The following is a 57,671-nucleotide window of genomic DNA, read 5'->3' as shown; positions in this document are numbered from 1 at the left end:
AAGTTCGACCTTGCCACCTCGATGGTGATCGAACTGTCCAGCCTGGCCGGCACCATGGCCGCCGAGTACGCCAGCGCGGCCGGCGAGCCGCAATCGGTGGCGCAGGCTTTGGCCGACATGGAACGCCCGCGCAGCGCCGGTGGTGAGCTGCCCACCAGCGCCGCCGGCGCGGTGCTGGCGCTGGCCGACCGGCTCGACCTGCTCGCCGGACTGTTCGGCACCGGCGCGAAGGCCACCGGCAGCTCCGACCCCTTCGGGCTGCGCCGCGCCGCGCTCGGCGTGATCGCGATCCTGCGGGACCGGCCGGAGCTGGCCGGCATCACCCTGGAGTCCGGATTGCGTGAGGCTGCCGGTGTGCTTGCCGGGCAACAGGTTTCGGTCAGCGCCGACGCGTTGGCGCAGGCCCATGAGTTCGCGGTGCGACGGTACGAGCAGGCGGTGCTGGACGGCGGTGCCGATCACCGGCGGGTGCAGGCGGTGCTGCCGCTCGCGGACGCGCCGGCGGTGGCCGACCGGGCGCTCGCCGATCTGGACGCACTGGCCGGGCAGGCCGAGTTCGCCGACCTGGCTGCCGCCCTGCAGCGGGCCCGCCGGATCGTCGCGGCCGCCGGTGAGGTGTCTGCCGATTACGACGCCGGCAAACTCACCGAACCCGCCGAAACCGCGCTGCACCAAGTCTTCTCGCAGGTCCGCCAGAATTGGAACGGCGGCACCGTCGCCGAGTTCGCCGCCGCCGCCGCGCCACTGACCCCGGCCGTCAACACCTTCTTCGACCAGATCCTGGTGAACGCCGACGATCCCCAGTTGCGGGCCGCACGGCTCGGCCTGCTGGCGGCGATCGGCGATTTCGCCGACGGCGTCGTCGATTGGCAGGCGCTGGCGGCCTGAGTCGCGCGCTGTTGACCGATCGTTGGGCGTCGGCCCGCTGGCTCCGTGTCGCGCTTCGGCGCCCTCAGCGACGAGTGGCGCCCGCGCACGCTGGTGTTTTGCGCTCACCGGGCTGGTGCTGCGCTCCGGTGTCGAGGGGGCAGGGCGCGGGTACCTGCTGTTGGCGGGCATCGCCGTGGTCGCCGGGGTGGCAGCGTTGGCGCTGCCCGGCCGGGCTAGTCGAGCAGATGCCGCAGGAAGCGTTGCGGCGCACTGAGGAATCCGCGCCACTGCGTCACCAGATCCAGTTCCTGCCAAGGTGTTTCGTGCATACCGTCGTCGTCCAGTTGATAAACGGTGGCCCCGGGAAGGGCGGCCAGCAGCGGCGAGTGGGTGGCCATGATCACCTGGCTTCCCTCGCTGGCGAGGGTGTCAAGCAGCGACAGCAGACCCAGGCACGAGGAGAACGACAGCGCCGCCTCCAGCTCGTCCAGGAAGAACACCCCGGCCTGGGCGAAGTGCTCCTGGAGCACCCAGAGGAAGCCCTCGCCGTGGCTGCGGCTGAGCACCGGCGTCTCGCCGCGGTCGGGACGGCTCTCGCCGATCGACTCGTCATAGGCGCGCAGATAGCCGTGCATCGCCTCGGCCCGCAGGAAGAACCCGCCGCGAGCCGCCATCCGGTCGGTCTCACATGTCAGGTGCCGGGCCAGCGGCGCCTCGTCGCGGCCGACGCCGGGGCCGGTGCGATCCATCGGCAGCCGCGGATAGCTGGCCGCCAGCGCCTCGACAATGGTCGATTTGCCCGACCCGTTCTCGCCGACCAGCACGGTGACTCCGGCCGGCACCTGCCAGCCATCCGGCAGATCCAACAACTGGCGCACCGCCGGGATCGCCGCCACCCAATCGGGCAGCGGCGTGCGCGGGTCGGGGTCGCGAACAACCCGCTTCAGGTGCCGGCGCGGCGCGCCATGGCCCGCGCCGGCAGATGCTGCTGCCACCGACCCATTGCACCGCATCGCGGATCGGCGGCTGTCGCAGGGGGCTCACCCGGCGGGCTGCTCGGGAAAATTCAGCTGTACCGACAAACCCGGCCGGAATCCAGCCGACAGCGGCGTAAATCGGCGCGGGACTGCGGCTGGTGCTGAAAGTTTCGCCGGCACGGCCCGTCGCCGCCGGTACCGAGAGTCCGGCCGGCGCGGCGCCTGGGGGTAGCCGGCCTGTGCAGCAGCGGCGGGCCGGCCGGGCCGCCCTGGCATGATCGCGGTGAACGCCGGCCGGCGCCGGCCGGTGGACAGGGCGTTGCGAACAAGGGAGCAACAGTGGCACTGACGGCGGGCACGGCGGGCCGGTGGCTCGGCCGTGCCGTCGGCGGTCTGCTGGTGCTGATGGTGGTGATCGCCGCCGGCCTGTTCACCCGCATGATGATCACCGCGAACCGCGACGAGCGGCAGCCGGTGCAGGCCATCGTGGTGCTCGGTGCCGCGCAGTACAACGGGCGGCCGTCGCCGGTCTACCAGGCCAGGCTCGACCACGCCTACGAGCTGTGGCAGCAGCGGGTGGCGCCGCTGGTGGTGACCGTCGGCGGCAACCAGCCGGGTGACCGCACCACCGAGGGCGCAGCCGGACGGGCCTACCTGGCCGAGCGTGGGGTGCCGGCCAGTGACCTGCTGGCGGTGCCGACCGGCGGCGACACGCTGGCCAGCCTGCGCGCGGCCCAGCCGGAACTGGCTGCCCGTTCCATCGGCTCTGTGGTGCTGGTGAGCGACCCCGCCCACGTCTACCGGGCCGCGCTGATGGCCGGGGATCTCGGGCTGCGGGTGACCACCTCACCCGAGCGCGACGGGCCCACCGCCAGCGGCGCGCAAACCTCCTACTTCGCCAGGGAACTGGCCGGGTCGCTGTTCTACCTGGTCACCGGCGGTTCGTCCAACGCCGGCGGAACCGTCGAGTGACCAGTGGTGAGCAACCAGTCAGCCCCCGGTGAACTGCGGATGACCGAACCGCCCGACCGGGACAGCCGCTCTTCGGCGCCGCCCGGTTACTCCGGTGACGACGTCGACCGGCTGGTGCGCGAACCCGGCAAGTCCGCCGAGCTGGCGGCCGGATCGGCTCCGACCTCCGGCCGGTCGCCGTTCGCCAGGGACCGGGCCAGGGTGCTGCACTCGGGAGCGTTGCGCCGGCTGGCCGGAAAGACCCAGGTGGTGCCGCCGGACGAGGACGACGTGCCGCGCACCCGGCTCACCCACTCGCTGGAGGTCGCGCAGATCGCCCGCGGCATCGGCAGTCAACTCGGCACCGACCCCGACCTGGTCGATCTGGCCGGGCTGGCCCACGACATCGGCCACCCGCCGTTCGGTCACAACGGCGAGGCGGTGTTGAACGAGATCGGCGCCGCCGCAGGCGGTTTCGAGGCCAACGCGCAGAACCTACGGCTGCTGACCGAGCTGGAGCCGAAGGTGCTCGCTCCGGACGGCAGCTCGGTGGGGCTGAATCTGACAAGGGCGGCGCTGGACGCCGTCATCAAGTACCCGTGGGCCCGCGCCGAGGCGCCGGGCGGCACCGGGAAGTTCGGTGTCTATCCCGAGCAGCAGCCGGTGTTGGAGTGGATTCGCCCGGCCGGCGGGAGCCGGCTGTGCCTCGAGGCGCAGATCATGGACTGGGCCGACGACGTCGCCTATTCGGTGCACGACGTCGAGGACGGCATCGTCTCCGGCCGCATCGACCTGCAATCGCTGCGCGGCCCGGCGGCCGTCGACGAGCGCCTGGCGGTGGCCGAAGCCGCCGGCCGCGGGCTCTCCACCGAGTCGGCGCACGACCTGGCCGAGGTGCTGGGGGAGTTGCTCGACCGCCCGGAGATCAGCGCCGCCACCCACTTCCGGCCCGGCCTGGCCGGTCAGGCGGAACTGAAGCGAGCCAGCAGTGAGCTCACCGGACGGATGATCAACGGCGCGGTGACCGCCACCCGTCGGCAGGCGGGGGACGGACCGCTCACCCGCTACCAGGCCGACCTGCTGGTGCCGCGCCGGCTCCGGGCCGAGGTGGCGATGCTCAAGGCGGTCGCTGTCCGCTACGTGATGCGCACCCCGGCTCGGCAGGCCACCCAGGAACATCAGCAACAAATTCTCACCGAGCTGGTGACGGCGCTGCACGACCGCGGCGCCGAGGCGCTCGACCCGCTGTTCGCGCCGCGCTGGATCGCCGCCGGGGACGACGCGGCCCGGCTGCGGGTGGTGCTCGACCAGGTGGCGTTGCTGACCGACGCCGAGGCCACCCGCTGGCACCGGCGGCTCACCGGTTGACGGGTTCAGCTGACCGGTTCTGCACGGGTGGCTTCGCCGAGGGCGAAGTGGCTCCGCTGTGGGCGCAGTGCCCTTGTCCTCACCCGCTGCTGCACGCGAGCATCTGATCAGCCCGGATCACCGGGCGAGATCGGGAGAGGTGAGTCGGATGGGGAAACGACATCCACTGCGGCGGCTCGGGCGCGGGGTGCGCGGCGTGGCGCGGGGCATCGGGCGTGGGGTATCGCGGCTGCTCGGCCGCTTCCGGCGGGTGCCGGCCGGAGCCGCCCGGCGCGGCCCCGGCGACGACACCGGCGGCAGTGCGGCCGGCGTGCGCGAGCCGCGCAATCCGCTGCCCACCACGCTCTCCGGGGCGGCTGCCAGGCCGCTGCCGAAGGAGCCGGTGGCACCATGACCGGGCGTGGTTGTACCTTTCCTGCCTCCAGTGCGGCGAATCGGCCGATGTCGGCGCGTTTCGCGGCACTGGAAGCAGCTCAGGTACAACACCGGCAGCGGTGGGCAACCAACCACGTTCCGGCCGGGGCCGCATAGAGTGTTGTAGTGGCGGGACGGATTTCGGATGCGGACAAGGAACGGGTCCGCGACGCCAACCGCATCGAGCAGGTGGTCGCCGAGTACGTCGCGCTGAAGCCCGCCGGCGGCGGCAACCTCAAGGGTCTTTGTCCCTTCCACGACGAAAAGACCGCGTCGTTCAACGTCCGGCCCAGCCACGGCAGCTACCACTGCTTCGGCTGCGGCGAGGGCGGCGACGTGTTCAGCTTCGTCGCCGCGATTGAACACCTGAGCTTCGTCGAGGCGGTCGAGCGGCTGGCCGAGCGGGTCGGCATCGTCCTGCAGCGGGTGGAGGGCGGTAGCGGGCCGCGCGTGAAACCCGGAACCCGTTCCCGGTTGCTGGCCGTCAACAAGGCCGCGGCGGCCTTCTACGCCGAACAGCTCGCCGCCGACGAGGCAGAGTCGGCGCGGGCGTTCCTTGCCGAACGCGGATTCGACCTGACCGCCGCGCTGCGCTTCGGCTGCGGCTACGCCCCGGGTGGCTGGGACCGGCTCACCAAAACACTGATCCGGCAAGGATTTTCGGCCGAGGAGCTGGAAAAGGCAGGGGTATCGCGCCGGGGTCAGCGCGGGATGATCGACCGCTTCCACCGCCGGTTGCTGTGGTCGATCACCGATGCGGCCGGCGATGTTGTCGGATTCGGTGCGCGCCGGCTCTTCGACGACGACCCGATCGAGGCCAAGTACGTCAACACCCAAGAGACTGTGCTGTTCAAGAAGTCTCAGCTGCTGTACGGCTTGAACCTGGCCAAAAGAGACATCGCCAAACAGCGCACCGCTGTGGTGGTGGAGGGTTACACCGACGTGATGGCCATGCATCTGGCCGGCGTCACCACTGCCGTTGCCTCCTGCGGCACCGCGTTCGGTGACGAGCACATCAGCGTGCTGCGCCGATATCTGATGGACTCCGAGCTGATGCGCGGCAAGGTGGTGTACACCTTCGACGGTGACGCGGCCGGGCAGAAGGCCGCCCTGAAGGCGTTCGAGTCCGACCAGAAATTCGCCAGTGAGACCTTCGTGGCGATCGCGCCGGACGGCATGGACCCGTGCGAACTGCGGCAGGCCAAGGGCGATGCCGCGGTCCGTGGCCTTGTCGACCGGCGCACACCGCTGTTCGCGTTCGCCGTCGACAGCGCGCTGGCTCAGTTCGATCTGGAGCAGCCGGAGGGTCGCGTTGGCGCGACCAGGGCCGTCACCCCGCTGCTGGCTCAGATCAAGAACCCCGACCTGCGCGCACAGTACGTCAACAAGTACGCAGGTTGGCTTGGCGTTGCCGAGTCGGACCTGGCCGGCAAGGTCCGCGAGGCGGCTCGCATTCTCTCTGCCCGGCAACGGGAACGGGAGCGCCCGGCGGTGCCGTTTCGCGGCCAGCCCGCCGCCGATCAGGCCAACGGCACCGCCCGTCCGGGCGGCGCCGCAGTGGGGCAGCGCGCCGCCGTGGGGAATGCATCCGGTGGCGCCTCCGCGGGCGCCGGGGCGACACCGATCGCCGCGGGCCAGGCAACGGCCACCGCGGTGCAGGCGCCGCAGGTGCGTCGACCCGACCCGCGGGACCCGCGCTCGGCGGTGGAGCGCGAAGTTCTGAAACTCGTTCTGCAGCAACCGGATCTGGTGGCGGCCGACTATCCGAACATTCCCGTCACGGTGTTTTCCGACCCGGCGTACCAGGCCGTGCACGAGGGGGTGCTGGCGGCGGGCGGCCCGGGTGACGCCCCGCCGGGTCCGGCGTGGATGGGTGTCGTCAGCGAGCGGCTCGCCCCAGGTGTGTTGCGGTCGCTGGTGTCTGAGCTGGCGGTTGAGCCGCCGCACCAGCGCGACGGCCAGCCGACGGCCGACTATGCCGGTCGGGTGCTTGCGGCAATGGCGGAACGGGCGGCAGCTGCGGAAGAGCGGCGGCTCGGCTCGGCGCTGCAGCGGGCCAGCGCTCAGGGCGACCGAGAGCGGGCGGCTGCCCTGCAGGCCGATCTGTTCTCGATGACGGCTTACCGCAGGGCGCTCGCCCAGCGGGCAAGGGGAGAGGACTGATGGGTCTGCTGCGGCGTTGGTTCTCCGCGAACTCCGTTGTCCCACAGCAGGTCCGCGACGAGCTCGGTCCTGAGGAAGTGGTGCATGCGCATGCCCGCAGTACCGACGGTGTGCAGCTGACCGTGACGAGGTTGCGGCTGTTGATCCTGCGTCCGGACGTGTCTGGAGGGGCAGAGCGCTCGGCGGAACCGGCGGCGGGCGAGACCGCGGTCGGTGCTGGGCTGTCGGCGCTGCCATGGCACCGCATTGCCAAGGCCAGGCTGCAGCCGCGGCAGCTCACCGTGATTCCGTTGCGAGAGCTGACGTTTGGTAGCGATCAGTCCGGCGCCGACACGGGTTGGGACGGCGAACTCACCGTCGATGCTGCCCCGCTGACTTTTGCGCTGGAGCGGCCGGTCAAGGTGACCGACCAGATCCACGCAAGGGTGCGGCGCTCGGTGGCCGCCAGCCGATATCTGCCGTGGCACGGTGGGGGCGGCTGGGTGAGCCTGCGCCGGGTGGCCGGACGGGACGGGCTGTTGCCGCAGCTACGACTGGATACCGGCGCCGACCCCGCGGCGCCGGGACTGCTGGTCGCAGCCAAGCGGGTAGCGGCGCAGCTGCGTCAGGTGGACGACCAGGGCGTCATCGGCGTGGACTGAGCGCCCAACGTCGGCAGTGGGCCGTGGCTGCTTTTGTCCGAAAGTGGCTTCTCGTCGCGAGTTCGCCGCGGGGCTCCGCGGCAAAGCCCGAACGAGAAGCCACTTTCGGACATTTGAAACTCGCACCACCGGCTTGCTCGGCTCGCAGCCGGTGGCAGGCTGAGGGCGGGCGTCAGGAATCCAGGCAGCGGATCGCGCTGCGGGCGCCGGCTGACGCATCCGACATGCCGAAGCTGGCGGCTGATGGCAGCTGAGCGTTGTCCTGGGCCGGGGGATTCACGGCGTACACCTTTGCGGGACCGTCCAGTGCGTTCATCGCGAAAACCGCCGTCACCTGCTGGCCGTCAGGCTGCCGCAGATGCATGGCCACCGCATACATGTCGCCGAATGCCGGGGCGCTGACGGCTTGGGGTTGGTCTTCGACGGTGACGCCGGTGCGGAGTTCGCCGATCAACCAGTCGGTGGCCTTGGGCGCCGGCACGCAGTCCGACCGAGCGCCGGTGGGGCTGGTGGTGCAGGCCGCGAGCGAGGCGAGCAGCAGCGCTCCGACGGCGGCAACCACCGCGCGGTGCCGGTGACCGATCATCGAAGCCCCTTTCACCGGTAGTTCCACGGCCAGCTCGCTCAGCACAACGGCCCGCGGCTCGGGTGAGCGGCGGGCCGTGGGTGCTCAGCGGCGTAGTGCTGCCGAGCGAAGCTCCCCCGGTTGGACTCGAACCAACAACCGTCCGATTAACAGTCGGATGCTCTGCCAATTGAGCTACGGAGGACCGTTCTGCGCCGACGTTGCCGGCCTCCATCGGCCGTCGCAGCGCTCAACAATGGTAGCCCACCGGCGAGCGTGGTCGGTACGGGGTTTGCCACCGCCGGCCAGCCAGACGGGAGGGGGACACGGGCAGAGACGCGGGCAGGGACAAGCCCGGTGCGCGGCGCTGGGTAGGGTGCCTGCGGGGCGGTAGCTCAGTTGGTCAGAGCAGCGGACTCATAATCCGTCAGGTCCTGGGTTCGAGCCCCAGTCGCCCCACCAGACCGAGGTATTGCGTCGGCTGATGCCTTGCCGGCTGTTTCATGGTGGGCCGCTGCGCGCGGGGGGTCGCTCGGGACCGCGTGGAAACCGGGTGCGCGCATAAGGACTGCGGGCACACCAGCTTGACCCAGAGGGGCACGTTGCTGTCAGTCGCGGTTGCCCCCGAACTGGGGCTGGCGGCGGGTGGACGCGCGAACGGCGAAGTGGCCCAGCAACGCGACAATGCCGAGCAGGATGAACAGGTTGCTTGCTGCGTGCTGATACGAGGACAACCCGGCATTCACGACGGTGCCGCCGAGGGCTGCGACGATGGCCTGCCCAATCATGCTGGCGACCGGGATCGCGGCGGCGGCCTTCGCATCATCGGCGTCGTTGGGGACGCTGGACATCACCCACACGGACAGGTGGGGATTGGAAAGACCCGTGCCTGCTCCGGCGACGACCAATGCGATGATCCAGCCGGTCAGCGCCAACGGCGTCGCGGGGACGAACTGCAACAGAACCAGGACGAGCATCGCGACGGTAGTGATCGCCGGGCCAGCAAGTGCCAACCGTTGCTGATCGCGTCGGCGCTTGACGCGAGCGCTCGCGAGTGCTGCAACTGACCAACCCGCGGAGACCGTCGCACCGAGGAAACCCGCCGCGAACGGCACGAGGGTGAAGATGCGCTGACCGAACAGCGGGGTGAACGCCTCGCTGACCGTCACCGTTGTGGTCAGCGCGAGAGCGATGTAGAGCCACTTCAACGACCCGGCGCGGTAGGTGATCGCCGGCAGCACACCTGATCTGGTGGCGCGGTCGACGGCCACGAACGCGATGACCAGCGCGGTTCCTACGGTCACAGCGACCCAGAACCACCAGCCGGGGACGACGCCGGCCACGCTCAACGCTGCGACCGCGGCGGTGAGCACCAGCAACGACGACCACGGCAGCCTGCTCGCGGTCTCCGAACGGGGCGAAGGGGGCAGGACCGAGGTCGCAGCGATACCGAGTCCGACAGCGACGACCGCGACCACGCCGAAGGCCAATCGCCAGGCATCGAACTGTGCGAAGGCGCCACCGATGGTGGGGCCGGTGAGCGTGCCGATCCCGAACATCGCCGAGATGATCGCGGTGCCCTTGCCCCAGGACTGCTCGGGGAGGGCGGACCGGATCAGCGCAAAGGCCAAGCCGGACAGCATGCCGCCGCCGACGCCTTGGACCAGGCGGCCAACGAGCAGCAGTTCCATCGTCGGTGCCGCCGCAGCGATCGCGCTGCCGATGCCGAACGCTCCGCCCGCGACGAGGTAGGAGACACGAGAACCGAGACGGCCGAGCACGGTCGGCACGGCCATCGTCGCTGCCACGCTCGCGACGATGAAGACCGTGGTGACCCAGGCGTAGTAGTTCTCCCCGCCGATGTCGGTCACGATGCTGGGCATCAGTGCGCTGGTCAGGTAGATGTTCATGGCTTGCAGCAGCATGCCGCCGGCGAGCACGACGATCACGCCTCCCTGGCCGGTTGCGGCTCGGGTGCTGGATGGCGTCGGTGGGGCTGCGGAGGGGGTCATCCCTGGAACGCTAGAAGTTGAACAAATGTTGAAGTCAACAGCCCGGTGTGTCACATTGCAGGCATGAGCGTCACAACGGTGATCGGAACCGAGTCCGGGCTGACGGTGAGCGAGGTTGCCGCCCAGAGTGGGGTCGCACCGTCGGCCGTGCGCTTTTATGAACGCCACGGCGTGATTCGCGCACAGCGCACCGCGGGCAATCAGCGCCGGTTCGCCTCAGATGCCTCATGCCGCATCAAGGTGGCCAAGCTCGCCCAACGCGTCGGCCTTACCGTGAAAGAAATCGCCGAGACCTTCGATGCTCTGCCGCCGCAGCCACAGCCAGAGGAGTGGAGCAGGATCGCCGACCACATCGTCACGGAGGCCGAGCAGCGCGTCGAAGCGCTCAAACGCGCCATTGCCGCGATGAGCACCGGCGGCCATCTGTGCGACATCGATGAGGCGCTAGCCACCATGCCCTGAGGCGGAGCGTCAAGACTGCCGGTCGGCGCCGCTGATCGCCGGGCTCGTGGGAACCGCTTGCGCCGCAGCCGGAATCGACCGTCAGTCGCGAGGTTCCGCGGGCTGTTCGGCCCGCCGTGGCGCCTTCGGCTCGGGTGCGAGCTTCAGCCCGACCACGGCGAGCACGATGCCGCTGATGAAGATGATTTTGCCGACCGAGACGGTTTCGGCGCCGGTGATCATCGCGTAGCTCACGGTCAGCGCGGCCCCGACACCGACCCACACCGCATAGGCGGTACCGATCGGGATGTGCCGCACCGCCCAGCCCAGCCCGATCATGCTGGCCGCCAGCGCGACAAAGAAGATGACCGTGGGCAGCGGCTCCGAGAATCCATGGGACTCGCCGAGCGCCGTCGCCCACACCGCTTCGCAGATGGCGCTGAGCAACAGGATCAGCCATGCCATGTCAGCTCACCACCTTCAGCCCGATGACGGAGCCGACCAGCAGCAGGATCAGCAGACCGCGCAACACCGTCGGCCGCTCCTGCCCGGTGACGAATCCCCAGAGCACGGTGAGTGTTGCGCCGATGCCGACCCAGACGGCATATGCGGTGCCGGTGGGCAGGGTGCGCATCGCCAAGGCCAGGCCGGCCATGCTGGCCGCCAACGCCACCAGAAACAGGATGGTCGGGCCCTTGCGCCGGAATCCGTTCGACTCCGACAGCGCGGCGGCCCACACCGCCTCCAACATCCCCGAAACGATCAAGATGATCCACGCCATGACTGATGGCCCTTCTGAGTCAGTCTTGTCGTGGTGCGGGTACTGCTCCCTCGTCCGCGAGCCCGATCGCTGGGCTCCGCGGGCGAGTCTACCGGCGATCGCGCCGCAACGCTGGTATTCAGCCGTCACAAGGTGCACAATGGTCACGGTGTGCCCGCTGGTTGCGGAGCGCCCGCGAGTAACCGCATGAAGACAACTTGATCATGAAGACAACTTGATACGGCATGCACGGGCCTGACGAATCTCGTCGCGGCATCCGCACGCTGCTCCACGTTGGGGAAGACGCAGGAGCAGACGACAAGGCGGAGGTGTCCGATGGGCGAAGCGATGGGCCGGGGCGTGGTGTACGTCCACTCGGCGCCGGCAGCGATCTGCCCGCACGCCGAGTGGGCTTTGTCGTCCGTTCTGGGCGACCGGGTGGCGTTGCACTGGACCCCCCAGGCGGCAGCGCCTGGTCAGCTCCGCACCGACCTCAGTTGGACGGGCGCCCCCGGCACCGGCGGCCAGCTCGCCAATGCCCTCAAGGCGTGGCCGATGCTGCGGTTCGAGGTCACCGAGGAGCCCAGCGCCGGCAGCGACGGTGAACGCATCTGTCACCTGCCGGGCCGCGGCATCTGGCGCGCGACGACCTCCGCCAACGGCGACGTGATGGTGGGCGAGGACCGGATCAGGGCGCTGCTGGAGCACGGCTACGGCGCCGAGAAGCTGGCGCACGAACTGCAGCAGCTGCTCGGTGCCGACATCGACGCCGAGCTGGAACCGTATCGCCGCGCCGGCGACGGCACCCAGGTCACCTGGCTGCATCAGGTCGGCTGAGCCCGCCGCTGTGACGCCGCTGAACCGTATCGCCGCGCCTGCGACGGCTCGGCCGGCGGCGCCGGCCCGTCCTCTAGCCTGAATCCCTTGGCACAGCACGCCGCTGGCAGTGCCGGCCGGTTGGCCACGGCATGGTGATCGAGGGAGCGGACCGCCGATGAACAAGGCATCGCTGACGGTGCTGCTCAGCGTCATTCTGGTGTTGTGCGCGGGCATCGTCGGCGCGTCGGCGTACCTGATCGGGCGCGACCGGGGGACCGACAGCACGGTCGCCGCCGCCCAGTCGATCGATACGACGCCAACCTCCGGACCCCGGCCACCCGGCCCGTCCGGCCCGCCGCCGGCCAGCTCCGGCGGCCCTGGCGCGGGGGTCGGCGCCTCGGGTCAGCAGTCGGCGGGGCCGTCAGCGCAGCCATCGGCGGCGCAGTCGTCGTCCGCCGCCTCGAGTGCGCAGGAGCCGCCGGTCGATGTGCCGACCGAGGGCGGTGAGTCCACGCAGGTGCGCTTCGCCGACCAGCAGACGGCCGACCAGCCGGGCGCCGCGGCGGTCCGCGACCTGCTGCAGCAGCACTTCAACGCGATCAACACCCACGACTACGCCGGCTGGGCCGAGACCGTCACCTCGGAGCAGCCGGAGAAGATCGATGAAAGCCGTTGGTGGGACGAGTATTCGAGCACCGTCGACACCGAGATCGTGATCGAGGAGGTGCATGACGAACCGCGTCAGGTGGTGTTCTCGCTGCGCTCGCGCCAGGACCCTGAGAAGTCGTTCGACGGGACTTCCAGCTGCACCGACTGGCGACTGACCTGGCCGCTGATCGACGAGGGCTCCGGGTTGCGGGTCGGGGTGGCGGCCGCCGGCTCGGCGCAGCCGCGCGACTGCGACGCCTGACCGCAAGCGCGATGGCCGCCGCGACCGGTGCTGTGGGTGCCGGCGCCGCTCGCCGGGCGCGATGGGCAGGTGTGATGGGGACGGCAGTCCGGCCCGGATGGTCGGCCGCCGTCCGCCGGCATGGCAGGCTGGTGCGGGCCGCGAACCGCGGCTGACCCGAACGCCGTCGCTGCGTTTCCGTGTGAGGTGCGGTGACGTGCGGCCAGGAAGGTTCTGTGTGAGGCATCCCCGTTCCCGCTGTGCCGTCGCCGCGCTGGTCCTTGCTCTGCCCGTGGTGCTGGCCGGGTGTTCTCAGGACGATTCCGCGGGTGATCCGGCGGCGGGACCGTCGGCCGCCGCGGCGATGACCGCGGGCCCGACCGCTACCGGCCGGGCCGAAACCAGCGGCGCCGCACCGAGCACAGGGGCATCAAGCACGGCCGATACCGGCGATGTCGCGGGTGGCGCCTCCGGGAGTACTGGGTCTACTGAGGCTTCTGCGGCTTCTGCGGGTACTGCCAGCACTGACGGAAAGCCTGCGGACAGCACGCCGGCGGCGTCCGGCGCGCCGGCAGCGTCCGCGAAGCCGTCAGCATCGCCGGCCAAGCCGTCGGCATCGTCGGCCAAGCCGGGAGCGTCAGCTGAGGCCGCTAAGCCCAAGCCGCGCATCGGCCCGTCGAAGCAGACCGGTCCGGTGCGGGTGACGGCGGACGACAGGGCCAGGGCAGCTGCGCTGGTCGGGTCGATGACGCCGTTGCAGCGTGCGGCGACCGTGGTGATGCCGACCAATGGTCAGGCCGGCAAGACCGGGGGAGCGCCCTACGGTGCCGTCATCCTGATGGGCACCGACGGCGTGGTGGACGGCACCGGATCCGGTACGCCGCAACGGGTCAAGGCCGCCGCCGACGATCTGCAGCAGCAGTATCGCTCTGGCACAACGGGTCCGCTGCGGGACATCCCGATGCTGGTGGGGGTTGACCAGGAGTACGGCCAGGTGGCTCGCCTGGTCAACGGGTTCACCAAGTTTCCGGGCGCGGGCGCGCTCGCCGGTATCTCGCCGACCGCGAAGGCGGCGTCGACCGTGACCAAGGTGGCGGCGGCCGCCGGCGCCGAAATGCGTGCTGTGGGCGTCAATCTCGACTTTGCGCCGGATGCCGACGTGCTTCCGGTGGACGGGTCGTCGGCGATCGGCGACCGCTCGTACGGCACCGATCCGCAGCGCACCGGCGTGCTGGTGAGCGCCGCCGTGCGCGGGTACCAAAGCGCAGGCGTGGCAGCCACTCTCAAGCATTTTCCCGGCATCGGCCGGATCGCCACCGACACGCACAAGGCGCTGCCGGACCTTTCGGCCAGCTGCGCGGAGTGGAACGAGACCGAGGCCGTTCCGATGCGCGCCGGAATCGACGCGGGTGCCGCCGCGGTGATGACCGGCCACGTGCTGATGCCCGCCGCCGGCGCCGACACCGTACCGGCGAGCATCTCGCCGGCGATCGTCGGAGAGCTGTTGCGCGGCAAGGGAACTGCCGGCTGCGACGGTCTCGGCTTCGGCGGTGTGACGGTGTCCGACTCGATGCAGATGGCCCCGATCGCCAACAGCTTCTCGTCGGGCGAGGCTGCCTGGCGGGCGCTTGCGGCGGGCCAGGATCTGGTGCTGATGCCGATCGACCCGGCCGCCGCGGTGCGGGGCATCGTCGCCGCTGTGCAGTCCGGCGAGCTGCCGTCCCAACGCCTCTCGGACGCCGCAACCGCCGTCCTGGCCCTGCGCATCGCGGTGGCGCGCTACCCGACCCCGCCGCTCAGCGTCGTGAACTCACCGGAGCACCAACAGCTGCTCGCCGAAGTCCGCCGCCTCGGCGCCTGACCAGCACACCTGGTGGTCATGGCACCACCAGTCGGCCGGCGCAGGGGTGGTGGGCATGGCGCACTGTGCCGCGCCGAGCGTCGATCTGCCTCCACAAGCAGCCCACGTCGGTCGTGGAACGGTTGTGACGTGCGGAAAGGTGTGTGATGGCGAGAGGTGGGCTCGCGGGACGTTGCCTCGCGAGACAGCGGTTCGCGGGACGTCCGTTGGCAATTGGCTAGCCGGTCGGGTCATTGGCAGGCAGCGTCGCGCGGTGTGACACCGCGCTGTGGACTGCCCGCCGACGAGCACAACTGTTTCGGTACGTCACAACCGTTTCAGTCTGCTGGAACGGTTGTGACGTGCGGAAAGGTTTGTGATGGCGCACCAAGTGCCCGGTCGTTGTCGTGAGGCCGGCGCAGGGCTGACGGGGACGGCGAACTCTGAGTCGGCCGTCGCACGGGCCGGTGGGCGCGGCGCACTCTGCAGCGCCAGCTGCCCGGGCGAGCGCAGCGAGCCCGGGTAGCCAGCGAAGCCTAGCCGTGCCCATCACCCCGGAGACGGCGGCTTCGTCTGCGGAGCGGCTGCATTCGGGGGAGTCAGCGCAGTGACCTGGGATAGCCTCAGCGGCCGATCATCAATCTGCCCTCACAAGCAGCCCACGCCGGTCGCGGCGCGCATCAATTGCCCCGTCGTGTCGTCAGGCCGGCGCAGGGGTGGTGGGCACGGCGCACTCTGCAGCGCCAGCTGCCTGGGCGAGCGCAGCGAGTCCGGGTAGCCAGCGAAGCCTAGCCGTGCCCATCATCCCGGAGACGGCCGTCGCGCAACAAGGGCAACGCTCACCCACCCCGGAGACGGCCGTGGCGCAACAAGGGCCGTGCCCATCACCCCGGAGCCGGCCACAAACAGCGAACTACAACGGAATATTGGTATGCGCACCACGACCGGCAGGGGCGGCGGCCAACGCTTCGGCCACCCGGCGCCGCGTCTCGGCCGGGGTGATGACCTCGTCCACCACACCGATGTCGATGGCGCGCTGCAGACCACCGAGGCCGCGCTCGTGCTCGTCGGCCAGCTCGGCGATCACCTGGTCACGTTCGTCGTCGGCGGCCGCGGCGATCTTGCGGCGGTGCAGGATGCCGACGGCGGCCTTGGCGCCCATCACGGCGATCTCGGCGTCCGGCCAGGCGTAGACCGCGGTCGCGCCAAGGGATTTGGCGTTCATCGCGATGTAGGCGCCACCGAAGGCCTTGCGGGTCACCAGGGTCACGCGGGGCACGTCGGCTTCGGCGAAGGCGTGCAACAGTTTTGCGCCGCGGCGGACAACACCGTCCCATTCTTGCCCGACGCCGGGCAGGTACCCGGGACAGTCGACGATCACCAGCAGCGGGATGCCGAACGCGTCGCACATCCGGACGAACCGCGCGGCCTTCTCGGCCGACACCGAGTCGAGGCAGCCGCCCAGCCGGAGCGGGTTGTTGGCGACGACGCCGACGCTGCGGCCGGCCAGCCGGCCGAGGCCGATCACCATGTTCGGCGCCCACTTGGTCTGCAGCTCGTCGAGCGGCTCGTCCAAAATCCGGTCGATCAGCGGGCGCACGTTGTAGGCACGGTTCTTCTGTTCCGGCAACATTTTTGCCAGCTCCGGGTCGTCGGTGATGCCGGCGACGCCGGTGATGCCGGGCCGGGAGAACGCCGTGGTGATCTTGCGGGCCTGGGCGTAGGCGTCGTCCTCGGATTTGGCGACGACGTGCACCACGCCGGACTTGCGGCCGTGCGCCGACGGGCCGCCGAGGGCCTCCATGTCGACCTGCTCACCGGTCACCGACTTCACCACATCGGGGCCGGTGACGAAGATCCGGCCCTCCGGTGCCATCACCACCACGTCGGTCAGCGCCGGGCCGTAGGCGGCGCCGGCGGCGGCCGCACCGAGGACGAGGGAGATCTGCGGCACCCGGCCGGAAGCCCGCACCATCGCGGCGAAGACGCCGCCGACGCCGTCGAGGGAGGCAACGCCCTCGGCGATCCTGGCGCCGCCTGAGTGCCACAGCCCGACCACCGGAACCCGTTCCCGCACAGCGGTATCGATGGCGTCGACGATGTGCTGACAGCCCTCGAAACCGAGTGCGCCGCCCTGCCGAGTGGCGTCGGTGCAGTAGGCGATCACCTTGGCGCCGTCGATGCGTCCGCGCACCGCCGACACCCCCGAGGTGTCGGTGGGGTGCAGCGGCACCAGCGTGTCGGCGTCCAGCAGCTTGACCAGCCGCACCTCGGGTTCGCGTGGATCCAGCTGGCGCGGTCCGGCCGTGGTGTCGCCGGTGGCTCCGCCGTCGGCGGAAGTGGCAGGAGCGGCAGTCATGTCAGCGACCTCGGTTCTTCGATGGGGTTCTCGGCCGGATTCGGGTCAGTTCTTGGTGAACGCGAGCACCACGTTGTGCCCACCGAAGCCGAAGGAGTTGTTCAGGGCAGCGCGGAGGTCGGAGACCTCGCGGTTGGTGGTGGCGACGTCGACGCCGACCTTCGGGTCGAGGTCGTTCAGGTTCTTGGTGCCCGGCACGATCCCGTCACGCACCGCCAGCAGGGTGGCGATGCCCTCCACCGCACCGGAGGCGCCCAGCAGGTGCCCCGTCATCGACTTGTTGGCGGTCACCACCGGATGCTCGCCCAGCGCCCGCAGCACGGTGTTGGATTCGGCGATGTCGCCCACCGGGGTGGAGGTGGCGTGCGCGTTGACATGCCCGATGTCGGTGGGGGACAGGTCGGCCGAGCGCAGCGCGCGTTCGATGGCCCTGGTGGTGCCCTCGCCTTCCGGTTCCGGCGCGGTGATGTGGTGGGCGTCGTTGGACATGCCGGCCCCGGCCAGCACCCCGTAGATCTTGGCGCCGCGGGCCTCGGCGTGATCGCGGCGCTCCAGGATCATCGTTCCGGCGCCCTCGCCGAGGATGAACCCGTCGCGGCCGAGGTCGAATGGGCGGGACGCGGTGGCCGGGTCGTCGTTGCGGGTGCTCATCGCCCGCATCTGGGCGAACCCGGCAACGGTGATCGGGGCGATGCACGCCTCGGCGCCTCCGGCGATGGCAATGTCCATGTCGCCGTCGCGGATCATCCGCCACGCCCAGGCCAGGGCCTCGGCGCCGGACGCGCAGGCCGAGACTGGTGCGTGCACACCGGCTCTGGCCTTGGCCCACAGGCCGACGGCTGCGGCCGGGCCGTTGGGCATCAGCATCGGGATGGTGAGCACGGCAACCTTGCTCAGCCCTTGGGTTTCCAGCAGGTCGTCCTGATCGAGCAGCGTCATAGCGCCGCCGATCCCGGTGCCGACGACGGCGCCGAGCCGCACCGGGTCGACCTCAGGTTCGCCGGCGTCGGCCCAGGCCTCGCGGGCGGCGACCAACGCCACCTGCTGGCAGCGATCCAGCCGCCTGGCCTCCACCCGGCTGAGCACCTCGGTGGGCTCGACCTTCAGCCCGGCCTTGATGCGCACCGGCAGGTCGAACGTGTCGACCCACGGCGCATCGTTGCTGCCGACGCCGTTGCGACCCTCCAGTAGGCCCTGCCAGGTTTCCGGTGCTGTCCCTCCGAGTGGGGTGGTGGCACCGATCCCGGTGACAACGACCTGGTCGGCTGAGTTGGCGGAATGCTTGGCGGTCATCGGGTTTCGAGGCTCACTTTCCCGGGTTGCGGGCTGGTCCGGTGGCGGCCGGCGCCGGCCCGGTCGTGGGGTGCGGTGCCGGTGCCGCGTCGGTGCGCGCTGCCGAGAGTTCCGAGCATCAGCGCACCGACGCGCGGGGGCTGCCGCCTGGACGGGTGGCGTCCGGGACGGCAGGACCGCCGAGGCGGTAGCCGGTCCCGGCGGAGGCGGCTGCCGCGCCGGGCCGGGCGGCTGCTACTTGTTGCGCTGGATGTAGTCGACCGCGTCCTGCACGGTCTTCAGGTTGGCCAGCTCGTCGTCGGGGATCTTGACGCCGAACTTGTCCTCGGCCTGAACGGCGATCTCGACCATCGACAGCGAGTCGATGTCGAGGTCGTCGGTGAACGACTTGTCGCCGGTGACGTCGGCGGCCGGGACTCCGGCGACCTCTTCGACGATCTCGGCGAGGCCGGGAAGGATCTCGGTGTTGTCGGACACGTGGTGTTCCTTTCTCAAGGTGGTCGAGCGGGCGATCCACTCGACGCAACGGGCGAATTCTGCCCGATCAGCTCTGCTGCTGGCGCGGTGACCCGCTGGTCGCGGGCCGACTGGTCACGGACAGCGGAAAACCTGTCCGGCGTAGGTGAGTCCGGCGCCGAAGCCGACGGCGAGCACCAGGTCGCCCGACCGGGCGGTGCCGGCCTTGCGCATCCGGTCGAGCGCGATCGGCACGGAGGCCGACGAGGTGTTGCCGGTGGTGACGATGTCGTCGGCCACCCGCAGATCCTCGCGGGCCCCTTCGGCGCGCAGTCGCCTGGCGATGGCGTCGACGATGCGCAGGTTGGCCTGATGCGGCACCAGCACGTCGATGTCGGACAGCTGCACCCCGGACTTGGCGACCGCGTCGAGGGCCAGCTGCGGAATCTTGGTGGTGGCCCACCGGAAGACGGTCTGACCCTCCTGGTAGATCTTGCGCTCCGGCACCGTCGTCCCGATGGTCTCGGTGTGCTCGATTTCGGAGCCCCACACCACCGGGCCGACCTCAGCGGTGTCGCTGCCGGTGATCACCGCGGCGCCGGCGCCGTCGGCGAAGATGATCGCGTTGGCGCGGTCGGTCGGATCGACCCAGTCGGTGAGCTTCTCGGCGCCGACCAGCAGCACGGTGCCGGCCTCGCCGGAGCGGATCAGGCTGTTGGCGTTGGCCAGTCCGTAACAGAAGCCGGCGCAGGCGGCGTTGATGTCGAAGCTGCCGGGCGACACGATGCCGAGCAGCGACGCCACCTTGGTGGACGCCTGCCGGATCTGGGCCGGCAGCGTGCAGGTCGCGACCATCACGGTGTCGATGTCCGACGGGCGCAGGCCCGCGTCGGCAATGGCCTGCTCACCGGCCTTGGCGCCCATCTGCTCGACGGTCTCGTCCGGCGCGGCGAAGTGCCGCTCCGCGATCCCGACCCTGGTGCGGATCCACTCGTCGTTGGTGTCGATGGTCTTGGCCAGCTCGTCGTTGCTGACGACTCGCTCGGGTCGGTAGTGCCCGAGGCCGACGACCTTCGATCCCTGGCGCCCGGTTGCGGTGTTGAGGGTGACGCTCATGCGGCGGCTCCTGCGTGTTCGGTGATGAAGGCGGCTGCGGCCGGCAGATCGTCCGGTGATTTGACGGCCAGCGTGGCAACGCCCTTCAGCTGGCGTTTCGCCAGGCCGACGAGGGTGCCGGCGGGCGGCAGTTCCAGCAGCCCGGTGACGCCGAGCTCGGCGATGGTGTCCATGCACTTGTCCCAGCGCACGGGTGAGGTGAGCTGCCGACTCAGCAGCTCGAGGTACTCGCCGCCGGAGCCGATGGCCCTGCCGTCGGCGTTGGTCAGCAGGACGGCGGTCGGGTCGGCGGGGCGCAGCTGCGCCAGTACCCCGGCGAACTCCTCGCGCGCCGGTTCCATGTAGGCGGTGTGGAAGGCGCCGGCGACCGAGAGCGCGATCACCCGCATGCCCTCCGGGGGTGCGGCGACCAGCTCGTCGATCTGTGACCTGGTGCCGGCGGCGACCACCTGCCCGGCCCCGTTCACGTTGGCGCCCACCAGGTCTCGCTCGTTCAGCGTGGCCAGGACAGCGTCGATGTCCGGGTTCATCACGGCCGCCATCGAGGTCGGGGTGAGGGCGCTGGCCGCGGCCATGGCGCGACCGCGGGTGGCGGCCAGGGCGGTGGCCTCGTCGGCGCTGATGACTCCGGCGACGGCGGCGGCCGCCAGTTCGCCGACGCTGTGCCCGGCTACCACAGTGCCGTTTCCGCTCGGGATCGACAGCTGGCCGGCTGCCAGCAGCGCGGTGGCGACCACCAATGGCTGGGTGACGGCGGTGTCCTTGATCTCGTCCGCGTCGGCGGTGGTGCCGAGCCTGGCGAGGTCGAGACCGGCGGCGTCACCCCAGGCGGTCAGCTGCTCGGCGACGCCGGGCAGCTCCAGCCAGGCGGACAGCATTCCGGGTTTCTGGGCGCCCTGACCGGGCGCGACGATGGCCAGCACGCCCGTCAGTCAATCAGCTTTCGGGCATCGGTATCGAATCGGCCGGCTACCAAACTCGACCCGGCGACTTTGTAGGAACCAACCAAAGGAATCGGCCGGTCCGGCCAAGGCTGCCGGCTAGTCGGGAAGTGGGGTCGAGCCGACCGGCAGCAGCCCGGCGGCCACCAGCGCCACCGTGCTGGCGACGGCAAGGGACTGCACCAGTAGCAGCCCGATCAACACCAGGAGCTGGGTGGCGCCCGCCTGCCATGCCGAGCCGCCGCCCAGCAACACCCCGACGAAGGCGCCGGGCAGGGTGACAAGGCCGACGGTGCGGGTCTGGTCCTGACCGGGGACCAGGGCCAGCGCGGCGGCCGGCCGGCCCAGTTCCAGCACGCCGTCCCGGCGCCGCATGCCGAGGGAAAGCATCGCCTCGTACTCGCCGCGCCTGCCGGTCAACTCTTCACGCAGCCGGCGCCCGGCCAGCGCGGTGGCCACCATGGCGTTGCCGATCAGGATGCCGGCGGTCGGCAGCACCGCGACCGGCTGCGCGGGCAGTACCCCGGACGCCACGATGATCGCCATGGTGGGCAGCACCCCGGCGACGATGGCGACGCCGGCCCACAGCCCGCGGCCCACCCGGCGGCCGCTGATCCGGTAGCTGGCCGTCACGGTGGCCACCCCGAGCATCAGCAGCAGAAACGCGACGGTCAGCCACATCGACCGCAGCACGAACACGATCACGGCGCTGACCGCCGCCAGCTGTGCGGTGGCCCGCGCCGCGATGATCAGGTTGTCCCTGGCCCGGCCGAGCCCGGCGACGTGGGTGACCGCCGCCGCGCCGCCGGCCAGCACCAGCAGCACGATCGCGAGCGGGAACCCGACGGTGACGTTCACTCCCGTCGCCCTCAGCTGCCCTGCACCGCGCCGGCCGGCAGCGACCCGAGCACCAGCGCGATCCGCAGCGTGAACTGGTCGCGGGCGTCCCAGGGGTCGAGCCCGGTGAGCTCGGCGACCCGGCGCAGCCGGTAGCGCATGGTGTTCGGGTGCACGAACAGTGTGCGGGCCGCCGGTTCCAGCGCGCCGGCGTGGTCGAGGTAGCTGCGCAGCGTCGGCAGCAGCGGCGACCCTGCGGTCTCCAGCGGGGCCATCAGTTGCCGCAGCTGTTCGGCGGCTGCGCCGTCACCGGCCACCACGCGTTCGGCCATCAGGGCGTCGGCGGCGATCAGCCGGGGGGCGTCCGGCCGGGCGGCGACTACCGCCAGGCCGGCGAGCGCCTCGGTCGCCGAGTGCACCGCACCTGCCATGCCGGCGGCGGCCGGGCCGATCACCACCGGACCAGGGCCGAACAGCCGCAGCAGCTGCTCATCCGGGGCGCTGCCCCGGTCGGTCGCACCGTGACTGCCGGGGACGCTGGACAACAACACCACCAGTCGGGTGCCGTGGACGCCGGCCAGCGCCGGCCGGCCGGCGCGGGAGTACTCGTCGACCGCGTCGACCGCTGCTTGCGGGTCGCCGGGCGGTGCCGCGCCGACCAGCACGACGGCGGGCGCGGTGCTGTCCCAGCTCAGGGCGGCGGCGTGCGAGGCCAGCTCTTCGGGATCCTGCCCGCGCACCAACCCGTCGACAATGGCGGCGGCGATGCGGGCGTCCCAAGCGCCCCTGGTTTCCGCGGCGGCTGCGTACAAACCCGCTGCGGCGAAGGCGATCTCGCGGCTGTACCGCAGCAGCGTGTCGGCCAGTGCGGCTCGCTCGGCCGGTGAGTCACCGAGCGCGGGAATGTGCTCGTCGGCCACCGAGATGGACAGCCGGACCAGCTCGACGGTGCGCCGGAAGGTGACCTGGCGCAGCAGTCGCCGGGGTGCGGCACCGAAAACCTGTTCGGTCAGCCGTGCAGTGGGGGAGCCGTCCAGCCAGCTGACGTAGCCGGCGATACCGGCCTGGGCTACCAGCGTCACCCACGAGCGTTGCTCTGCCGACAGCGCGCGAAACCACGACAGGCGCGCATCCATGGCAGCGATCGCCCTGGTCGCGAGCGCGGAGGCGGACCGCTCCACCCTGCGCAGCGTTTCCGGGCCGATGTCGCGGCGGCGGGAGGCCGCGGCGTCGCCAGCAGGCTCGGCAGCGGCCGGCTGGCCGTCCGGTGCGTGCTGGTGACTGCCAGGGAGCGTGCCGCGGTCAGCCGTCATGATGGCCAGCCTGGCACGACCGAGTACCGCGCCGTTGCGGCACCCGGTCGTGGTCTCTCAGGCAGGCGTGACGTTGGCCGCCTGCGGGCCCTTGTCGGACTGCTCGACCTCGAAGGTGACCGTCTGGCCCTCTTCGAGTGAGCGGTACCCGGATCCGGAGATCGCGCTGTAGTGCACGAAGACGTCACCGGAGCCGTCGTCAGGGGAGATGAAGCCGTAGCCCTTCTCCGCGTTGAACCATTTGACCGTTCCCTGCGCCATGCTGCTCTCCTCAAAGAGCTAGTCCGACACCGGATCTCCCGGCGACGGGGTGATACACCTCAGCGGCCCAAGTCTCCGCCGGAGGGGATGCGCCTTACTCGCCGAGCCGAAATGCAAAGCCGAGGAAGAGCAACAACGAGGGGAGGCTACCGCGCGGCTGCGCTTGGCGGAAGACGCTGCGCTGCCTCGGTCACAACGTGACCACATCGTCATCTTTGATCCGCCGCCGGTTGCGCTGCGCCAGTCAGCTGTATCAGATTCTTTGTCCAATCTTGGTCGATGTCATTGTCGGCCCGAGGCCGGACGCCGGTGTGGTGGGGCCGCGGATCCGTTCTGCGGTAGCGGTTTTGCTCCGCTGTGCCGTGCCTGTCGGCAACTGTCGGCAGCTGTCGGCCACTGTCGGCAACTGTCGGCAACCGTGGGCACGGGTCGGGCAGCCGGCGGTCGGAGCCCAAGTCGCCAGCTGTCCGAACAACGATGTGAAGCACTTAGATGGGGCAGCGGGACGAAACGGGACAATCGTCCCGCACGCTGGTAGGGCCGTGCCGCCGCGGCACTGCCGCTGCGCCGCCGTCGGCCGCGGCCCGCCGTACTGCGCCGGCCGGTTTGACCGTGCCGCCGCGGCACGGTGTCTACTGCGGCAGTGAGAGCAGCGGGATCATCGGACTCGGGTCGCCCGCCCGGAACTGCCGCGCGCGGCGACCGGGGAGAACCGGCAGCTGCCGGCATGACGAACACCGACCGCCGACTCACCGGCTGGAGCACCAGCGAGGTGGCCAGGCTGGCCGGGGTCAGCCTGCGCACGGTGCGGTACTACCACGAGGTCGGCCTGCTGGCGGAGCCGGAACGAAGGACCAACGGCTACAAGGCTTATGGCGCGCTGCACCTGATCCGGCTGCTGCGGATTAGGCGACTCACCGAGATCGGCTTCACCTTGGCGCAGATCCGGGAGTTGGACAGCAAGGGCCCGCAGGCCGATGCGCTCTTCCGGTCACTCGATGCGCAGTTGTCGGAACGGATCGAGCAGTTGGAGCAGATCCGCCGCGACCTGCAACAGGTGCTCAGTAACGAGGTGCACCGCGGCATGCCGCCGGGCTTCGCCGATGTCGAGACCGCCGCAACGCTGACCGATACCGACAAGGCGACGTTATTCGTCCTCAGCCGGCTGCTGCCCGAACACCGACAGCGCCGGTTGCGGGAATGGCTGAGCACCGCTGTCGACTCCGATGCCGACGCCGACTTCGAGCGGCTGCCGGCGGACGCCGGCGAGGCGGAACGCGCCGAACTGGCCGTCCGGATGCTGCCGGCCGCCCGCGCCGCCAAACAGCACCGGCCCGCCGATGAGGCGCCGGTTGCGGCGGCCAGGGACATCGGGTTGGCGCTGCGCGACATCTACAACGCGGCGCAGCTGGACGTTCTGGTGCGGGTGTCGAGGGCTCTTGAGGCCGAATCCGCCGAGCACTGACTGCGCCGAGCACTGACTGCGCCGGGCACTGACTGCGCTGCGCGCGGCCGAGGAAATCAAGAAGAAGTAGCCGACGAGAGGAAGTCCCATGACGATCAGCATCAGCGCGCGCAGGGCCGGGTTGCTGTCCTTCGAGATTCGGACCGCGGGCGGGCAGGTGAGCAAGCTGCCGAAGCGGTTCCTCCGCAACGGTGGCGAGCTGAGCGGCTATCGGTTCGTCCCGCAGGACTCCGGGGCAACCCTGCAGGGCGGTGCCGGTAGCAGCGTCACCGCGGTCCGGACCGGCGCCGGCAAGTGGACACTGTCTGCCTCCACCGGACAGTTCGAGCTGCGCAGTGCGCACGGTTCCGCCGACCTCGTCGAGGGCAGCGGCAGCGTCGTGGCTCAACTCGAACCGTCGGGCTCGGGCGGGCACACCGTCACCGCACGCACGGATCAGGTGACCGAACCCGTTGCGTTGCTGGCATTGCTGCTGGTGCTGGCGCGGCGCCGCAAGGCGAAGCGGTTCGCGGCCGCCATCCGCTGACCTGCTGGACTCAGCGGCTGCCGATCGGGCCGGGCGCGCTGGCACGCGCCCGGCCCCATCGGTCAGGACTCGCCGCCGGCGTTGCCGGACGAGCCGGCCGATGCGTCGTGCAACTGGTACTTGGCCGCGGCTTCCGCCGCCGCCCCCTGCCGGTACTCGCCGCGCTTCTCCAGGGCGGACAGGGTGGCGACCACCATCGACGGCCCGTCGATCAGGAAGTGCCGGCGGGCAGCCGGGCGGGTGTCGGAGAAACCGAACCCGTCAGCGCCGAGCGCGACGTAGTCGCCAGGCACCCACGGCGCGATCTGGTTCTGCACCGCGCGCTGGTAGTCGCTGGTGGCGATCACCGGGCCGGGCTGGTCGGCCAACGCCGTGGTGACGTGCGGCTGCCCGAAGTCCTTGTCCGGTTCCAGAAGCCGTTGCCGCTCAATCACTTCGGCCTCGCGGCGCAGCTCCGACCAGCTGGTGACGCTCCAGACGTCCGCGGCGACGTTCCAGTCGGTGGCCAGCAGCTCCTGGGCCTCCAGCGCCCAGCGGACGCCGACCCCGGACGCCAGCAGCTGTGCCCTGGCCTTGCCGTCGGTTTCGGTGACGGCCGATGCCGGCTTCAGCAGGTACATGCCCTTCAGAAGTGCTGCCACATCGAGGTTCTCGGGCTGCGCCGGCTGCACGTACGGCTCGTTGTACATGGTGATGTAGTAGACGACGTCCTCACCCTGCGGGTGCTGCTCGTTGCGGCCACCCTCGCCGTACATGCGGCGCAGCCCGTCCTTGACGATGTGCCCGATCTCGTAGCCGTACGCCGGGTCGTACGCCACCACGTGCGGCATGGTGGCCGCCAGCAGATGCGAGTGCCCGTCGGCGTGCTGCAGACCCTCACCGGTGAGCGTTGTCCGCCCTGCGGTGGCGCCGAGGATGAACCCGCGGGCCATTTGGTCGCCGGCCGCCCAGAGCCCGTCGCCGGTGCGCTGGAACCCGAACATCGAGTAGAAGATGTACATCGGGATCAGCGGTACGCCGTGGGTGGAGTAGGTGGTGCCGGCGGCGGTGAACGTCGCCACCGAACCGGCCTCGTCGATGCCCTCGTGCAGGATCACGCCCTGCTCGGACTCCTTGTACGCCAACATCAAATTGGCATCTACCGCCGTGTACAGCTGGCCGGACGGGTTGTAGATCTTCTGCGAGGGGAACAGTGAATCCATCCCGAAGGTGCGCGCCTCGTCCGGGATGATGGGCACGATCCGATCGCCGACGGCCTTGTCCTTGAACAGGTCTCGGACCAGCCGGACGAACGCCATGGTGGTGGCGACCTCCTGCTTGCCCGAGCCCTTCGCCACCGCCTCGAACGCCTTCGGGTCGGGATCGGGCAGTACCGGAGCCTGCGCCCGGCGCTGCGGCACGAAACCGCCGAGCTTGCTGCGGCGCTGCTTGAGATACGCGATCTCGGCGGAGCTGTCGCCCGGGTGGTAGTACGGCGGCGCGTACGGATCGGCCTCGAGCTGCTCGTCGGAGATCGGGATGTGCAGCTCGTCCCGGAACGACTTGAGGTTGTCGAGGGTCAGCTTCTTCATCTGGTGGGTGGCGTTGCGACCCTCGAAGCTGGAACCGAGGTGGAAGCCCTTGATGGTCTTGGCCAGGATCACCGTCGGCTGTCCGACGTGCTCCATCGCCGCCTGGTAGGCCGCGTACACCTTGCGATAGTCGTGCCCGCCGCGGCGCAGATTCCAAATGTCGGCGTCGGACATGTTGGCCACCATCGACTTGGTGCGCGGGTCACGGCCGAAGAAGTGCTCGCGGACATAGGCGCCGTCGTTGGCCTTGTAGGTCTGGTAGTCGCCGTCGGCGGTGGTGTTCATCAGGTTGACGAGAGCGCCGTCGCGGTCGGCTTGCAGCAGCGCGTCCCACTCGCGTCCCCAGATCACCTTGATGACGTTCCAGCCGGCACCCCGGAAGAACGCCTCGAGTTCCTGGATGATCTTGCCGTTGCCGCGGACCGGGCCGTCCAGCCGCTGCAGGTTGGCGTTGATCACGAAGGTGAGGTTGTCCAGCCCGTCGATGGCCGGTACATGGATCAACCCGCGCGACTCCACCTCATCCAGCTCGCCGTCGCCCAAGAAGGCCCAGACGTGTTGCTGCGAGGTGTCTTTCAGGCCGCGATGGTGCAGGTAGCGATTCACCCTTGCCTGCTGGATGGCGTTCATCGGGCCGAGCCCCATGGACACCGTCGGGTACTCCCAGAAGTCGGGCATCAGCCGCGGGTGCGGGTAGCTGGGCAGCCCGCCGCCGGGATGGCTCACCTCTTGCCGGAAGCCGTCGAGATCGTTCTCCGACAGCCGTCCTTCGAGGAACGCGCGGGCGTACATGCCGGGGGAGGCGTGCCCCTGGAAGAACACGTGGTCGCCGCCGCCGGGATGGTCCTTGCCGCGGAAGAAGTGGTTGTAGCCGACCTCGTACAGGGTGGCGGAGGAGGCGTAGGTGGAGATGTGGCCGCCGACGCCGATGCCGGGACGCTGCGCCCGGTGCACCATGATCGCCGCGTTCCAGCGGATCCAGGAGCGGTAGCGGCGCTCCAGCTCCTCGTCACCGGGGAACTCGGGCTCCGCGGTGGTCGGGATGGTGTTGATGTAGTCGGTGGTGGTCAGCGCGGGCAGCCCTACGTGCTGTTCCCGCGCCCGGCCGAGCAGCCGCTGCATCACGTAGCGGGCGCGCTGGCGGCCGCCCGCCGAGAGCATGGCGTCGAACGAGTCGAGCCACTCCTCGGTCTCCTCCGGATCGATGTCCGGCAGCTGGGCGGCCAGGCCGTCGCGGATCATCGAATGCAGTTGGGTACCGGCTGGCTGCTGGGCCTGCCCTGGTGCGGCCGAACCGTTCTGTGGGCCTGTCAAGGGATCTCCTCGTCACCTGCGGGAGCCCGTGTGCGGCCGGGTTCACGGCCGCGTTGCTCCCGGTTCAGTTCTGTTGTTTGGTGTCCGTATCCATCTTCCCTCACTGGGGCGACCGACCGCACCCACCCCTTGGGCAGCATGGCCTTCTGGCGGCTTGGGGGTGGGCAGGTGGAGACGCGGCGAGCCGACTCACCTATGGTGGCGTGCATGCGATGGCCGGCAGGTGGCGTGCGAGGCGACAATGGCAGGAGGGGACTGTGACGGCAACTGCAGCCCAGGCTGTGGTGGCTCGGTGGGGGCTGTCCAGCGGTGACGTGGTCGGCGAGATGGGTTACGACGACGACGTCGACCACGATCTGCGGGATGCGATCGAAGAACTCACCGGCACCGAACTGGTGGAAGAGGGCGCCCACGAGGTGGTCGACGCCATGGTGGTCTGGTGGCGCGACGACGACGGCGACGTCACCGACGCGCTGGTGGATGCGCTGACCCTGCTCGCCGACGACGGCGTGATCCAGCTGCTCACCCCGAAGACCGGCCGCGACGGCTACATCGAGCCGGCGGACATCAGCGAGGCCGCACGAACGGCAGGGCTGTCCCAGTCCGCCGGTGCCGGGTCCACCGACGAGTGGATGATCAGCCGGCTGGCGCGGGCCGGCGCGCCGCGCTCCAAACGCTGATCGGTGTGCGGCGTCCGCAGGTTCGCCAAGCGTTCTGCCGCAAGAGTTGAGTCATCCAGTTCTGCGCAAGTACCGCCCGGGTCGAAAGCCGGGCCGACAGCTGGGAGTCGAAATGTCTGAGGCTGCACGTCCACCCGCCGTCGGCGATTCCGCCCCGGCTTTCACCCTGTCCGATGCCGATCGGCAGTCGGTGTCGTTGGCCGACTTCGCCGGGAAGAAGTCGGTGCTGCTGGTGTTCTACCCCTTCGCCTTCTCCGGCATCTGCACCGGCGAGCTGTGCGCGGTGCGCGACGATCTGCCGAGTTTCTCCAACGACGCGGTGCAGGTGCTCGCCATCTCCACCGACCCGACGTTCGCGCTGAAGGCCTGGGTGCAGGACCAGGGCTACACCTTCCCGCTGCTCAGCGACTTCTGGCCACACGGCGAGGTGGCCAAGGCCTACGGCGTGTTCAATTCCGACGCAGGCATGGCGATCCGCGGCACCTTCCTGGTCGATCAGGACGGCATCGTCCAGTTCGCCGAGGTCAACCAGCCGGGCGAACCGCGCGATCAGGACGCCTGGCGCCGAGCCATCGCCGCGCTGCCGTCCTGAGCTGGGCTGGGCCGAGCCGGCTGGGCCCGCTGAGGCTGCGGACGTGTCCCGCCCGGCCGGTCGCGGGCGACGCGACGGCCGGCAACTCGGCGATTTCTCGTGCCAGCGCGACCTCGATACGCTGGTACGGCCGGATTCGGCGGTGCGCGGGCGGCACCGGCGTCCGGCAGTCAGGGGCGCGTAGCTCAGCGGAAGAGCACCCGGTTTACACCCGGGCGGTCGGCGGTTCGAACCCGTCCGCGCCCACCGGCATCGATCTCAACCCGGCGGCCGCGCGTTCGATCGGAGCTGGTCGCCCTGGACGCGCACCGGGCCCGGCCCGTCAGCCCCGAGCGCGTCGTCCGGGTTGAGCAGCAGACAGGCCTTCATCGACAGGCAACCGCAGCCGATGCAGCCGGTCAGCTCGCGCTCCAGCGCCTCCAGCTGTCGGCGGCGCTCCTGCAGTTGCCGCTTCCACAGGCGGGAGGCCCGTTGCCAGTCCTGATGCGTCGGCGCGTGGTCGGTCGGTAGCGCGGAGAAGACCGCGGCGACGTCGGCGAGCGGTATGCCAAGGCGCCTGCCGACCAGGATGAGCGAAACGCCGCGCAGCACGTGACGCTCGTACCGCCGCTGATTGGTCGAGGTGCGGGTACTGGCAATCAATCCTTTCCGCTCGTAGAAGTGCAGCGCCGACGCGCTCACTCCGGTCCGCCGCATCACCTCGCCGATCGTCAACGGGGTAGCGGGGTCGACGTGCCCTGTCTGCGATTCCGTTAGCTTGCCGATGGGATCGGACACGGTCACGCCTGGTGCCGGACGGTCCTGGCCTGTCCTCGGAAAAGCAGCACCGCGACGGCAGCCGAGAGCAGCAAACACGTTGCGCCGACGCCGATCTGGGTGAGACGCCATGAGGCGGTGAAGGCGTCGATCTCGGCGCTCCGCTGTGCCGCGTCGGTGGTCGCGAGCGGACCGGCGGCGACCTCGGCTGCTCTGCCGGGGTCGTCAACCCTGGTGGTCAGCAGGCCGAGCAGTGCGGCGCCGAATCCGGCGATCACCAGCGCCTCAGCGGCACCGCGGAGGGTGTTGAGAAACCCGGGCGCCGTGCCGACCAGGCGGGCCGGAACCTGGGCCATGGCCTGCCCGTCGGTGATGCCGAACGACGCGCCCATGCCGATTCCGATCAGCAGCAGCGGGGCGGCGACGAGCGCGGTCGTGTGCTGCGCGCTCAGGACGATCATCCCCATGTTGCCGACGACCACGCAGGCCAACGCCGTCATGATCAGCAGCCGCGCGGAGACCCCGCGGTTCACCAGGGTGACCGCGACCAGCGGCGCGACCAGCACCGGGCCGGTGAGCAACAGCATCGACAGCCCGGCCGTGACCGGAGACTGCTCGGCCGCCGCCTGCAGATAGGTCGGCAGAAACACCAGAGCGCCAAGGAAACCGATCGAGGTGGTCAGGGTGGCAAGGCACCAGCCCATGAAGGCGCGTTCGGCGACCAGCTCCGGAGCCAACACCGGGTTGGCACTGCGCCGCTGGGCAACGGCGAAGACAGCGAAACCGACGGCTCCGAAGGCCAGCGCGCCGAGCACCGCGGGGTGCCCCCACCCCAGCTCGGGCGCCTCGAGCAGAGCGAACATCATTGCGCAGAGAGCCACCACGAACAGTCCGCTGCCGATCCAGTCGGTGCGGGCGCCGGCAGCACGAGATTCGGCGAGCCGGCTCCCGCCGATCGCGACCAGCACCCCGACCACGGCGAAAACGATGAAGCTGCCCCGCCACCCGGTCAGCGCGATCAATGCGCCGACCAGAGTGGGGCCGGCCGCAATACCGACGCCGGCCATGGTGCCCATCAGCGCGAATGCCCGGTTCCGGGCGGCACCGTTGTACCCGGAGGCCAGCAGGCCGCCACCGGCGGCCATGACGCCGGCGGCCCCGATCCCGGAGACGATGCGGGCAAAGTCGAGCACTGCGATGGCCGGTGCAACAGCGGTGATCAGGAAGCCGGCGCAGAACAGGACCGTGGCGGCGACGAAGACCCGGCGCCGACCGGCCCGGTCGGCGGCCGCACCGGCGACCAGCGTCATGGCGGCGAACGCGAGGTTGTACCCGGCGACCACCCAGTTCAACGGCGAGCCGGAGGTGGTGAGGTCCTCGCCGATGCTGGGCAACGCGATGGCTGTGCCCGAGATGGACATCGCCACCAGTGCGACGCCCGCCAGCACCACCGGCAGGGTCAGCTTCGTTGGGCCAGGCGGTCCATCGTTGCTGGCGGAGGGTGGTCCCGTGGTCGATGGCGCTGTGGAGGGCATCTGACGTCCTTTCGGTGGCGTGCTCGACCACTGCACAGCCTCAACCGCAGTTGAGGTCAACCCCGTGACGGGTGCCGGACGTGGGCTCCGCGCCGGGGCCGGCTCACCCCACCGCGGTGCCCTCCAGCTCGATCACCTGCCCTGGGATCGCCAGCCGGCTCACGCCGAGCATGGTGGTGGCCGGGGCCACTCCGGCAGCTCCGAGCCACGACGCCAGTAGTCCGTAGTGCGGCATCAACAGATCGACGTCGGTGGTGAAGACGTTGAGGCGCACCAGGTTTGCCGCTGTCATGCCGGCCGCGGTGAGCACCGCCTCCAGGTTGTCGATGCTCAGCGTGAGCTGTGCGGCGACATCGCCGGCGTGCATCGGTGTGCCGTCGGGGCCGGTGGCGGTCTGCCCCGAGCAGTACAGCGTCCTGGTACCGCCGGCGACCAGGACGCCGGAGTCGAAGCCCAGTTCGGTCGACCAGGTCACCGGGTTGATGGCGGTGCGTTCGAGTGCCACGTTCTGCTCCACTTCTGTTCTGCTCCAGTTCTGTTCGGATCCGCCCTGAACCGGCGGCTGTGGTTGTGCGGGGTTGAGTCCCTGCCGCATCCACGGTCGCGGCAAATCACGACATCCTCGGTCGTGTTTTGCCGCGGAGTTCCCTAGGGTCGCCTGATGCGGGCGGATCGGCTGGTGTCACTGGTGTTGTTGCTGCGCCAGCGTGGTCGGCTGACCGCCACCGAGCTGGCGCGCGAGCTTGAGGTGTCCACCCGCACCGTGCTGCGCGACATCGACGCACTCTCCGCCGCCGGCGTGCCGGTCTATGCCGAGCGCGGCCGGCACGGCGGTTTCGCTCTGCTGCCCGGCTTCCGGACCGAGCTGACCGGGCTGAATCACGACGAGGCGGTCGCGATGCTGGCGGCCGGGTCGAGCCACGGCGGCCGGGCGTTCGGGCTGGGCGCTGCCCTGGGATCGGCGCTGCGGAAGGTGGTGGATGCACTGCCCGACGGGCACCGCGCCGCCGCCGGTGACGGCGCCAGGCGACTGCTCGTCGACCCGGAGACCGACCTGCTGGCCCGGCGCCAGAGCACCGACCCGGTGCCCGCCGGCGCGCTGCGGACCGTCCGGCAAGCCTTGCTGGCCGGACGGAAACTGCGCATGGAGTACGCGGCAACGGGGCAGGGTCCGCGGTGGCGCACGGTCGACCCGGTCGGCCTGGTCACCATCGGCGGCGTTGGCTACCTGCTGGCCACCAGGGACGGTGCCGACCGCACCTACCGGCTGTCAAGGATTCTTACCGCCGAGCTACTCGACGAGCCGGCCGACCGGCCCGAAGACGTTGACCTGCAACAGCTCTGGCGCGAGCGCAGCGAGCGGTTCCGGGCCGGTGACGATCAGGTCATCGTCGTGCTGCGGGTCAGCGCCGACCGGTGCGACGAACTGCTCGCCACCGCCGTCGCGGTGCATGGCGACCAAGCCGACCGGGTAGCCGGTGCTGGGTGGCGACGGCTCCAGGTCAGCTTCCAGGACGCCAGACACGCCGAGTGGGCGCTGTGGCAGCTCGGCGCCGAAGCCGAAGCGCTGCAACCCATGTGGCTGCGTGACGCCCTGCACCGCCGCGCCCGCGAACTGGCCGACCGTTACCTGGCCCCGTCGTCCGATGCAGACTCGGACGCCGAGCCGGACGCCAACTGACGGCCGATCAGCGCGGCGCCGGAGCACCCCAACGTCGCCACAGAGCCAGCAACCGCCAGGTGCAGATGCCGACGGCGGCCAGCGCCTGCACCCAGACACCCTGCTGGTGCACCGCGTCCAGCAGCACCACCAGGATGCAACCGGCCACCGCCGGCACCGCGTACTGCTTGGTGTCGCGCCGCAGGATCGACGGGATCTCACCCGCGAGCACGTCGCGCAGCATGCCGCCGCCCACCCCGGTGACGGTGCCGAGCAGCACCGACGCCACCGGCGACATCCCGAACGCCAGGGCCTTGGCCGTCGCCGACGCGCAGAAGACCCCGAGCCCGATGGCGTCGAACACCAGCATGGCGCGCCGCAGCCGCGCCACCACCGGATGGAAGAAGAACACCAGCACCGTCGCCACCAACGGCAGCAGCAGCCACCAGGTGTTCCGCAGCGCGGCGGGCGGCACATCGCCCATCAGCACGTCACGGATCACCCCGCCGCCCAGCGCGGTGATGCCGGCCAGCACCGCCATCCCGACGATGTCCATCCGCTTCTGCACCGCCATCAGCGCCCCGGACAGGGCGAACGCGAAGATGCCGATGAGGTTGAGGGCAGTCTCCACGGCGGCGGTCACGTGGCACATTCTCGCTGCCGCCGTCCGGCCCTGGCGCCCTCGGGTGGATCAGGGGGGTGGACCGCGCGGCCTCGGGGTCCGCGGGGGAGCGGCGCCGCGCCGCCGGTAGCGTTGCGGGTGTGAGTGAGCCCGGACAGGATTCCGCCACCCCGGCACCGGAATCGTCCAACACCAGCACCCCGGCGCGCTGCCCCGTCGCGCACCAGTCGCAGCGTCCGGCCCCGGAATCGGCGTCCGCGCCGGACCCCGGCGAAGACACCGCACCCATGCAGCCGGTCCAGCCGACCGCCGACGACCCGGCCGACCCCGCCGACCTCGATCTGGTGCAGCGGCCGGCCTCCCGCAGCGGCCGGTTGGTGCGCAAGGCGCGGGCGGCTGTCACCACCGGCGGCCGGGTGGCGGCCGGTGTCGGGGGAGCGGTCGTCGGGCGCGTCCGGCCCGCGGTGGCAGCGGGCCGGTCGAAGCTGATCGCCGCGGCAGCCAAACGCGCCGTCGCCTGGCAGACCAAACGGGGCAGGTCGCCGCTGGCGCTATTGCCGGCATCGGCGACGATGCCGTTGCGCCGCAACGGTTTGGATCCGCTGCCGGAACTGTCGGCGATGCGCGCCGATACGCCGGTGGCGAAGTTGCCGTTGCCGTTCGGCGTCAACGTTTTCCTGGTCAGCGGCTACCAGCAGGCCAAGCAGGTGCTCGCGGACACCGAGACGTTCTCGAACGACTTCGCCAACATCGCCGCGGACGAATCGCTGGTGGCTGCCATCGGAGGCAACGCGGAAGAGAAGGATCCAGGGGGCCTCGGCATGGCCGACCCGCCCGATCACACCCGGCTGCGCAAGATCCTGACGCCGGAGTTCACCATGCGGCGGCTGTCCCGGCTCACCCCGCGCCTTCAGGAAATCGTCGAAGCGCAACTTGACGAGATGGAGCAGCGCTACATCCGCTCCGGCGGCAAGCCGGTGGACCTGTGCGAGCTGTTCTCCCTGCCGATCCCGTCGCTGGCCATCTGCGAGCTGCTCGGGGTGCCCTACGAGGATCGTGAAGCGTTCCAACGGTTGTCGGTGGCCCGGTTCGACCTGTTCGCCGGCGCCGGTGCGTCGCTCGGCGCGATCAGCGAATCGCTCGACTATCTGATGGGCGTGGTCGCGCAGCAACGCAAGGAGCCGGGGGACGGGCTGCTCGGCATGATCATCCGCGAGCACGGGGACTCGATCAGCGACCGCGAGTTGGCTGGTTTGGCCGACGGCATCCTGGTCGGTGGTTTCGAGACCACCGCCAGCATGATCGCGCTGGGAGCGCTGGTGCTGCTGCGCGATCCGCTGACCCGCGACCGGATCGGCAACGATCCCAAGGCCATCGCCCCCTTTGTCGAAGAGCTGCTTCGGTACCTCACCGTTGTGCAGGTGGCCTTCCCGCGGTTCGCGCGGATCGACTCCGAGGTGGACGGCGTGCACATCGGCAAGGGCGACGTGGTGTTGGTGTCGCTGTCCGCGGCCGACCGTGACCCTGCACTGCTGGCCGACGAGAAGCCGGCGAAGAACGGCGCTGCCGGAAAGCCCGGTGGCGCAACGGATCTGGGCAGTGCTGAGCCGGATCGTGCCCACCTTGATCGTATTGACCTTGATCGTATTGACCTTGATCATGTGGACCCGGATCGGGCGCCGACCAAGCACCTGGCCTTCGGCTACGGCGCGCATCGCTGCATCGGTGCGGAGCTGGGCCGGATGGAACTGCGCATCGCCTACCCGGCGCTGGTCAAGCGCTTCCCGAACCTGCGCCTCGCCACCCCGCCCGAGGATCTCGACTATCGCCAGACCTCGATCGTTTACGGCGTGGAGAAGCTGCCCGTCCTGCTGAACTGAGCTCGCCTCCGGCTGGCCGGCGCTTCGGAGCTGGCGCTTCAGTCGGCGCTTCAGCTGGCGCTGGAACTGGCGCGGTTGACCGGTTACCTCTCTCAGTGGTGTCTCGGCGAGCACAACACTTTCCCCACATCACAACCGTTTCAGCGTGCTGGACGGGTTGTGGTGTACCGGAACGGTTGTGATGGCGGGGTGGGGGGAGTCCGGGATCGCCGGCATCCCTCTCGTCCGGATCGCCGGCCCCTCTCGTCCGGATCGCCGGGACCTCTCTGAGCGGTATCGCGGCGAGCACAACGCTTTCCGCACGTCGCAACCGTTCCAGCGTGCTGGACGGGTTGTGGTGTACCGGAACGGTTGTGATGGCGGGGTGGGCGGAGTCCGGGTCTCCGGCATCCCTCTCGTCCGGTTCGCCGGCAGCTCTCTCGTCAGGATCGCCGGGACCTCTCTGAGCGGTATCGCGGCGAGCACAACACTTTCCGCACATCACAACCGTTTCAGCGTGCTGGACGGGTTGTGATGTACCGGAACGGTTGTGATGGCGGGGTGGGGGGAGTCCGGGTCTCCCGCATCCCTCTCGTCCGGTTCGCCGGCAGCTCTCTCGTCAGGATCGCCGGGACCTCTCTGAGCGGTATCGCGGCGAGCACAACGATTCCCGCACATCACAACCGTTTCAGCGTGCTGGACGGGTTGTGATGTACCGGAACGGTTGTGATGGCGGGGTCGGGTTCGGTGGGGGACCGGCCAGTGCGTGGGAGCGCGCCCTGGAGCCGTCGTTCGCGATGGCGCAGCACGTGATCGGTGGCGAACGCCGGTGCCGACGGCTCCCGAACACGGGGCCGAAAGTAAAGGGAAACGACAAACCGAACCAACTGTGCCCCCGGCAGGATTCGAACCTGCGCACCCGCCTCCGGAGGGCGGTGCTCTATCCCCTGAGCTACGGGGGCGACAATCAGAAACTGTACCCGAGCCGGCATCCGGATTCCCAATCCGGGCCGGGCGACGACGGCGCACCACGACGCCTAGCGGCCCCGGCGATCGTGAAGCGCCGAGCGGCCCGGTGATCGTGAAGCGCCGCTCGGCTCGACCGCCGGGCTCGGTGGGGGAAAGGCTCAGCCGTTGAAGGGCAGCGGCTTGGCCCCCCGCTCGGCCAGCATCTGCGTCATCACGGTGACCTCGGCGGTCTGCGACTGCAGCATCTTGCCGGCGAAGTTGGCGACGATGGGATTCCCGGCGTTGTCCTGCGCGTACTGCATCATCGCCTGGCCGCCCTGGTGGTGGCGGATCATCAGCTGCAAGAAATAGATGTCGGACTCCTTGCCGCGCAACGACTTCAACCGGTCCATCTCGCCCGAGGTGGCCATCCCGGGCATCAGCGCCATGTGGCCGGAGTCGTCGGCGGTTCCGGTCGCGGCCCCGGCCCCGGCAGCAGCGGAGCCGCCGGTGGTCGGTGCGGCCGCACCGTTCATCGCGGCCATGTCGTGGCCGCCGCCCTGCATCCACGCCATCCGTGGCCCCGAGACCTGCGGCGGCAGCTGCCACAACGCCAGCCACCCTTGCATCTGGCCGATCTGCGCGAGCTGGGTGGCGCTGATGTCGTAGGCGATCCGGCGGACGTCGGGGTCGTCGGTGTTCTCCTCGGCGTAGTTGGCCATGGTGACGCCCTGCTGGTGGTGCACGATCATGTCGCGAGCGAAGCCGGCGTCCACCGACGAACTGGCCGGGGCGGCGAGCAGCGCGGACGGCCCCTCATTGTTGGTGGCGCCGCGCACGGCAAAGCCGACGAGAAATCCGACCAGCAGCACCGCCACCGTGGTCAGGGCCAGCACGATGGTGACGCCTTTGCTGCCCCAACGGGCCGCCAGTGACGACGTCCCCGGCCGGCTCGACCCGGCGCGGCCCGGTACGCCGGTGCTGTCGAACGGGCGTGCACGATCGTCCAGCCGTGGGTCCAGGTCGTCGGTGAGGTCGGCGTCGGCGCCGGACACCGGGGCACCGGACGATGCGGCGCCGGACGCCGGGGCAGCGGACGAGGCGCCGGACGCGGACGGTCCGGACGACGAGGCGCCGGACGCGGACGGTCCGGTCGACGGTGCGTCAGCGCCCGGATCCTCCGGCCGCCCCCCGGCGCGGTCGTTGGTCATCTCCGGCTCACCCTGAGGTCGGGGCCTGCGACGGCGCCGCGCCGCTGGGAACGGGCTGGCTCTGGCCACTCACCGCGGGACCGCCGGCGGTGTTACCCATGCCGTTGTCGGTCGCCGCGCCGGCGGCGCCGGCGCCGTCCATCGGGACGTCGGTCGCGGTGCGCGGGGCGGGGTTGAAGGCCGGCGGGTTGGCCGAGTCCCAGGCCGGGCCGGGGTCGCAGGTGGCGCCGGTTTCCGGGTAGACGTACTGGTTCTGCCGCAGCGCGGTGATGAACTGCTCGATCCGCGGGTCGTCGGCGGACGGCACCGTCAGCTGGTGCCCCCAGGCCTGCAGCGAGATGGGCGACTTCAAACCCGGGTAGGGGCTCATCGAGATGAAGCTCTGGCCCTGCACCAGTCCCTTGAGCTTGTCCAGCGCCGCGCCCTTGATCTGGTCGGGGTTGTAGGCGATCCAGATGGCGCCGTGCTCCAGCGTGTGCACCATGTTCTCGTCACGCACGGCCTTGCTGTAGACGACGCCGCGGCAGTCCGCCCACTGTCCGTCGTGCGGCCCGCCGACCGGGGGGAACCGGTCGTACTGCACGCGCTGCTCGGGCGTGACGTGGATAGCGGCGCGGTACTGCAGGTAGTCGAGCGGGGTGTTGGGTCCCTTGTCGGCGACCGCACCGATGTAGATGCCGTTGATCTTCTCCGACGGGTCGCGGTTGTCGACGGTCGGGCCCCACACCGCGGTGAGCTCGTCCTGCCGGTTCTGCGCTGCGGCGTTCGACCTGGCCTTGCCGACCACCACCCAGGTGATGGCGCCGGCAATCGCGATCACCACCACGACGGCGATGATGGTCAACCACGGCAGACCCTGTTTGGCGCGGATTCGCGGCGCCGCCGGTTGCGCGCCGCCGCGGGGAGAGGGAGCCATCATGGTGAGAAGAACCTCGCTGTTGCCGCGCACGCCGCGCTGTGAACGATGGGCCGAAAGGGACGCGGTCGACCGCACCTGCGGTGACGTCGACCGGTGTCGAAGTCTACGGGCTGCGGCTGAGCGGGTGTCCGGCTCGCCCGTAACTACCGGACTGCCCCGCGGAACGCCGGTGATCGATTCCTAGAATGAACGGGTGCCACCACCCTCGTCGCCGCTCGCCGCCGCCGGCAGCTCGGCTGCCCCGATCGATGAACTCGCCGCGGCCGAACGCGCGCTGCGCGCAACTGCCGACCGGTTGACGAGTTCGGCAGCGCCGATGCGCGTGTCGGCGACGACGGACACGATGACGGCGGTGTCGATGAAGGCGGCGTCGGCGACGACGGAGACGATGACGCTGTCGGTGGACGAGTTGACCCGGCAGCTGGGCGCCGACGCCGCCCGGTACGCGGTGCTGCGCCGCGCCCGCAACCCGCAGGGCCGGCTCGACTTCGAGCGGTGGCGGCGCGCCACCGGAGCCAACCCTGTCTTCGCGGTGCGGTTCGCCCATGCGCGGCTGCTGCGCGCGGCCCGGCATGCGGCCGAGCGCCGGGCCGCCGAGCGCCGGGCCGCCGAACGCTCGGCCGCCGAAAAACACGCTGTCGAACAACGGGCCGTCGAACAGGGGAGAACCGGCGCGGCCGACGGGGCGCGCACCCCGCTGGCGCCCAGCCCCCGGTGGTCGGCTGCTCAATCTGCCGCGGTGTTGTCGGCATTGTCGGCCACCGACACCCTGCGCCGGCTGCTCGGCCAGTACCCGGTGGTGCTGAGCCGCGCCGCGGAGCGGGGCCAGCCGCATCGACTCACCCGCTACCTGGAGTCGCTGGCAGCGGCCGTCACCGAACTGTTGACGCTGGTCCCCGAGCCGTTCGAGCACATCGAGCGGCAGCGCCTCACCGCCCCGGCGTCCGGCCCCGGCACCCATACGGCCGACACCGCCGACACCGCCGACACCGCCGACGGCGAGGCTCAGGCCAACGCGACCGACGTCCGGGCCGGCGCCCACCCCGACATCCCCGCTGACACGGCAGCACTGGCCCAGCACGCCGCCGACGTGCTGCGGTCAGGGCTCACCGCCCTCGGCATCAGCGCACCGGAGCAGCTGTGAGGGCGCATCCGGCCGGGCCGCGGCACGGCGAGGTGCTCACCCCGCACCCGGTGGGGGCGGCCCCGTCCGACCTGATCGAGCTGGACCGCAAGGTCTGGCCGCTGACCGCGTCCCGGGTCGGCGACGGCATCGGCGGGTCGGTGCTGACCGTCGGCGGCCGTTCGGTGATCGAGCTCGCCGAGCAGTACGGCACCCCGCTGATGGTGATGGACGCCGACGATTTTCACGCCCGCTGCCGGGAGTTCACGCAGGCGTTCGGCTCGGCCAGGGACGTGCACTACGCCGGCAAGGCGTTTCTGTGCGCCGGGGTGGTGCGCTGGCTCGCGGACGAGGGTTTGTCGCTGGACGTCTGTACCGGCGGCGAGCTGGCGCTGGCGCTGCGCGCGGGTTTCCCGGCCGAGCGGATCGCGCTGCACGGGTCGAACAAGTCGCTGGCGGAGCTGCGGCAGGCGGTGGACGCCGGGGTCGGTGAGATCGTCATCGATTCGTTCGACGAGATCGGGCGGCTGGTCGGGCTGGTTGACGAGCTCACCGAGGCCGGCCCCCACGCCGACCAGGCCGCTGCGGCTGCCGGCGGCAACGGCCGCCCCCGCCGCGGCACCCCCGAGCATCCGATCGATGTGATGGTGCGGGTCACGGTGGGGGTGGAGGCGCACACCCACGAGTTCATTGCCACCGCGCACGAGGACCAGAAGTTCGGGTTCTCGCTGGCGGCCGGCGATGCCGCCGAGGCGGTGCGCCGGGTGCTGGCCTGCTCCGGTCTGCGGCTGGTCGGGCTGCACTCGCACATCGGCTCGCAGATCTTCGATCCATCGGGATTTGAAGTAGCCGCGCATCGGCTGGTCGGCCTGCTGGCGGACCTGACCAGCGCGCATTCCGAGCTGGCCGACACTGTGCACACCCTCGACCTCGGCGGCGGCCTCGGCATCGCCTACGTCAGCAGCGACGATCCGCCCGCTGTCGATGCGATGGCAGATTCGTTGCGCGCCATCGTTTCTCGGGAGCTTCAGGCCGCAGGGTTGGCCGTCCCGAGGATCGCCGTCGAGCCGGGACGGGCCATCGTCGGGCCGTCGATGGTCACCGTCTACCGGGTCGGCACCATCAAGGACGTCGCGCTTGACGGCGGCCAGGTGCGCCGTTACGTCTCGGTGGACGGCGGGATGAGCGACAACATCCGCACCGCGCTCTACGACGCCGACTACACGGTGACCCTGGCGTCGCGCGGGTCGCAGGCACCGGGCATGCTGTCCCGGGTAGTGGGAAAGCACTGCGAGAGCGGCGACATCGTGGTGCGCGACTGTTACCTTCCAGCCGACGTCGCGGTCGGCGACCTGCTCGCCGTTGCCGCCACCGGCGCGTACTGCTATGCCATGGCCAGCAACTACAACCGGATGCCGCGGCCGGCGGTGGTGGCTGTGGCCGATGGGGTGGACCGGACCCTTTTGCGCCGCGAAACCGATGACGATCTGATGCGACTGGAGAACTGGTGACCACTCAACCGTCCCGCGCCGGCGGCCCCTCCGGCCAGCCGTCCCTGGTGCCAGGCACCGTGCTGCTCGGCATCGCAGCGGTGCTGATCGTTCTGGTGCTGGTGAAACCCGACATGCCGGGGTGGCTGCGGGTCACCATCGCGGTAGTGGCGGTGCTGGTGGTGATCGCCCTGCTGGTGATCGCCTTCCGGGTGTTCCGCGGTGTGTCACGGCGCGGCCGATGACCTCACCCGGCAAGCCCGGCGACCCGGCCGCCGCGGTGCTGCGCGTCGGCGTGCTGGGCGCGGGCGTGGTCGGATCACAGGTGATCCGGCTGCTGTTGGAACAGGCCGACGATCTTGCCGCCAGGGTGGGCGCGCGGGTGGAACTGGCCGCGGTGGCGGTGCGTCGCCCGCATCGCCACGCTGAGGTTCCGGCCGGGCTGCTCACCGATGACGCCGCCGCGGTGGTGGCTGACCCGAGCATCGACGTCATCGTCGAGGTGATGGGCGGGATCGACCCGACGAGAGAACTGCTGCTGACGGCGCTGCGGCGCGGTGCCAGCGTGGTGACCGCGAACAAGGCGCTGCTCGCCGAGGACGGCCCGACGCTGTACGCCGCCGCCGACGCGGCCGGCGCCGACCTGTACTTCGAGGCGGCCGTGGCCGGCGCCATCCCGTTGATCCGGCCGCTGCGGGAATCGCTTGCCGGAGACCGGATCTCGCAGGTGCTCGGCATCGTCAACGGCACCACCAACTTCATCCTTTCGGCAATGACGGCCACCGGCGACAGCTACGAGCTGGCGCTGAAGGAGGCCGGCCGGCTGGGGTACGCCGAGGCCGACCCCACCGCGGACGTCGACGGCTTCGACGCGGCCGCCAAGGCCGCGATTCTGGCGTCGGTGGCGTTCCACACCAGGGTCGGCGCCGCCGACGTCCACCGCGAAGGCATCGGAGCAGTGAGCGCTGCCGACGTCGCCGCGGCCACCGAGATCGGTTGCGTCATCAAGCTTTTGGCGATCTGTGAGCGCAACGGCGGTGCAGCGCCAGGCGGTGCCGCGGATGGCGGTGCTGCCGCGGGCGATGATGTGGTCGCGGACGAGACCGAATCGGTCTCGGCCAGGGTGCACCCGGTGATGCTGCCGAACACCCATCCGCTGGCGCGGGTGGACGGCGCGTTCAACGCGGTGTACGTCCAGGCGGAGTCGGCCGGGCAGCTGATGTTCTACGGGCCGGGAGCCGGCGGCGCCCCGACCGCGTCCGCGGTGCTCGGCGACCTGGTTGCGGTGGCCCGCAACCGGGTGGCCGGCGGCCGCGGGCCGCGCGAGTCGGCCTACGCCGACCTGCCGCTGCGGCCGTTCGGCGAGGTGCCGACCCGCTACTACGTCAGCCTCGACGTGCTGGACAGGGCCGGGGTGTTGTCCGCGGTGGCATCGACGTTCGCCGACGGCGGGGTGTCGATCGCCACGGTGCGGCAGCAGGGCCGCGGTGACGACGCCTCGCTGGTGCTGGTGACGCACGCCGCACCGGAAGCCGCGCTGGCCGCCACCGTCGACAAGGTCGCCGCCCTGGATGTGGTGCGGAGTGTGGCGTCGGTGATGCGGGTGATGGGAGAGGTGCAATGACCCGGAGTGTTGAGCGGCAAACGGCCGCGGCCGGCGCCGCGCAGGTGCCCAGTGCCGAGCCGGTGGTGGATGCCGACGCGGCGAGAAGCGTTGTGCACCAGGGCTGGCCGGGCCTGATCCGCGCCTACGCCGACCGCATCGGAATCCTCGACGGTGCCGAGGTGGTGACGCTGCTGGAGGGCGGCACCCCGCTGCTGCCCGCCCCGGCCCTCAGCGAGCGCACCGGCTGCGAGGTGCTGCTGAAGGTGGAGGGCGCCAACCCGACCGGCTCGTTCAAGGACCGCGGCATGACGGTGGCGGTGACAGCGGCGAAGGCCGCCGGCGCCACCGTGATGCTGTGCGCGTCCACCGGCAACACCTCGGCGTCGGCCGCCGCCTACGCCGCCCGCGCCGGGCTGGAATGCGCTGTGCTGATCCCGACCGGGAAGATCGCCGCCGGCAAGTTGGCCCAGGCGGTGGTCCACGGCGCGCGCATCCTGCAGTTGGACGGCAACTTCGACGACTGTCTCGAGATGGCGCGCAAGGCCGCCGTCGACACTGAAGGGGTCGAGCTGGTCAACTCGGTGAACCCGATGCGGATCGAGGGCCAGAAGACGGCGGCCTTCGAGATCTGCGACGTGTTGGGCCGAGCCCCCGACGTGCACTGCCTGCCGGTGGGCAACGCCGGCAACATCACCGCCTACTGGCGCGGGTACCGCGAGTACGCCGACGACGCAGTGGTGTCGCAGACCCCGCGGATGTTCGGGTTCCAGGCGGCGGGGGCGGCGCCGCTGGTGCTCGGGCATCCGGTGCGCGAGCCGGACACCATCGCAACCGCCATCCGGATCGGCGACCCGGCGTCCTGGCACGGTGCAGTGGACGCCAGGGACGCCTCCGGTGGGTTGATCGACGCCGTCACCGACGAGCAGATCCTGGCCGCCTACTCGCTGCTGGCCACCGACGTCGGGGTGTTCGTTGAGCCGGCCTCGGCGGCGTCGGTGGCCGGGCTGCTGGCCACCGCAGCCGACGGCCGACTGCCGCGCGGCTCGCTGGTGGTCTGCACCGTCACCGGCAACGGACTCAAGGACCCGGACACCGCGATGCGCGCCATGCCGGAGCCGACGGTGCTGCCGGTCACCATCGAAGCGGTGACAGCGGCGCTGCAGCAGCAAACATGAGCCGTCCTGCCGACGGATCACCGGCAGCGGTGACGGTCAGGGTGCCGGCCACCTCGGCCAACCTCGGCCCCGGCTACGACAGTTTCGGTGTGGCGCTGGGCCGGTACGACACCGTCACCGCCCGGCCGGCCCCGCCCGGCGAGGGTCCGCGGATTCGGGTCACCGGCGAGGGTGCCGACACGGTACCGCTGGACGAGAGCCACCTGGTGTACCGCAGCGCGATGCGCGGTTTCGCCGAGCTGGGACAACCGGCGATGGCGCTGGATCTGGTGTGCCACAACGAGATTCCGCACGGCGGCGGTCAGGGCTCGTCGGCGGCGGCGATCGTCGCCGGCCTTGCGGTGGCCCGCGCCCTGACCGCAGACGGAGCGGCCCGGCTGCCGGACGAGGCGCTGCTCGACCTGGCCTCCAGCATCGAGGGTCACCCGGACAACGCGGCGCCTGCGGTGCTGGGATCGTTCACCGTCGCCTGGCAGGGGCCGGACGGACGCACCAGGGTGGTGCGGCGGCCGGTTCACCCCGACATCAGGCTGGTGCTGTTCAGCTCCGCCGTCGGTGCGTCGACCGAGCAGGCGCGGGCGTTGCTGCCCACCCAGGTGCCGCACCGTGACGCGGTCGCCAACGTGGCCGCCGCCGCGCTGCTGGTACACGCGTTGACCGACGAGCCGGCGCTGCTGCTGGACGCCACCGCCGACCGGCTGCACCAGCCCTACCGGGCCGACGCGCTGCCGGCCACCGCACAACTGGTGGCCCGGCTCCGCGGGGCCGGGGTGGCCGCGGTGGTGTCGGGTGCCGGGCCGTCGGTGCTGGCGTTCGTCACCGCCGAGCAACTCGGCAGCGACGCCGCCCGGCTGTGGGAGCGCCCGCCCGACGGGTTCACCGCGGCGATCCTTCCGGTCGACACCGACGGGCTGCAGGTGTCGACCTGACACCGGTTCCCGCGCGGCTCGCAGCGAGCGCGGAACAGACGTGTAGCTCGTAATGAGAAGGTCTGGGGTTAGAGCGCGGCCGGCGGCGAGTGCGGAGCCGACCCATCAGGGCTCGCGCGTCGCGAGCGTGACCTGCGCCGCGGCGCGCCCTGCGGGTTGTTTGCCCCCGCTGTCGCGGGGACGGTAGACTAGGCAACGATCACCGACGGAGTGTGACCGCAAACGGTGTGATTTCTGCCGATCCGGCCGCGGCTGGTATGCCGCCGGATAGTGCTTTCCCAGCGAATTCGTTGCAACGTCACCGCGCGGCGAGACCGCTGGATACGGTCGGGCAGTTCACCATCACAGTTCACGCAGAGTTCCGATACCCGGATGCTCTGATCGAACAACCGCACCGCTCCGATCTCACCCTCGCCGCGAGGCGACGGGACCGCCGGGCGGACCACACCCGGCAGGTGATCACCGGGGGCTTGATTTCCTCCGCCGGACCACACCGGTCCGGTTGTCGACGCCGTCAGTTCTGGCGGCAAATCCCACACCGGCCGAAACGGCCGGGCAGGAAGGAACTTCGTGAGCGACACCACGGAGCTGTTGGACAACACCTCGCGCGGCAAAGGGGCAGTCGGCCCCGGCGCGCTGAACAAGATGGTGCTGGCCGACCTCAAGGCCATGGCCTCCTCCATGGGCATCAAGGGACTCTCCGGCATGCGCAAGGGCGACCTGGTCGCCGCTATCACCGCCCGCCAGTTCAACGGCGATGGCGGTGGTTCCGCCGCAGCCACCACCAGCCGGGGCGCCCGGTCCGGCGCCGCGAACGGTTCCGCCGGGGGAGCGCCGACCGACGGCGCTGCCGCCGGCACGGCCGCCGCCGGGGGTGCGGGGGCCGGGGGTGCTGCTGCCGACGCCGCGGCTGATGGTGCTGGTGACGGTGGTGCCGAGCGCCCGGCGCGGCGCCGGGCGGCCAGCCGCAGGCAGGGCGCGCCGGCCGGCGATGCGCTGTTCGACGGCAGCGCAGAGCCGGCGTCCAACGGTTCGGTGAACGGCGCAGCCGCTGATTCCGGTTCCGCTGATTCCAGCAACGGCGCGATCACCCGGGATGCCGGGCGCTCGGATGCCGGCCGCTCGAGTGAAGCCGCCGAGTCCGGTGAGCAGCGGCAGCGCGACCGGCAGGACCGCCAGCAGGACCAGCAACAGGACGACCGCCAGCAGGGCCGGCAGCAGGATGATCGCCGGCAAGACCGGCAGGACGACCGCCAGCAGGACCGGCAGAACGACGGGCAGGGCGACGGCAACGAGGGCCGCAGCCGTCGTAACCGCCGCAACCGCAGGGATCGCGACAACACCGATTCCGGCCAGCAGAGCCAGGGCCAGCAGGGCAATCAGAACCAGCAGGGCCAGGGCGGCGGTCAGAACAAGAATCAGCAGAACCAGAACAACCGGGACGACCGCAACCGCGACGACCGGCGCGATGACGACGAGGGTGGCCGCGGCGGCCGTCGTCGTAACCGCTACCGCGACCGCAACCGGCGCGGGCGCGACCGTGGCGGCGACGAAGGCAACACCGAGATCCGCGAGGACGACGTGCTGCTGCCGGTGGCCGGCATCCTCGACGTGCTCGACTCGTACGCGTTCATCCGCACCTCCGGTTACCTGTCGGGCCCGAACGACATCTACGTCTCGCTGAGCCAGGTCCGCAAGAACGGGCTGCGCCGCGGCGACCACGTCACCGGCGTGGTGCGGGCGCCGCGCGAGGGCGAGCAGCAGCGGCAGAAGTTCAACGCGCTGGTCCGGCTGGACACCGTCAACGGGCTGCCGCCCGAGCAGCTCAAGGACCGTCCTGAGTTCACCAAGCTGACCCCGCTGTACCCGAACGAGCGGCTGCGGCTGGAGACCGAGCCGCACCTGCTGACCACCCGCGTCATCGACCTGGTGATGCCGGTGGGCAAGGGCCAGCGGGCGCTGATCGTGGCACCGCCGATGGCCGGCAAGACCATGATCATGCAGGCCATCGCGAACGCCATCTCGGTCAACAACCCCGAGGTGCACCTGATGGTGGTGCTGGTGGACGAGCGGCCCGAAGAGGTCACCGACATGCAGCGCAGCGTCAAGGGCGAGGTGATCGCGTCCACCTTCGACCGGCCGCCGTCCGACCACACCATGGTGGCCGAGCTGGCGATCGAGCGGGCCAAGCGCCTGGTCGAGATGGGCAAAGACGTTGTGGTGCTGCTGGACTCGATCACCCGGCTGGGCCGCGCCTACAACCTGGCCGCCCCGGCGTCCGGGCGCATCCTGTCCGGCGGCGTCGACTCCACCGCGCTGTTCCCGCCGAAGCGTTTCTTGGGTGCGGCCCGGAACATCGAGGACGGCGGTTCGCTGACCATCTTCGCCTCCACCCTGGTGGAGACCGGGTCGGCCGGCGACACGGTGATCTTCGAGGAGTTCAAGGGCACCGGCAACGCCGAGCTGCGGCTGGACCGCCGGCTCGCCGAGAAGCGCATCTTCCCGGCGATCGACGTGGACGGTTCGTCCACTCGTAAGGAAGAGCTGCTGATGAGCCCGGACGAGCGGGCCATCACGCTGAAGCTGCGGCGGGTGCTGTCCGCGCTGGACACCCAGCAGGGCATCGAGCTGGTGCTGGAGCGGCTGCGCAAGACCCGCAGCAACATCGAGTTCCTGATGCAGGTCGCCAAGAACACCCCTGGCACCGAACGCGACTAGGTTCCCGGCCTGCCGGCGTCCCCGGCTTGCCGGCGTCCCCGGCGGCGTTGGCGCGTCGTCCGGAGCGTCAGCCCGCGGCACATCACAGCCGAGTTCGCGCATCACAGCCGGAATGGTCAACTAACCGGGCTGTGATGCGGGAACTCAGCTGTGAGGTCGGCGGACGGGATGCGCTGCCGAGTTGTCCACAGGCGCCGTCTCCATCCGCCCATTCATCCACAATCTGCGGTCGGCAGCTGTGCGATGACCAGCTGGTGACCATGCTGGACGGGTGGATGCTGCCGCCGAGTTGGTGACCCGAACCTCGTTGCTGGCCAACGGTTTCAGCGACGCCGAGATCCGCACCCGGCTGCGCAGGGGCGAGCTGGAACCGGTGACGCCCGGGGTGTATCGGGTTCCGGTACCCGCGGTCTGGGAGTCGGAGGCATTCGTCAGCCGGTCGCTGGCGGTGGCGCACGGCACCAACGCATCGGTGCTCAGCCATCTCTCCGCAGCCGCCGTCTGGGGGCTGCCGCTGGCGCAGGGCACCAATACCGCTCAGGTGCAGCTCACCCGGAGCCGGCGCGGCGGTGGCCGGCGCGAGCCGCGGCTATGGGTGCACACCGCGCAACTCGCGGACGACGAGGTCACCACCGTCAGCACCGCCATCGGCCCGGCCCGCATCACCACCCCCGCTCGCACCCTGGTGGACGTCGCCAGAACCGCCCCGTTGTTGACGGCGGTGACGGTCGCCGATGCCGCGCTGCATTCGGGGCTGTGCCGGCCGGACGCGCTGATCGAGCACTTCGGTCGCCAAGACCGGCGGCCGGGCATCGCGGCGGCCCGGCGCGCGCTGCGTCTGGTGGACGGCCGCGCCGAGAGCCCACCGGAGAGTTGGGTACGGGTGGTCTTCGCCGAGGCCGGGCTGCCGCCGAGCGAAGCGCAGGTGGAGGTTTTCGATGAGCAGCGGCGCTTCGTCGGGCGCGCCGACGGCATGATCGAAGAGGCCGGGTTGCTGTGGGAGTACGACGGCCAGGGGAAGTACCGCGAACTGCGCGGAGAGCGTGACCTCAGCACGGTGATCATGGACGAGAAGTACCGGCAGGATTCCTTCACCGAGCTCGGCTGGTTGGTGCTGCGGATCCAGCGTCAGGATCAGGCGTCACCGAGACGGTTGGTGGAGCGGGCTGTCCGCATGCTGGCGTCCCGCCGCGGTGCGCCGAAACCGCGTGGCTTTTGGCGGCCGCTGCCCTGGCGCCCCCTTGAGCTGTGAGGTCGGGGCAGCTCACAGCCGAGTTCGCGCATCACAGCCGGATTCGTCAACCAACCGGGCTGTGACGTGCGAACTCAGCTGTGATGCGCCCGGACGCCTCGGACGCCTCGGACGCTCCGGATACCCCGGCGCCCGGGCGCCCGGGCGCGCGGGCACTGGATTCGGAATACGGCAGCGGGCTCGCCGGTTAACACTCACGTGGCCAGCCATGGCACACTGGATCGGCGCTGAAACACGGGTTTCGGCGCACGTCAACCCCCATCCCGGCACCGGTTCACGGCAGCAACGGTGACCGCCTCAGGCGGGCCGGCCGACCCGGAGCCCTCGAAAGGATCCACGATGAAGAGCGGTATTCACCCCGAGTACGTCACCACGCAGGTGAGCTGCGGCTGCGGCAACACCTTCACCACGCACAGCACCGAGACCTCCGGTCACATCAACGTCGAGGTCTGCTCCAACTGCCACCCCTTCTACACCGGCAAGCAGAAGATCCTCGACACCGGCGGCCGTGTCGCCCGCTTCGAGGCTCGCTACGGCAAGCGCAACCGCTAACCGGTTCTTGCGGCGCCCGCCCGGCTTCGGCCGGCGGGCGCCGTTTTGCTTGCTGGGCCGCACCTCCGGCACCTGGCCGAGTGCGTGCCCGCGTCACCCTGCACGTCCCCATCCATCGAATCGAGCTGTGATGACCACTGCCGCCGCGCACTCCGCGCTGCTGTCCGAGTACCGGGAGCTTGAGCAGCAGTTGGCGGATCCGGCCGTGCACGCCGATCAGCACACGGCCCGCCGGTTGGGTCGCCGTTACGCGGAGCTCACCCCGGTGATCAACACCATCACCGCGCTGGATTCCGCCAGGGCCGATCTCGGTGCCGCCAGGGAGCTCGCCGACGAGGACGCCTCGTTCGCCGAGGAGTCCCGGCAGCTCGCCGAGCGGGTCGACACCCTTGAGGCCGAGCTCGCCGAGCTGCTGGCACCGCGCGATCCGGACGACGCCAAAGACATCATCCTCGAGGTGAAAGCCGGTGAGGGCGGCGAGGAATCGGCGCTGTTCGCCGGCGACCTGCTGCGCATGTATCTGCGCTATGCGGATAGGCGCGGCTTTGCCACCGAAATCCTGTCCGCCACCGAATCCGAGCTGGGCGGCTACACCTCGGTCACCGTCGGGGTGAAGGCGCGCGGCAACCCGGCACCGCCGGACGGCGTGTGGGCCCGGCTCAAGTACGAGGGCGGCGTGCACCGGGTGCAGCGGGTGCCTGTCACCGAGTCGCAGGGCCGCATCCACACTTCGGCGGCCGGGGTTTTCGTCGCCCCCGAGGCCGAGGACGTCGACGTCACGGTGGATCCGAACGAGCTGCGGATCGACGTGTTCCGGTCGTCAGGGCCGGGCGGGCAGTCGGTGAATACCACCGATTCCGCGGTGCGCATCACCCACCTGCCCACCGGCATCGTGGTGAGCTGCCAGAACGAGAAGTCGCAACTGCAGAACAAGGAACAGGCCCTGCGCATCCTGCGGTCTCGGCTGCTGGTGGCCGCTCGGGAAGAGGCCGAGGCGGCGCAGGCCGACGCCCGCCGCTCCCAGGTCCGCACCGTCGACCGCTCGGAACGGGTGCGTACCTACAACTTTCCGGAGAATCGGATCGCCGACCACCGGGTCGGTTACAAGGCCTACAACCTCGACGCGGTGCTCGACGGTGATCTGGACGCGGTGCTCGACGCGCTGGAGTCCGCCGACCGGGCACAGCGGCTGGCCGCGGCCGGCGGCGAGGGCACCGATGGCTGACACCACGCCGCTGCGGATGGTGGTGCGGCGCGCCACCGATCAGTTGGCCGCGGCCGGTGTTCCCACTCCCAAGGTGGACGCCGAAGAGCTGGCTGCCTGGTTGCTCGGCGTCAACCGGACCAGGCTCTACCTGACCCCGCTGGTGTCGCCGTCGTGGGCCGACGAATATCTCAGCTATGTTGACCGTCGCGCGCAACGCGTTCCGCTGCAACACATCTTCGGGTCGGTGCCGTTCGGTGGCGCGCAGATAGCTGTCGGGCCCGGGGTGTTCGTGCCGCGCCCGGAGACCGAGCTGCTGCTGCAGTGGGGCCTCGCCGCGATCGCCGACGTGCGCGATCCGTTGGTGGTCGACCTGTGCACCGGTTCCGGAGCGCTGGCGCTCGGCGTCGCGGCGGCCCGACCGGACGCCAGGGTGATAGCGGTGGAGCAGCAGGCCGGTGCGCTGGCCTGGGCGCGCCGCAACAACGAGCAGCAGCTGGACGCCGGTGGTGCCGGTATCGATCTGCGCGGCGGTGACGTGCTCGATGCCAGGGTGCTCGGTGATGTCGAGGGGCAGGTCGATCTGGCGCTGGTCAACCCGCCGTATGTGCCCGACGGCACGCCGGTGCCGGCCGAGGTGGCCGAGCACGATCCGGCCGAGGCGGTGTTCGCCGGCCCGGACGGGCTGGCGCTGATCCGTCCGCTGGTGTCGGTGCTGGCGACGCTGCTGCACCCCGGTGCGGTGCTGGCGCTGGAGCACGACGACACCCAGGGCGAGTCGGTGCCCGCATTGTTCGCCGCCCGCAAGCTGTTTGCCGACGTCACCGACCACGACGACCTGGCCGGGCGACCGCGTTTCGTCACCGCCACCAGGGTGTCGCTGCGTCGGCACACCACCTGACCCGCCTCCCGCGGGAACCTGCGCCACTGCCGGGTAGTTGACCAGGTATGTCGGGGAACAATGGGAATTCGGGCGTGCCGTCCGACCTCGAAGCGGATTGGGAACCAGCGTCGGATTCGAACCCGGCATCGGTCCAAGGGCCAGATCCAGCGTCGGGCTCAGCCGGGCCGCAGGTTGCGGAGGTCGCGGCGGCGACCGGTGACGTGGTGGTCAGTGCGGACAACCTGCACTGCCGGTACGGATCTCGGGTGATCCTCGATTCGGTGTCGGTGCAGCTGTCGGCCGGTGAGGCGGTCGCCGTTGTCGGGCCGAACGGCAGCGGGAAGTCCACGCTGATCCGGTGTCTGCTGGGCCTGCAGGACCGCGGTGGCGGTCGGGTGTGGCTGGACGGCCGGCCGATGGTGGACACCGACCCGCGCAGCAGAGCAGCGGTCGCCACGGTCGGCGACGACACGGACTTCTTTGCCGAGCTATCCGTCGGCGAGCACCTGAACCTGGTGGCGATTGCCCACGGGGTGGCCGATTCCAACCAGGTGGCCGGTGAGGTTGCGATCGACGTCGGCCTGCTGGAGCAGTGGGAACAGCTGCCGGGGACGCTGTCGCAGGGGCAGCGGCGCCGGCTGGCACTGGGCCTGGCGTTGGTGCGGCCGCGCCGGGTGTTGGTGCTGGACGAACCGGAACAGCGGCTTGACGGTGAGGGTCGGAGCTGGCTCGCGCGTCGGCTGATCGCTGAAAAGGCCGATGGTGTAGCGATTCTGCTGGTGTCGCACGATCGGGCACTGGTGGACGGGGTGGCCGACCGGGTGATCGACCTGGGGTTCGCGGCATGACGGCGGCGTGCGCCGGTAGCGCTCCGGAGCCCGCCGTCGAGTCCGCTGCCGCAGGTGGGTCGCCGGACAGCGCGGACTACAAGGCCAGCCGGGCGACGCTGCGGCTGCTGCGATCGATTCGGCGGGACCGTCGTCGTGGCCGGGAACGTTCGGTCGACGGGGTGACGGCGGTGCTGGCGGTGTTGCTGCCGTTGGGCTACCTCGGCCAGCTGATCGCCGGGGTGATGATGGTGTGGGCGCCGGAACCCGATCCGGTCAGGGGTTGGGCTGTCGCCGGTTTGGCGACGGCGATCGCGGCGGGATTGCTGGCGCTGCTCCGCGCTTTCGGCCCGATCGCCGCCGGCCGGGCCACCGCCAGCCTGCTGCTGACCGCGCCGATCTCGCGGCGCCTGGTGTTGCCAAGGGCCATGCTGGTGATCGTCGCGCTGGGAGTGCCGGTCGGTGCCTTGCTGGCGGTTGCCGGAGCGGCTTTCGCGGGCGGCGGGGTGTTGGTCGACTACCTGTGGGCAGCCGCCGCCGGCGGCCTCCTCGGCGCGGTGTTGGTGGCGATAGCCGTGCTGGCGCAGGAGTTTCCACGGTTTCGGATGGTGCTCCCGGTGCTGGTGGTGGTGGCCGGCGCGCTGGTCGCTGCCGCGTTGTTGGCGCGCGTTTTCGGCTGGGCGTTGCCGGTGGTGACGGGTTGGTCGTTGGTCGTGGTGGTGATCGCGGGCCTTGCGCTGCTGGCCGGCGCGGCCGGGTGGGCGGCCTGGCGGGGGCTGGATCGGTTGCCGCGCAAGGAGTTGTCGGTGGCCGGCGAGCTGGTGACGGCGGCGCAGGCGTCCGGCGCGTTCCTCGATCCGTCGATGCTGTCGGGAGTGATGATCGACCGTCGCACCCAGCGGATCGGTTCGGTGCGCTGGCGTCCGCTGCCGCCGTCGCGGGTCGGGGCGCTGCTGGCCGTTGACGTGCGGCGCTACCGTCGGTTCCCTGGCGCCTGCCTGTTGGCCGCCGGAGCGCTGGCGCTGCCGTACGGAGTGCTGATGCTGATCGGCGCGGTGGGGGTGCCGACGGCAGCCACCGTCGGCTGTGTGCTCGCCGCTTCGTCCGCCGCGGTCGGCCTGCGCGCTGTGACCAGATCTGCTGCGCTGCAACGGATGCTGGGAGGTAGCACCTGGTCTGTGCGCTGGCCGCACCTGCTGTTGCCCGCTGTGGTCGCGCTGCTGTGGACGGCGTTATGCATTCCCGCAGCCGGACCGGCGCTGCTGCCGGTGCTTGCGCTGACGCCGCCGGCCGCCATGCTGTTCGTGTTGCTGCAGGCCAAGCGTCCTGAGCCGGACTACACCTCGCCGATCTACGAGTCGGGCTTCGGCATGGTGCAGCCACAGGTGGTCTGGGCGCTCGGACGCGGCGGGCTGCTGGTGGTGCTGGTCGGCATCGGCCAGGCCGTCATCGCTTCGGCGGTGCTCGGTTGACGCCAGTGGGTCGGGCGACCCATCGGTCACGCGGAAGTCGGAATCGATGAAATGCCGTTTCCGGTAAGCGATCTGTGCCAGGAATCGTCCGGTGGACCCCCGTGATGTATTCGTTATTTGTGTTTCTGGTTGCGGCGTGGTTTGCTCTGCTGGATTCAAGCCGTTGGGCGATGCGTTCGACTGTCCCTGCTGCCTGTGGGGGTGGCAGGAACCGGCTTGGATCCGCCCTTATTATTTTTGCTTTTCGGTGGGGGCGGGGGATCATCTGGAAAGTGGTGACATGAAGCGATTGGCATGATCTAGCCTCAAGCGGCGCAACCGGCATTCAAGAAAGAAGTCTGTGGGATGAAACGGGATGAAGAACCACAAGTTCGTTTTCATGTGCAAATAACTCGTCGAGACCAGTACCTGGTTACTGTACCGCAAGAAATGGCAATCGAGGACGGGATCGGCAGTATCGTGTACGACAAGATTCTCGAAGGCCTCTATGAGGATGAACGCCCTGGCATTAACAAGGTTTTAGTGGAGGAGATTGGTGGCGTCGCGGTGGTTCAGCTCATTAGCTCCACAGAGCCCGGTATTGGGGAGTATCCGGACCACCGCGATCCCAACTTCGACAACGAGCTCTTGGCTGGTCTTTCTCCCGACCTCAAAAACCCGGTAATCTACACGATTACCTAGTCGGGACCCGTCGTCGTGGCCCGATGTAGTCGGCCCGCCTCGTTGGGCCTATCTCCTGCACCACCGGTGTGAGACCGACCATCGGGCCAGTTACACCGATTCCCGGACAGTCCCCACCGTCAGATCCGATCGACACCGTCGGTTTAGACGGTAAGAGGCGCAAATCTAAAAGAACTACGTATGCGAAGTGTTCGAAGCAGTCCATGTGCCAACCTGCCGGAAACGGTTGTTGGTACAATCAGTACGGTGTTAAGCAAGTATGTTCCTTGGAGGCTTCGTGTTTGTGTGGACGGCGGGCTGGAATCTCGTGAAGGCGTTCGGGAGAACTACGAAAGTAGCGCGTTGGGCGATTATCACCAGTGTCGGTTCATTCGCGACGGGCTGCTGATCAGTATGTGTAACGGTAATAATAGGAACTATCAGTCGGAAGAGTCGGAAGCCCAACACCCCGGGTTGAATCAAGTGTTAGCGCGGCGAGCGAAGATTATAAGCTTTCTCATGCTTGCTGGGGCGCTTCCGTGGGAATGTGCTGCAGTGGTAGTACCCTGGTTTTACGGTAGCAAGGCAGTCATTCTCGTGGTCGTGGTTGCTATGGCTACCGCCACAGCAATGCCGCGGTTCGCCAGAACATTGGCATGGGGATCAATCGTCGTGGCATCAGCAGTTGCGGTCTTCGGGATACTTAATGTCGGACTCGGATCGAGAGCATGGCTTGCTTGGCTAGGATGCGGCTTCGCGGTCGCCGGGGGATGGGAAATCGCCCGCAAGCGATCAGGCAGTCAGAAGGAAGGCGGACGCGAACCGCCCCCTTGAGCGCTACGGTGGGCCTATAGGATGTTGTGCATTTGGTGATCGACACTGGTCGGACGATCGCGGAGGTCGCTCTGGAGATCGGTGCAGGTGAGCAGTTGTTGGGTCGGTGGATGGCCGGTAAGAGGGCCGCGGATGGCCGATCCTCCGCCGACGGTTGATACCGATGAGCGGGCCGAGTTGCAGCGGCTGCGGCGGGAGGTCGCTGGGTTGCGGATGGATCGTGATTTCCTGAAAAATGCGGCGGCCTTGTCGGACCCGTCGTCGTGTCCCGATGTAGTTGGCCCGCCTCGTTGGGCCCATCTCCTGCACCACCGGTGTGAGACCGACCATCGGGCTGGAGCGCCCCAGGTTCTCTGCCGCTCTCATACGGGTTGCGGCTCTCGGTTGTGGGTCGCGTGGTTCCGGGTGCGACGGGGTCGGCTGGGTTGTACACGCCGTTGCAGGCGCGGGTGTTGAACACTGATCCCGAGCTCGCATCGGGAAGCATGACGATGGGAGGAACGTTGCTGTGGAGAAGCGGCGGAGCAAGAGCAACGCCAAAGTAGCGGTTGAGCTTGCAGTTATTCTCCATCTGGTTTGTCGCGGTGACGTTGCCCTGGCAGGGGCCACCAGCGGTTGTCTTTTGGACCTCGATAGCCAGGGTGCTGTCGGTGTGCGGTGCGATCCTGGTGGTACTGCAGAGCGTGCATTGGCTGCGCGCGGCCCAGGTCTTGGCCTGGGTGGTCCTAGCTGCCGGAGTGGCAACTATTGCCGTTGGTCTTGTGCGCGACGGCATCGCCTCGAATCTGTGGCTTGTCTGGGTCGCGTGCGGCCTCGCCATCGCCAGGGCCGTAGCTGTGGTGAGAGCAAGTCCGGACGCGACACGGTAGCTGAGGAGAACCTCCGCCATTCATGCGCATTTGGTGACACTGGTCGGACGATCGCGCAGGTCGCCCGGGATCGGTGTGGGGTGAGCAGTTGCTGGGCCGGCGATTGATGCCGATGAGCGGGGCGAGTTGCAGCGGGTGCGGCGGGAGGTTGTTGAGGCCTATGCCACATGGGTATTACGGGGTGAAGGGTTCCAAGCCGCCGATGAGACCGTTGCTTCGTTCAAATCATGAAATAGGGTGCGACGCATGGAAAGTGGTCTACTCGCTGCACGGGCTGGATCAGTATGGCTCTCGATACATGACCAGTTCATGTGTCAGTTTCCTTTTGATTCCAAGAGGGAAGGTGCAAAGCGGTCTTGGAGCCTTGATGGACGGAAACTCGACCTGCCGTGGTATAGACAGCCGGGAAGTGGATGCAACCGTGAATCTGGAGAGAGGTGCAACGTGAAGAGCTCCGGCGGCGGACACTGAAGCGGGCGATCTCAGGGACCGTTGTGATGGCGGCGGGAGGGTTTCTAGTACTACAGCCGTAGATCGGGTTCTGGGCGTGTTGTCGCAGGTCAGGGCGGCCAACGCGTGATTGTGTTTGGTTGTGAAGACAAGCAAGGGGCCAGCCTGGCCGCGTGACTAGAACTGTCACCTGCTGGTGCAGCAGGCCCGATCGCGCGCTGGATCCGATTCCCGGACAGAATCAGTGCGAGACTGTGGGAGTGGGCAACTGCAACTACTACAAGTTCACCGTTGGCAAGTACCCGCCAGGCTCGCGACGCTGCTAGGACGCGACTTGATCGTGCAAGGAGGCAGATGTGATGACCAAGGTGCCCATTATTCCTAATCGTGGGATCGTGTTCGTCGGCGGAGGGCTGGTCATCGGTGGTTCGATCAACAAACTGGCTCTTCCCAGATGAGGGTGTAGGTCGGCCGGGCGCGTCGGTCCGCAGATAGACGTCGAGGTCTCCCGACGATGGAGGTTCCTACGCCATCCATCCGAAAGACCTCGACGTGACCGATGAAGCGTCACGGGTTTGGTACCGGTCGTGTTGTGTGGGCCGGCTCTGGTTGGAGCACGGTCAGTAGTCGATCGTAGTGGGCTTGTTCGTACTCGGCGGGTGGCTGGTAGTGCAGCCGGCTGT

Annotated in this window: 50 protein-coding genes, 4 tRNA genes and 1 riboswitch (1 of these 55 running past the window's edge); of the genes, 32 read left to right on the top strand and 22 right to left on the bottom strand. The window is 69.9% G+C overall.

The genetic code is table 11. The features are described from left to right. On the top strand, positions 1-888 hold the 3' portion of the coding sequence (locus HKD39_RS17730; RefSeq protein WP_171201232.1) for a glycine--tRNA ligase. It extends 2,094 nt beyond the left edge of the window; only the last 888 of its 2,982 coding nucleotides appear in the window; its start codon lies off the left edge, out of view; its stop codon occupies positions 886-888. A gap of 215 nt (positions 889-1,103) precedes the next feature. On the opposite strand, the gene HKD39_RS17725 is transcribed toward HKD39_RS17730, so the two are convergent. Then, on the bottom strand, positions 1,104-1,865 hold the full coding sequence (locus HKD39_RS17725) for an AAA family ATPase (RefSeq protein WP_212754718.1): 762 nt from the start codon (positions 1,863-1,865) through the stop codon (positions 1,104-1,106). 321 nt (positions 1,866-2,186) lie between these two features. Between HKD39_RS17725 and HKD39_RS17720 the strand changes: the two genes are divergently transcribed. From HKD39_RS17720 to HKD39_RS17700, 5 genes are all read left to right on the top strand, one after another. Further along, positions 2,187-2,819, top strand: a complete 633-nt coding sequence (locus HKD39_RS17720) for a YdcF family protein (protein WP_343074766.1) — start codon at positions 2,187-2,189, stop codon at positions 2,817-2,819. 39 nt (positions 2,820-2,858) lie between these two features. Further along, positions 2,859-4,166, top strand: a complete 1,308-nt coding sequence (locus HKD39_RS17715; RefSeq protein WP_171201200.1) for a deoxyguanosinetriphosphate triphosphohydrolase — start codon at positions 2,859-2,861, stop codon at positions 4,164-4,166. A gap of 148 nt (positions 4,167-4,314) precedes the next feature. Next, on the top strand, positions 4,315-4,560 hold the full coding sequence (locus HKD39_RS17710) for a hypothetical protein (RefSeq protein WP_171201199.1): 246 nt from the start codon (positions 4,315-4,317) through the stop codon (positions 4,558-4,560). 146 nt (positions 4,561-4,706) lie between these two features. Then, a complete protein-coding gene (gene dnaG, locus HKD39_RS20705; protein WP_171201198.1) occupies positions 4,707-6,743 on the top strand; it encodes a DNA primase in 2,037 nt (678 codons plus the stop codon). After that, a complete protein-coding gene (locus HKD39_RS17700; RefSeq protein ID WP_171201197.1) occupies positions 6,743-7,384 on the top strand; it encodes a hypothetical protein in 642 nt (213 codons plus the stop codon). Before dnaG ends, HKD39_RS17700 begins: the two co-directional genes overlap by 1 nt. Before the next feature lie 172 nt (positions 7,385-7,556). Here the strand turns inward: HKD39_RS17700 and HKD39_RS17695 are convergent, their stop codons facing one another. Further along, entirely contained in the window at positions 7,557-7,970 is a 414-nt protein-coding gene (locus tag HKD39_RS17695) for a hypothetical protein (RefSeq protein WP_171201196.1), read from the bottom strand. A gap of 111 nt (positions 7,971-8,081) precedes the next feature. Then, positions 8,082-8,154: transfer RNA gene (locus tag HKD39_RS17690), tRNA-Asn, on the bottom strand. Positions 8,155-8,333: 179 nt separating this feature from the next. Here HKD39_RS17690 and HKD39_RS17685 point away from each other — a divergent pair. Further along, positions 8,334-8,411 (top strand) — tRNA-Ile (locus tag HKD39_RS17685). A 146-nt stretch (positions 8,412-8,557) separates the two neighbouring features. Here HKD39_RS17685 and HKD39_RS17680 read toward each other — a convergent pair. After that, complete coding sequence (locus tag HKD39_RS17680; RefSeq protein WP_171201195.1) at positions 8,558-9,961, bottom strand: MFS transporter; 1,404 nt, start codon at positions 9,959-9,961, stop codon at positions 8,558-8,560. Positions 9,962-10,024: 63 nt separating this feature from the next. Here HKD39_RS17680 and HKD39_RS17675 point away from each other — a divergent pair, with 63 nt between their 5' ends. Next, complete coding sequence (locus HKD39_RS17675; protein WP_171201194.1) at positions 10,025-10,423, top strand: MerR family transcriptional regulator; 399 nt, start codon at positions 10,025-10,027, stop codon at positions 10,421-10,423. An 81-nt stretch (positions 10,424-10,504) separates the two neighbouring features. On the opposite strand, the gene HKD39_RS17670 is transcribed toward HKD39_RS17675, so the two are convergent. After that, positions 10,505-10,867 carry a DMT family transporter gene (locus HKD39_RS17670; RefSeq protein ID WP_171201193.1) on the bottom strand — a complete coding sequence of 121 codons (363 nt, stop codon included), beginning with the start codon at positions 10,865-10,867 and terminating at the stop codon, positions 10,505-10,507. A 1-nt stretch (position 10,868) separates the two neighbouring features. After that, on the bottom strand, positions 10,869-11,183 hold the full coding sequence (locus tag HKD39_RS17665) for a DMT family transporter (protein WP_171201192.1): 315 nt from the start codon (positions 11,181-11,183) through the stop codon (positions 10,869-10,871). A 13-nt stretch (positions 11,184-11,196) separates the two neighbouring features. Next, positions 11,197-11,263: riboswitch (guanidine-III (ykkC-III) riboswitch) on the bottom strand. A gap of 235 nt (positions 11,264-11,498) precedes the next feature. On the opposite strand from HKD39_RS17665, the gene HKD39_RS17660 reads away from it, so the two are divergent. The 3 genes from HKD39_RS17660 to HKD39_RS17650 all read left to right on the top strand — a co-directional run bounded on the left by HKD39_RS17660 (position 11,499) and on the right by HKD39_RS17650 (position 14,731). Beyond that, positions 11,499-11,999: a DUF3145 domain-containing protein gene (locus HKD39_RS17660; RefSeq protein WP_246233125.1), complete on the top strand. Its 501-nt coding sequence runs from the start codon at positions 11,499-11,501 to the stop codon at positions 11,997-11,999. Between the two features lie 157 nt (positions 12,000-12,156). Then, a complete protein-coding gene (locus HKD39_RS17655) occupies positions 12,157-12,891 on the top strand; it encodes a hypothetical protein (protein WP_171201191.1) in 735 nt (244 codons plus the stop codon). A gap of 673 nt (positions 12,892-13,564) precedes the next feature. Then, positions 13,565-14,731, top strand: a complete 1,167-nt coding sequence (locus HKD39_RS17650) for a glycoside hydrolase family 3 N-terminal domain-containing protein (protein WP_171201190.1) — start codon at positions 13,565-13,567, stop codon at positions 14,729-14,731. An 892-nt stretch (positions 14,732-15,623) separates the two neighbouring features. Here HKD39_RS17650 and HKD39_RS17645 read toward each other — a convergent pair. From HKD39_RS17645 to HKD39_RS17610, 8 genes are all read right to left on the bottom strand, one after another. Further along, positions 15,624-17,069, bottom strand: a complete 1,446-nt coding sequence (locus HKD39_RS17645; protein WP_171201189.1) for an acyl-CoA carboxylase subunit beta — start codon at positions 17,067-17,069, stop codon at positions 15,624-15,626. Between the two features lie 45 nt (positions 17,070-17,114). Beyond that, entirely contained in the window at positions 17,115-18,362 is a 1,248-nt protein-coding gene (locus HKD39_RS17640; RefSeq protein WP_171201188.1) for a beta-ketoacyl-[acyl-carrier-protein] synthase family protein, read from the bottom strand. Positions 18,363-18,596: 234 nt separating this feature from the next. Next, a complete protein-coding gene (locus HKD39_RS17635) occupies positions 18,597-18,839 on the bottom strand; it encodes an acyl carrier protein (RefSeq protein ID WP_171201187.1) in 243 nt (80 codons plus the stop codon). A 114-nt stretch (positions 18,840-18,953) separates the two neighbouring features. After that, complete coding sequence (locus HKD39_RS17630; RefSeq protein WP_171201186.1) at positions 18,954-19,934, bottom strand: beta-ketoacyl-ACP synthase III; 981 nt, start codon at positions 19,932-19,934, stop codon at positions 18,954-18,956. Continuing rightward, positions 19,931-20,857 carry an acyltransferase domain-containing protein gene (locus tag HKD39_RS17625; protein ID WP_171201185.1) on the bottom strand — a complete coding sequence of 309 codons (927 nt, stop codon included), beginning with the start codon at positions 20,855-20,857 and terminating at the stop codon, positions 19,931-19,933. Before HKD39_RS17625 ends, HKD39_RS17630 begins: the two co-directional genes overlap by 4 nt. Before the next feature lie 117 nt (positions 20,858-20,974). Then, complete coding sequence (locus tag HKD39_RS17620) at positions 20,975-21,733, bottom strand: ABC transporter permease (RefSeq protein WP_212754716.1); 759 nt, start codon at positions 21,731-21,733, stop codon at positions 20,975-20,977. An 11-nt stretch (positions 21,734-21,744) separates the two neighbouring features. After that, complete coding sequence (locus HKD39_RS17615) at positions 21,745-23,025, bottom strand: PucR family transcriptional regulator (protein ID WP_171201184.1); 1,281 nt, start codon at positions 23,023-23,025, stop codon at positions 21,745-21,747. A gap of 57 nt (positions 23,026-23,082) precedes the next feature. Further along, on the bottom strand, positions 23,083-23,286 hold the full coding sequence (locus HKD39_RS17610; RefSeq protein ID WP_171201183.1) for a cold-shock protein: 204 nt from the start codon (positions 23,284-23,286) through the stop codon (positions 23,083-23,085). 727 nt (positions 23,287-24,013) lie between these two features. On the opposite strand from HKD39_RS17610, the gene HKD39_RS17605 reads away from it, so the two are divergent. Beyond that, positions 24,014-24,751: a MerR family transcriptional regulator gene (locus HKD39_RS17605; RefSeq protein WP_171201182.1), complete on the top strand. Its 738-nt coding sequence runs from the start codon at positions 24,014-24,016 to the stop codon at positions 24,749-24,751. Positions 24,752-24,839: 88 nt separating this feature from the next. Further along, positions 24,840-25,277: a hypothetical protein gene (locus HKD39_RS17600; RefSeq protein ID WP_171201181.1), complete on the top strand. Its 438-nt coding sequence runs from the start codon at positions 24,840-24,842 to the stop codon at positions 25,275-25,277. Positions 25,278-25,339: 62 nt separating this feature from the next. Here HKD39_RS17600 and aceE read toward each other — a convergent pair whose 3' ends face one another. Then, entirely contained in the window at positions 25,340-28,090 is a 2,751-nt protein-coding gene (aceE, locus tag HKD39_RS17595; protein WP_171201227.1) for a pyruvate dehydrogenase (acetyl-transferring), homodimeric type, read from the bottom strand. 284 nt (positions 28,091-28,374) lie between these two features. On the opposite strand from aceE, the gene HKD39_RS17590 reads away from it, so the two are divergent. The 3 genes from HKD39_RS17590 (at position 28,375) to HKD39_RS17580 (ending at position 29,680) form a co-directional block, all read left to right on the top strand. Beyond that, positions 28,375-28,842, top strand: a complete 468-nt coding sequence (locus tag HKD39_RS17590; RefSeq protein WP_171201180.1) for a DUF3052 domain-containing protein — start codon at positions 28,375-28,377, stop codon at positions 28,840-28,842. A 112-nt stretch (positions 28,843-28,954) separates the two neighbouring features. Next, positions 28,955-29,434 (top strand): peroxiredoxin, encoded by a 480-nt coding sequence (locus tag HKD39_RS17585; RefSeq protein WP_171201179.1) that lies wholly within the window; start codon positions 28,955-28,957, stop codon positions 29,432-29,434. 174 nt (positions 29,435-29,608) lie between these two features. After that, a tRNA-Val gene (locus HKD39_RS17580) sits at positions 29,609-29,680 on the top strand. Positions 29,681-29,692: 12 nt separating this feature from the next. On the opposite strand, the gene soxR is transcribed toward HKD39_RS17580, so the two are convergent. The 3 genes from soxR to HKD39_RS17565 form a co-directional block, all read right to left on the bottom strand. Then, positions 29,693-30,148 carry a redox-sensitive transcriptional activator SoxR gene (gene soxR / locus HKD39_RS17575; protein ID WP_246233123.1) on the bottom strand — a complete coding sequence of 152 codons (456 nt, stop codon included), beginning with the start codon at positions 30,146-30,148 and terminating at the stop codon, positions 29,693-29,695. 65 nt (positions 30,149-30,213) lie between these two features. Continuing rightward, positions 30,214-31,725: an MFS transporter gene (locus HKD39_RS17570; RefSeq protein WP_212754715.1), complete on the bottom strand. Its 1,512-nt coding sequence runs from the start codon at positions 31,723-31,725 to the stop codon at positions 30,214-30,216. 103 nt (positions 31,726-31,828) lie between these two features. Beyond that, positions 31,829-32,230 (bottom strand): RidA family protein, encoded by a 402-nt coding sequence (locus tag HKD39_RS17565; protein ID WP_343074764.1) that lies wholly within the window; start codon positions 32,228-32,230, stop codon positions 31,829-31,831. Positions 32,231-32,386: 156 nt separating this feature from the next. On the opposite strand from HKD39_RS17565, the gene HKD39_RS17560 reads away from it, so the two are divergent. Then, positions 32,387-33,406 carry a helix-turn-helix transcriptional regulator gene (locus HKD39_RS17560; RefSeq protein WP_171201176.1) on the top strand — a complete coding sequence of 340 codons (1,020 nt, stop codon included), beginning with the start codon at positions 32,387-32,389 and terminating at the stop codon, positions 33,404-33,406. A 7-nt stretch (positions 33,407-33,413) separates the two neighbouring features. On the opposite strand, the gene HKD39_RS17555 is transcribed toward HKD39_RS17560, so the two are convergent. Further along, positions 33,414-34,037, bottom strand: coding sequence for a trimeric intracellular cation channel family protein (locus tag HKD39_RS17555; protein ID WP_171201175.1), 624 nt, complete (start codon positions 34,035-34,037; stop codon positions 33,414-33,416). 434 nt (positions 34,038-34,471) lie between these two features. Here HKD39_RS17555 and HKD39_RS20700 point away from each other — a divergent pair, with 434 nt between their 5' ends. Beyond that, positions 34,472-35,887: a cytochrome P450 gene (locus tag HKD39_RS20700; protein WP_343074767.1), complete on the top strand. Its 1,416-nt coding sequence runs from the start codon at positions 34,472-34,474 to the stop codon at positions 35,885-35,887. An 869-nt stretch (positions 35,888-36,756) separates the two neighbouring features. On the opposite strand, the gene HKD39_RS17545 is transcribed toward HKD39_RS20700, so the two are convergent. From HKD39_RS17545 to HKD39_RS17535, 3 genes are all read right to left on the bottom strand, one after another. Then, positions 36,757-36,828, bottom strand: a tRNA-Arg gene (locus HKD39_RS17545). A 165-nt stretch (positions 36,829-36,993) separates the two neighbouring features. Then, positions 36,994-38,025 (bottom strand): DUF305 domain-containing protein, encoded by a 1,032-nt coding sequence (locus tag HKD39_RS17540; RefSeq protein WP_171201174.1) that lies wholly within the window; start codon positions 38,023-38,025, stop codon positions 36,994-36,996. A 7-nt stretch (positions 38,026-38,032) separates the two neighbouring features. Beyond that, on the bottom strand, positions 38,033-38,944 hold the full coding sequence (locus tag HKD39_RS17535) for a thioredoxin-like domain-containing protein (RefSeq protein ID WP_171201173.1): 912 nt from the start codon (positions 38,942-38,944) through the stop codon (positions 38,033-38,035). A gap of 193 nt (positions 38,945-39,137) precedes the next feature. Here HKD39_RS17535 and HKD39_RS17530 point away from each other — a divergent pair, with 193 nt between their 5' ends. The 14 genes from HKD39_RS17530 to HKD39_RS17465 all read left to right on the top strand — a co-directional run bounded on the left by HKD39_RS17530 (position 39,138) and on the right by HKD39_RS17465 (position 54,856). Next, a complete protein-coding gene (locus tag HKD39_RS17530) occupies positions 39,138-40,088 on the top strand; it encodes an ArgS family protein (RefSeq protein WP_171201172.1) in 951 nt (316 codons plus the stop codon). Continuing rightward, the gene (gene lysA, locus HKD39_RS17525) at positions 40,085-41,578 is read left to right on the top strand and encodes a diaminopimelate decarboxylase (RefSeq protein WP_171201171.1); all 1,494 of its coding nucleotides are present in this window, start codon (positions 40,085-40,087) and stop codon (positions 41,576-41,578) included. The genes HKD39_RS17530 and lysA overlap by 4 nt, the downstream gene beginning before the upstream one ends. Further along, positions 41,575-41,802 (top strand): hypothetical protein, encoded by a 228-nt coding sequence (locus HKD39_RS17520; RefSeq protein WP_171201170.1) that lies wholly within the window; start codon positions 41,575-41,577, stop codon positions 41,800-41,802. Before lysA ends, HKD39_RS17520 begins: the two co-directional genes overlap by 4 nt. Next, complete coding sequence (locus tag HKD39_RS17515; RefSeq protein ID WP_171201169.1) at positions 41,799-43,181, top strand: homoserine dehydrogenase; 1,383 nt, start codon at positions 41,799-41,801, stop codon at positions 43,179-43,181. The genes HKD39_RS17520 and HKD39_RS17515 overlap by 4 nt, the downstream gene beginning before the upstream one ends. After that, entirely contained in the window at positions 43,178-44,338 is a 1,161-nt protein-coding gene (gene thrC / locus HKD39_RS17510) for a threonine synthase (protein WP_171201168.1), read from the top strand. The genes HKD39_RS17515 and thrC overlap by 4 nt, the downstream gene beginning before the upstream one ends. Beyond that, positions 44,335-45,267 (top strand): homoserine kinase, encoded by a 933-nt coding sequence (gene thrB, locus HKD39_RS17505; RefSeq protein ID WP_171201167.1) that lies wholly within the window; start codon positions 44,335-44,337, stop codon positions 45,265-45,267. Before thrC ends, thrB begins: the two co-directional genes overlap by 4 nt. 570 nt (positions 45,268-45,837) lie before the next feature. Next, positions 45,838-47,985, top strand: a complete 2,148-nt coding sequence (rho, locus tag HKD39_RS17500) for a transcription termination factor Rho (RefSeq protein WP_171201166.1) — start codon at positions 45,838-45,840, stop codon at positions 47,983-47,985. Between the two features lie 271 nt (positions 47,986-48,256). Beyond that, positions 48,257-49,237 (top strand): type IV toxin-antitoxin system AbiEi family antitoxin domain-containing protein, encoded by a 981-nt coding sequence (locus HKD39_RS17495; protein ID WP_171201165.1) that lies wholly within the window; start codon positions 48,257-48,259, stop codon positions 49,235-49,237. A gap of 339 nt (positions 49,238-49,576) precedes the next feature. Further along, positions 49,577-49,789, top strand: coding sequence for a 50S ribosomal protein L31 (gene rpmE, locus HKD39_RS17490; protein WP_171201164.1), 213 nt, complete (start codon positions 49,577-49,579; stop codon positions 49,787-49,789). A gap of 130 nt (positions 49,790-49,919) precedes the next feature. Then, positions 49,920-51,014 carry a peptide chain release factor 1 gene (prfA, locus tag HKD39_RS17485; protein WP_171201163.1) on the top strand — a complete coding sequence of 365 codons (1,095 nt, stop codon included), beginning with the start codon at positions 49,920-49,922 and terminating at the stop codon, positions 51,012-51,014. Next, positions 51,007-51,894, top strand: a complete 888-nt coding sequence (gene prmC / locus HKD39_RS17480; RefSeq protein WP_171201162.1) for a peptide chain release factor N(5)-glutamine methyltransferase — start codon at positions 51,007-51,009, stop codon at positions 51,892-51,894. The genes prfA and prmC overlap by 8 nt, the downstream gene beginning before the upstream one ends. 248 nt (positions 51,895-52,142) lie before the next feature. Then, positions 52,143-52,724 (top strand): ABC transporter ATP-binding protein, encoded by a 582-nt coding sequence (locus tag HKD39_RS17475; RefSeq protein WP_343074763.1) that lies wholly within the window; start codon positions 52,143-52,145, stop codon positions 52,722-52,724. Further along, positions 52,721-54,175, top strand: coding sequence for a DUF6297 family protein (locus tag HKD39_RS17470; protein WP_171201160.1), 1,455 nt, complete (start codon positions 52,721-52,723; stop codon positions 54,173-54,175). Before HKD39_RS17475 ends, HKD39_RS17470 begins: the two co-directional genes overlap by 4 nt. 345 nt (positions 54,176-54,520) lie before the next feature. After that, positions 54,521-54,856: a hypothetical protein gene (locus HKD39_RS17465; RefSeq protein ID WP_171201159.1), complete on the top strand. Its 336-nt coding sequence runs from the start codon at positions 54,521-54,523 to the stop codon at positions 54,854-54,856. Positions 54,857-57,671: the final 2,815 nt, after the last annotated feature.

Source organism: Nakamurella aerolata, assembly GCF_013002705.1.
GTDB classification, from domain to species: domain Bacteria; phylum Actinomycetota; class Actinomycetes; order Mycobacteriales; family Nakamurellaceae; genus Nakamurella; species Nakamurella aerolata.
Note: the sequence above shows the minus strand (reverse complement) of the source record. Positions and strands in the feature narration are given on the sequence as shown.

Coding starts and splice junctions, on each gene's coding strand:
- HKD39_RS17715 (WP_171201200.1), top strand. CDS start 2,859: ATGACCGAACCGCCCGACCGGGACAGCCGCTCTTCGGCGCCGCCCGGT.
- HKD39_RS17710 (WP_171201199.1), top strand. CDS start 4,315: ATGGGGAAACGACATCCACTGCGGCGGCTCGGGCGCGGGGTGCGCGGC.
- HKD39_RS17700 (WP_171201197.1), top strand. CDS start 6,743: ATGGGTCTGCTGCGGCGTTGGTTCTCCGCGAACTCCGTTGTCCCACAG.
- HKD39_RS17695 (WP_171201196.1), bottom strand. CDS start 7,970: ATGATCGGTCACCGGCACCGCGCGGTGGTTGCCGCCGTCGGAGCGCTG.
- HKD39_RS17680 (WP_171201195.1), bottom strand. CDS start 9,961: ATGACCCCCTCCGCAGCCCCACCGACGCCATCCAGCACCCGAGCCGCA.
- HKD39_RS17675 (WP_171201194.1), top strand. CDS start 10,025: ATGAGCGTCACAACGGTGATCGGAACCGAGTCCGGGCTGACGGTGAGC.
- HKD39_RS17670 (WP_171201193.1), bottom strand. CDS start 10,867: ATGGCATGGCTGATCCTGTTGCTCAGCGCCATCTGCGAAGCGGTGTGG.
- HKD39_RS17665 (WP_171201192.1), bottom strand. CDS start 11,183: ATGGCGTGGATCATCTTGATCGTTTCGGGGATGTTGGAGGCGGTGTGG.
- HKD39_RS17660 (WP_246233125.1), top strand. CDS start 11,499: ATGGGCGAAGCGATGGGCCGGGGCGTGGTGTACGTCCACTCGGCGCCG.
- HKD39_RS17655 (WP_171201191.1), top strand. CDS start 12,157: ATGAACAAGGCATCGCTGACGGTGCTGCTCAGCGTCATTCTGGTGTTG.
- HKD39_RS17645 (WP_171201189.1), bottom strand. CDS start 17,069: ATGACTGCCGCTCCTGCCACTTCCGCCGACGGCGGAGCCACCGGCGAC.
- HKD39_RS17640 (WP_171201188.1), bottom strand. CDS start 18,362: ATGACCGCCAAGCATTCCGCCAACTCAGCCGACCAGGTCGTTGTCACC.
- HKD39_RS17630 (WP_171201186.1), bottom strand. CDS start 19,934: ATGAGCGTCACCCTCAACACCGCAACCGGGCGCCAGGGATCGAAGGTC.
- HKD39_RS17615 (WP_171201184.1), bottom strand. CDS start 23,025: ATGACGGCTGACCGCGGCACGCTCCCTGGCAGTCACCAGCACGCACCG.
- HKD39_RS17610 (WP_171201183.1), bottom strand. CDS start 23,286: ATGGCGCAGGGAACGGTCAAATGGTTCAACGCGGAGAAGGGCTACGGC.
- HKD39_RS17605 (WP_171201182.1), top strand. CDS start 24,014: ATGACGAACACCGACCGCCGACTCACCGGCTGGAGCACCAGCGAGGTG.
- HKD39_RS17600 (WP_171201181.1), top strand. CDS start 24,840: ATGACGATCAGCATCAGCGCGCGCAGGGCCGGGTTGCTGTCCTTCGAG.
- aceE (WP_171201227.1), bottom strand. CDS start 28,090: ATGATCCGCGACGGCCTGGCCGCCCAGCTGCCGGACATCGATCCGGAG.
- HKD39_RS17590 (WP_171201180.1), top strand. CDS start 28,375: ATGGCCGGCAGGTGGCGTGCGAGGCGACAATGGCAGGAGGGGACTGTG.
- HKD39_RS17585 (WP_171201179.1), top strand. CDS start 28,955: ATGTCTGAGGCTGCACGTCCACCCGCCGTCGGCGATTCCGCCCCGGCT.
- HKD39_RS17570 (WP_212754715.1), bottom strand. CDS start 31,725: ATGCCCTCCACAGCGCCATCGACCACGGGACCACCCTCCGCCAGCAAC.
- HKD39_RS17560 (WP_171201176.1), top strand. CDS start 32,387: ATGCGGGCGGATCGGCTGGTGTCACTGGTGTTGTTGCTGCGCCAGCGT.
- HKD39_RS17555 (WP_171201175.1), bottom strand. CDS start 34,037: ATGTGCCACGTGACCGCCGCCGTGGAGACTGCCCTCAACCTCATCGGC.
- HKD39_RS17540 (WP_171201174.1), bottom strand. CDS start 38,025: ATGACCAACGACCGCGCCGGGGGGCGGCCGGAGGATCCGGGCGCTGAC.
- HKD39_RS17535 (WP_171201173.1), bottom strand. CDS start 38,944: ATGATGGCTCCCTCTCCCCGCGGCGGCGCGCAACCGGCGGCGCCGCGA.
- HKD39_RS17515 (WP_171201169.1), top strand. CDS start 41,799: ATGACCTCACCCGGCAAGCCCGGCGACCCGGCCGCCGCGGTGCTGCGC.
- thrC (WP_171201168.1), top strand. CDS start 43,178: ATGACCCGGAGTGTTGAGCGGCAAACGGCCGCGGCCGGCGCCGCGCAG.
- thrB (WP_171201167.1), top strand. CDS start 44,335: ATGAGCCGTCCTGCCGACGGATCACCGGCAGCGGTGACGGTCAGGGTG.
- rpmE (WP_171201164.1), top strand. CDS start 49,577: ATGAAGAGCGGTATTCACCCCGAGTACGTCACCACGCAGGTGAGCTGC.
- prfA (WP_171201163.1), top strand. CDS start 49,920: ATGACCACTGCCGCCGCGCACTCCGCGCTGCTGTCCGAGTACCGGGAG.
- prmC (WP_171201162.1), top strand. CDS start 51,007: ATGGCTGACACCACGCCGCTGCGGATGGTGGTGCGGCGCGCCACCGAT.
- HKD39_RS17470 (WP_171201160.1), top strand. CDS start 52,721: ATGACGGCGGCGTGCGCCGGTAGCGCTCCGGAGCCCGCCGTCGAGTCC.
- HKD39_RS17465 (WP_171201159.1), top strand. CDS start 54,521: ATGAAACGGGATGAAGAACCACAAGTTCGTTTTCATGTGCAAATAACT.